This is a genomic window from Vibrio sp. 2-1-2a (assembly GCF_032648565.1).
Taxonomy (GTDB): Bacteria; Pseudomonadota; Gammaproteobacteria; order Enterobacterales; family Vibrionaceae; genus Vibrio; species Vibrio diabolicus.
Genome location: NZ_WBOH01000015.1, coordinates 1 through 51,897 on the forward strand (window position 1 = coordinate 1; position 51,897 = coordinate 51,897).

The 51,897-nt window shown below is 45.3% G+C and carries 48 protein-coding genes, 1 rRNA gene and 1 pseudogene; 12 read left to right on the forward strand and 38 right to left on the reverse strand.

The genetic code is table 11. The features are described from left to right. The 8 genes from F7Y48_RS22095 to dusA form a co-directional block, all read right to left on the reverse strand. Positions 1 to 117, reverse strand: a 16S ribosomal RNA gene (locus F7Y48_RS22095); the annotation flags it as partial. A gap of 581 nt (positions 118 to 698) precedes the next feature. Then, positions 699 to 1,478, reverse strand: a complete 780-nt coding sequence (locus F7Y48_RS22100) for a phosphoadenylyl-sulfate reductase (RefSeq protein ID WP_006743230.1) — start codon at positions 1,476 to 1,478, stop codon at positions 699 to 701. Next, on the reverse strand, positions 1,471 to 3,207 hold the full coding sequence (gene cysI / locus F7Y48_RS22105; RefSeq protein ID WP_316685393.1) for an assimilatory sulfite reductase (NADPH) hemoprotein subunit: 1,737 nt from the start codon (positions 3,205 to 3,207) through the stop codon (positions 1,471 to 1,473). Before cysI ends, F7Y48_RS22100 begins: the two co-directional genes overlap by 8 nt. After that, the gene (locus tag F7Y48_RS22110; protein ID WP_258506988.1) at positions 3,207 to 5,078 is read right to left on the reverse strand and encodes an assimilatory sulfite reductase (NADPH) flavoprotein subunit; all 1,872 of its coding nucleotides are present in this window, start codon (positions 5,076 to 5,078) and stop codon (positions 3,207 to 3,209) included. The genes cysI and F7Y48_RS22110 overlap by 1 nt, the downstream gene beginning before the upstream one ends. A 117-nt stretch (positions 5,079 to 5,195) precedes the next feature. Beyond that, positions 5,196 to 5,426 (reverse strand): hypothetical protein, encoded by a 231-nt coding sequence (locus tag F7Y48_RS22115; RefSeq protein WP_316685401.1) that lies wholly within the window; start codon positions 5,424 to 5,426, stop codon positions 5,196 to 5,198. Between the two features lie 156 nt (positions 5,427 to 5,582). Beyond that, complete coding sequence (locus tag F7Y48_RS22120; RefSeq protein WP_164667082.1) at positions 5,583 to 6,242, reverse strand: TIGR04219 family outer membrane beta-barrel protein; 660 nt, start codon at positions 6,240 to 6,242, stop codon at positions 5,583 to 5,585. A 98-nt stretch (positions 6,243 to 6,340) separates the two neighbouring features. After that, complete coding sequence (pspG, locus tag F7Y48_RS22125) at positions 6,341 to 6,556, reverse strand: envelope stress response protein PspG (RefSeq protein WP_005398086.1); 216 nt, start codon at positions 6,554 to 6,556, stop codon at positions 6,341 to 6,343. Positions 6,557 to 6,718: 162 nt separating this feature from the next. Continuing rightward, positions 6,719 to 7,699, reverse strand: a complete 981-nt coding sequence (gene dusA, locus F7Y48_RS22130) for a tRNA dihydrouridine(20/20a) synthase DusA (RefSeq protein WP_048626707.1) — start codon at positions 7,697 to 7,699, stop codon at positions 6,719 to 6,721. Between the two features lie 321 nt (positions 7,700 to 8,020). Between dusA and zur the strand changes: the two genes are divergently transcribed. After that, positions 8,021 to 8,485, forward strand: coding sequence for a zinc uptake transcriptional repressor Zur (gene zur / locus F7Y48_RS22135; protein WP_005381268.1), 465 nt, complete (start codon positions 8,021 to 8,023; stop codon positions 8,483 to 8,485). Between the two features lie 9 nt (positions 8,486 to 8,494). After that, on the forward strand, positions 8,495 to 8,956 hold the full coding sequence (locus tag F7Y48_RS22140) for a chemotaxis protein CheX (RefSeq protein ID WP_005381269.1): 462 nt from the start codon (positions 8,495 to 8,497) through the stop codon (positions 8,954 to 8,956). Positions 8,957 to 9,061: 105 nt separating this feature from the next. Here the strand turns inward: F7Y48_RS22140 and pgi are convergent, their stop codons facing one another. Beyond that, the gene (gene pgi / locus F7Y48_RS22145; protein WP_316685394.1) at positions 9,062 to 10,714 is read right to left on the reverse strand and encodes a glucose-6-phosphate isomerase; all 1,653 of its coding nucleotides are present in this window, start codon (positions 10,712 to 10,714) and stop codon (positions 9,062 to 9,064) included. A 306-nt stretch (positions 10,715 to 11,020) separates the two neighbouring features. Here pgi and F7Y48_RS22150 point away from each other — a divergent pair, with 306 nt between their 5' ends. After that, on the forward strand, positions 11,021 to 11,440 hold the full coding sequence (locus F7Y48_RS22150) for a secondary thiamine-phosphate synthase enzyme YjbQ (protein ID WP_085344358.1): 420 nt from the start codon (positions 11,021 to 11,023) through the stop codon (positions 11,438 to 11,440). Between the two features lie 38 nt (positions 11,441 to 11,478). On the opposite strand, the gene alr is transcribed toward F7Y48_RS22150, so the two are convergent. Beyond that, complete coding sequence (gene alr / locus F7Y48_RS22155) at positions 11,479 to 12,555, reverse strand: alanine racemase (RefSeq protein ID WP_041853013.1); 1,077 nt, start codon at positions 12,553 to 12,555, stop codon at positions 11,479 to 11,481. A gap of 13 nt (positions 12,556 to 12,568) precedes the next feature. After that, on the reverse strand, positions 12,569 to 13,969 hold the full coding sequence (locus F7Y48_RS22160) for a replicative DNA helicase (RefSeq protein ID WP_005395704.1): 1,401 nt from the start codon (positions 13,967 to 13,969) through the stop codon (positions 12,569 to 12,571). A gap of 221 nt (positions 13,970 to 14,190) precedes the next feature. Here F7Y48_RS22160 and F7Y48_RS22165 point away from each other — a divergent pair, with 221 nt between their 5' ends. Further along, complete coding sequence (locus F7Y48_RS22165) at positions 14,191 to 14,955, forward strand: DUF481 domain-containing protein (RefSeq protein ID WP_006743223.1); 765 nt, start codon at positions 14,191 to 14,193, stop codon at positions 14,953 to 14,955. A 79-nt stretch (positions 14,956 to 15,034) separates the two neighbouring features. Here F7Y48_RS22165 and rplI read toward each other — a convergent pair whose 3' ends face one another. The 14 genes from rplI to pilM form a co-directional block, all read right to left on the reverse strand. Continuing rightward, entirely contained in the window at positions 15,035 to 15,487 is a 453-nt protein-coding gene (rplI, locus tag F7Y48_RS22170) for a 50S ribosomal protein L9 (protein WP_005381278.1), read from the reverse strand. A 33-nt stretch (positions 15,488 to 15,520) separates the two neighbouring features. Next, a complete protein-coding gene (gene rpsR / locus F7Y48_RS22175; protein ID WP_000090472.1) occupies positions 15,521 to 15,748 on the reverse strand; it encodes a 30S ribosomal protein S18 in 228 nt (75 codons plus the stop codon). A gap of 16 nt (positions 15,749 to 15,764) precedes the next feature. Continuing rightward, the gene (priB, locus tag F7Y48_RS22180; RefSeq protein ID WP_005381298.1) at positions 15,765 to 16,067 is read right to left on the reverse strand and encodes a primosomal replication protein N; all 303 of its coding nucleotides are present in this window, start codon (positions 16,065 to 16,067) and stop codon (positions 15,765 to 15,767) included. A gap of 8 nt (positions 16,068 to 16,075) precedes the next feature. Continuing rightward, positions 16,076 to 16,465 (reverse strand): 30S ribosomal protein S6, encoded by a 390-nt coding sequence (gene rpsF / locus F7Y48_RS22185; RefSeq protein ID WP_005381299.1) that lies wholly within the window; start codon positions 16,463 to 16,465, stop codon positions 16,076 to 16,078. Between the two features lie 242 nt (positions 16,466 to 16,707). Continuing rightward, positions 16,708 to 17,379, reverse strand: a complete 672-nt coding sequence (gene rpe / locus F7Y48_RS22190; RefSeq protein ID WP_005395709.1) for a ribulose-phosphate 3-epimerase — start codon at positions 17,377 to 17,379, stop codon at positions 16,708 to 16,710. Positions 17,380 to 17,471: 92 nt separating this feature from the next. Further along, positions 17,472 to 18,311, reverse strand: a complete 840-nt coding sequence (locus F7Y48_RS22195; RefSeq protein WP_005395710.1) for a Dam family site-specific DNA-(adenine-N6)-methyltransferase — start codon at positions 18,309 to 18,311, stop codon at positions 17,472 to 17,474. Positions 18,312 to 18,380: 69 nt separating this feature from the next. Continuing rightward, positions 18,381 to 19,895 (reverse strand): SPOR domain-containing protein, encoded by a 1,515-nt coding sequence (locus tag F7Y48_RS22200; protein ID WP_124008948.1) that lies wholly within the window; start codon positions 19,893 to 19,895, stop codon positions 18,381 to 18,383. 52 nt (positions 19,896 to 19,947) lie between these two features. Continuing rightward, positions 19,948 to 21,048: a 3-dehydroquinate synthase gene (aroB, locus tag F7Y48_RS22205; protein ID WP_012841354.1), complete on the reverse strand. Its 1,101-nt coding sequence runs from the start codon at positions 21,046 to 21,048 to the stop codon at positions 19,948 to 19,950. A 32-nt stretch (positions 21,049 to 21,080) separates the two neighbouring features. Further along, a complete protein-coding gene (gene aroK, locus F7Y48_RS22210) occupies positions 21,081 to 21,599 on the reverse strand; it encodes a shikimate kinase AroK (RefSeq protein ID WP_005381319.1) in 519 nt (172 codons plus the stop codon). A 187-nt stretch (positions 21,600 to 21,786) separates the two neighbouring features. Then, positions 21,787 to 23,535 carry a type IV pilus secretin PilQ gene (locus F7Y48_RS22215; protein WP_006742777.1) on the reverse strand — a complete coding sequence of 583 codons (1,749 nt, stop codon included), beginning with the start codon at positions 23,533 to 23,535 and terminating at the stop codon, positions 21,787 to 21,789. 25 nt (positions 23,536 to 23,560) lie between these two features. Next, complete coding sequence (locus F7Y48_RS22220; RefSeq protein ID WP_005395715.1) at positions 23,561 to 24,076, reverse strand: pilus assembly protein PilP; 516 nt, start codon at positions 24,074 to 24,076, stop codon at positions 23,561 to 23,563. Then, the gene (locus F7Y48_RS22225) at positions 24,066 to 24,659 is read right to left on the reverse strand and encodes a type 4a pilus biogenesis protein PilO (protein ID WP_012841351.1); all 594 of its coding nucleotides are present in this window, start codon (positions 24,657 to 24,659) and stop codon (positions 24,066 to 24,068) included. The genes F7Y48_RS22220 and F7Y48_RS22225 overlap by 11 nt, the downstream gene beginning before the upstream one ends. Continuing rightward, positions 24,652 to 25,227 carry a PilN domain-containing protein gene (locus tag F7Y48_RS22230; protein WP_005395717.1) on the reverse strand — a complete coding sequence of 192 codons (576 nt, stop codon included), beginning with the start codon at positions 25,225 to 25,227 and terminating at the stop codon, positions 24,652 to 24,654. The genes F7Y48_RS22225 and F7Y48_RS22230 overlap by 8 nt, the downstream gene beginning before the upstream one ends. Next, on the reverse strand, positions 25,211 to 26,227 hold the full coding sequence (pilM, locus tag F7Y48_RS22235) for a type IV pilus biogenesis protein PilM (RefSeq protein ID WP_005395718.1): 1,017 nt from the start codon (positions 26,225 to 26,227) through the stop codon (positions 25,211 to 25,213). Before pilM ends, F7Y48_RS22230 begins: the two co-directional genes overlap by 17 nt. 143 nt (positions 26,228 to 26,370) lie before the next feature. On the opposite strand from pilM, the gene F7Y48_RS22240 reads away from it, so the two are divergent. Further along, positions 26,371 to 28,932, forward strand: a complete 2,562-nt coding sequence (locus F7Y48_RS22240) for a PBP1A family penicillin-binding protein (protein ID WP_316685396.1) — start codon at positions 26,371 to 26,373, stop codon at positions 28,930 to 28,932. A gap of 51 nt (positions 28,933 to 28,983) precedes the next feature. On the opposite strand, the gene oxyR is transcribed toward F7Y48_RS22240, so the two are convergent. After that, a complete protein-coding gene (gene oxyR / locus F7Y48_RS22245) occupies positions 28,984 to 29,895 on the reverse strand; it encodes a DNA-binding transcriptional regulator OxyR (protein ID WP_316685397.1) in 912 nt (303 codons plus the stop codon). A 170-nt stretch (positions 29,896 to 30,065) separates the two neighbouring features. Here oxyR and F7Y48_RS22250 point away from each other — a divergent pair, with 170 nt between their 5' ends. Together F7Y48_RS22250 and F7Y48_RS22255 are read left to right on the forward strand one after the other, a co-directional pair. Further along, positions 30,066 to 30,794 carry a redoxin family protein gene (locus tag F7Y48_RS22250; RefSeq protein WP_316685398.1) on the forward strand — a complete coding sequence of 243 codons (729 nt, stop codon included), beginning with the start codon at positions 30,066 to 30,068 and terminating at the stop codon, positions 30,792 to 30,794. A 192-nt stretch (positions 30,795 to 30,986) separates the two neighbouring features. Continuing rightward, on the forward strand, positions 30,987 to 32,459 hold the full coding sequence (locus tag F7Y48_RS22255) for a dihydrolipoyl dehydrogenase (RefSeq protein WP_301577715.1): 1,473 nt from the start codon (positions 30,987 to 30,989) through the stop codon (positions 32,457 to 32,459). A gap of 11 nt (positions 32,460 to 32,470) precedes the next feature. Here the strand turns inward: F7Y48_RS22255 and F7Y48_RS22260 are convergent, their stop codons facing one another. Further along, positions 32,471 to 32,668, reverse strand: a complete 198-nt coding sequence (locus F7Y48_RS22260) for a hypothetical protein (RefSeq protein ID WP_316685402.1) — start codon at positions 32,666 to 32,668, stop codon at positions 32,471 to 32,473. Between the two features lie 180 nt (positions 32,669 to 32,848). Here F7Y48_RS22260 and F7Y48_RS22265 point away from each other — a divergent pair, with 180 nt between their 5' ends. After that, positions 32,849 to 33,118 carry a DUF3624 domain-containing protein gene (locus F7Y48_RS22265; RefSeq protein ID WP_012841349.1) on the forward strand — a complete coding sequence of 90 codons (270 nt, stop codon included), beginning with the start codon at positions 32,849 to 32,851 and terminating at the stop codon, positions 33,116 to 33,118. 206 nt (positions 33,119 to 33,324) lie between these two features. Here the strand turns inward: F7Y48_RS22265 and argH are convergent, their stop codons facing one another. From argH to argC, 4 genes are all read right to left on the reverse strand, one after another. Further along, positions 33,325 to 35,199, reverse strand: a complete 1,875-nt coding sequence (gene argH / locus F7Y48_RS22270; protein ID WP_104971008.1) for an argininosuccinate lyase — start codon at positions 35,197 to 35,199, stop codon at positions 33,325 to 33,327. 253 nt (positions 35,200 to 35,452) lie between these two features. Then, positions 35,453 to 36,667 (reverse strand): argininosuccinate synthase, encoded by a 1,215-nt coding sequence (locus F7Y48_RS22275; RefSeq protein ID WP_017821738.1) that lies wholly within the window; start codon positions 36,665 to 36,667, stop codon positions 35,453 to 35,455. 84 nt (positions 36,668 to 36,751) lie between these two features. Continuing rightward, the gene (argB, locus tag F7Y48_RS22280; protein WP_074191328.1) at positions 36,752 to 37,543 is read right to left on the reverse strand and encodes an acetylglutamate kinase; all 792 of its coding nucleotides are present in this window, start codon (positions 37,541 to 37,543) and stop codon (positions 36,752 to 36,754) included. Between the two features lie 21 nt (positions 37,544 to 37,564). Next, a complete protein-coding gene (argC, locus tag F7Y48_RS22285; RefSeq protein WP_006742772.1) occupies positions 37,565 to 38,569 on the reverse strand; it encodes an N-acetyl-gamma-glutamyl-phosphate reductase in 1,005 nt (334 codons plus the stop codon). Positions 38,570 to 38,713: 144 nt separating this feature from the next. On the opposite strand from argC, the gene argE reads away from it, so the two are divergent. The 3 genes from argE (at position 38,714) to F7Y48_RS22300 (ending at position 43,720) form a co-directional block, all read left to right on the forward strand. After that, positions 38,714 to 39,850, forward strand: coding sequence for an acetylornithine deacetylase (argE, locus tag F7Y48_RS22290; RefSeq protein WP_316685399.1), 1,137 nt, complete (start codon positions 38,714 to 38,716; stop codon positions 39,848 to 39,850). Positions 39,851 to 40,122: 272 nt separating this feature from the next. After that, positions 40,123 to 42,756 (forward strand): phosphoenolpyruvate carboxylase, encoded by a 2,634-nt coding sequence (ppc, locus tag F7Y48_RS22295; protein ID WP_316685400.1) that lies wholly within the window; start codon positions 40,123 to 40,125, stop codon positions 42,754 to 42,756. A gap of 424 nt (positions 42,757 to 43,180) precedes the next feature. Next, positions 43,181 to 43,720, forward strand: a complete 540-nt coding sequence (locus F7Y48_RS22300) for a PadR family transcriptional regulator (protein WP_005395734.1) — start codon at positions 43,181 to 43,183, stop codon at positions 43,718 to 43,720. A gap of 70 nt (positions 43,721 to 43,790) precedes the next feature. On the opposite strand, the gene metF is transcribed toward F7Y48_RS22300, so the two are convergent. From metF to F7Y48_RS22315, 3 genes are all read right to left on the reverse strand, one after another. Beyond that, on the reverse strand, positions 43,791 to 44,693 hold the full coding sequence (metF, locus tag F7Y48_RS22305) for a methylenetetrahydrofolate reductase (RefSeq protein WP_005395737.1): 903 nt from the start codon (positions 44,691 to 44,693) through the stop codon (positions 43,791 to 43,793). Between the two features lie 261 nt (positions 44,694 to 44,954). After that, on the reverse strand, positions 44,955 to 47,363 hold the full coding sequence (locus tag F7Y48_RS22310; protein WP_109170363.1) for a bifunctional aspartate kinase/homoserine dehydrogenase II: 2,409 nt from the start codon (positions 47,361 to 47,363) through the stop codon (positions 44,955 to 44,957). 12 nt (positions 47,364 to 47,375) lie between these two features. Beyond that, positions 47,376 to 48,539 carry an O-succinylhomoserine (thiol)-lyase gene (locus tag F7Y48_RS22315; protein ID WP_104969870.1) on the reverse strand — a complete coding sequence of 388 codons (1,164 nt, stop codon included), beginning with the start codon at positions 48,537 to 48,539 and terminating at the stop codon, positions 47,376 to 47,378. 225 nt (positions 48,540 to 48,764) lie between these two features. On the opposite strand from F7Y48_RS22315, the gene metJ reads away from it, so the two are divergent. Then, positions 48,765 to 49,085: a met regulon transcriptional regulator MetJ gene (metJ, locus tag F7Y48_RS22320; protein ID WP_005381353.1), complete on the forward strand. Its 321-nt coding sequence runs from the start codon at positions 48,765 to 48,767 to the stop codon at positions 49,083 to 49,085. Between the two features lie 112 nt (positions 49,086 to 49,197). On the opposite strand, the gene F7Y48_RS22325 is transcribed toward metJ, so the two are convergent. The 4 genes and pseudogenes from F7Y48_RS22325 to F7Y48_RS22340 all read right to left on the reverse strand — a co-directional run. Then, positions 49,198 to 50,475, reverse strand: a complete 1,278-nt coding sequence (locus tag F7Y48_RS22325; RefSeq protein ID WP_006742766.1) for a malic enzyme-like NAD(P)-binding protein — start codon at positions 50,473 to 50,475, stop codon at positions 49,198 to 49,200. Between the two features lie 203 nt (positions 50,476 to 50,678). Next, the gene (bfr, locus tag F7Y48_RS22330) at positions 50,679 to 51,155 is read right to left on the reverse strand and encodes a bacterioferritin (RefSeq protein WP_248382130.1); all 477 of its coding nucleotides are present in this window, start codon (positions 51,153 to 51,155) and stop codon (positions 50,679 to 50,681) included. Positions 51,156 to 51,256: 101 nt separating this feature from the next. Further along, the gene (locus F7Y48_RS22335; protein WP_031780493.1) at positions 51,257 to 51,445 is read right to left on the reverse strand and encodes a (2Fe-2S)-binding protein; all 189 of its coding nucleotides are present in this window, start codon (positions 51,443 to 51,445) and stop codon (positions 51,257 to 51,259) included. 331 nt (positions 51,446 to 51,776) lie between these two features. Then, positions 51,777 to 51,897, reverse strand: a pseudogene (locus F7Y48_RS22340) (elongation factor Tu); the annotation flags it as partial.

Here is a 51,897-nt window from a genome sequence, read left to right on the forward strand (position 1 = left end):
CGCCGCTCGACGCCGTTATCGTTCCCCGAAGGTTCAGATAACTCGTTTCCGCTCGACTTGCATGTGTTAGGCCTGCCGCCAGCGTTCAATCTGAGCCATGATCAAACTCTTCAATTTAAGATTTTGTCGGCTCAATGAATACTGAACATTACATAAAGTAATGTTTGAATTGACTGTGCTGAATCCGAAGATTCAATGGTCACTTCGTATCATTGAAACCTAATTTGAAACCGAAGTTTCTAATTGGATTATCATCAACGAGTGCCCACACAGATTGATAGGTCTATATTGTTAAAGAGCAACTCTTCTTTGTGATTGACATCACTTCGGAAGAGGCGGCCATTCTAGCGAGATAATTTATTGTGTCAAACACTTTTTCAAATTATTTCGTTTTTCTTTTCAGCCTTGCCGACTTTGCTTAAACCCTTGTGAGCCCTTGCCCTGTCGACGAGGAGGCATTATAGAGATCGCGCTCACATTGGCAAGCGTTATTTTTCAAAAATTGCAAAAATAATGGTTAAGCGATGACTTTTCGATCAAAGCTTTATTTATTCAACTTTACCCCAAGAACTCGCACAACTTATCCACAGAGTTATTCTATAAAGCGTGTTTTTCAGGTGCTATAAATAAAGAAAGCTGCTTTATTGCAGCTTTCTTTATTTACTCTAAACTCGATTTAAAGGTCACTATGGTTATGGTTATATGCCGGACCCATCTTGTTCTGAACCATCATCTTCATGTAAACCACACTCTCGTTTTAAACCAAAGAATCGAGTTTCTTCCTCTGACATTCCCGGCTCCCATTTACGAGTGGTATGAGTATCACCAACTGAAAGGTAACCTTCATCCCACAATGGGTGGTATTTAAGGCCGTGTTGTTCTAAGTAGTAATGAACGTCTTTATTAGTCCAGTCAATTACTGGCAAAAACTTAAACACACCGTTCTGAATTGATAGTATCGGTAAACCTGCTCGTGATTTACTTTGCTCTCGACGTAGTCCAGAGAACCACGTTCCAACATTAAGCTCTTTTAGCGCTCGACGCATTGGCTCCACTTTATTGAGCTTGTTGTATTTTTCAATTCCCTCTACACCCTGCTCCCATAACTTCCCATATCGAGCCTCTTGCCAATTCGCACTTTCTTTCGCTCGATAAACTTTTAAGTTTAGGTTGAGAGCATCTGTCAGCTCATCAATGAATTGATAGGTTTCAGCAAACAGGTATCCTGTATCGGTTAGAATGACGGGGATATCCGCTTTGACTTGAGTAACTAAATGAAGCATAACCGCGGCTTGAATACCAAAACTAGAAGAAACCGCAAACTCGCCCTCTAGATTCTCTAAAGCCCACTTTACTCTATCTTGTGCCGAAAGCTTTTCGAGCTCGACATTAATTTGAGCAAGACGGAGGATTTGCTCCGTCTTTGTTAATGTCAATAACTCTGTAAGCTCAAGCCTGGACGCTACAGAATCAAGCATGAAAGTCCCTCTTTGATACGAGCACTTCTTGGATAATACCAGCACGAATTGTGAAATCGCCGAAGGCTTCGCCTTCTTTACGCTCTTTCGACCATCGAGCCACCAGCAGATCAATCTCTTCTAAGATTTGCTTATCCGTGATGTTCTCTTTATACATTTTTGGTACTCGAGTACCAGCACGGTTACCACCTAAATGTAGGTTGTAACGACCTGGCGCTTTACCAACTAAACCAATTTCAGCCAACATGGCACGACCACAACCGTTTGGACACCCAGTTACACGCAAAATGATGTTGTCATTTTCTGGTAGGTTGTGCTTTTCCAAAATCCCCTCCACATCAGTAACAAACTGAGGAAGGAAACGCTCTGCCTCTGCCATTGCTAGCGGACACGTTGGAAAGGCAACACACGCCATTGAATTTTTGCGCTGCTCACTGATATTGTCATCCATCAAGCCATGTTCACGAGCGATCTTTTCGATCTTCGCTTTTTCGCTTTTAGGTACCCCCGCAACAATTAAGTTCTGGTTGGCAGTCATACGGAAATCGCCTTTATGGATTTTGGCAATTTCAGCAACACCCGTTTTAAGTGGTTTACCTGGAAAGTCCAGCAGACGACCGTTTTCGATGAAAAGTGCTAAGTGATGTTTACCATCAATTCCTTCTACCCAACCAATACGGTCACCACGCTCAGTAAACTCGTACGGGCGGCTTGCTTCAAACTGAATGCCTGCTCGCTTTTCTACTTCGGCTTTAAAGACATCAGTACCTACACGGTCAAGTGTGTATTTGGTTTTGGCATTCTTACGGTTTGAGCGATTACCCCAATCACGCTGAGTGGTAACCACCGCCGCTGCAACATCAAGCGTTTTCTCTAATGGGATGAAACCTAAGTCGTCAGCGCGGCGCGGATAAGTTGACGTATCACCATGTGTCATCGCTAGACCGCCGCCAACTAGGACGTTAAAACCAACCAACTTGCCGTTATCCGCAATTGCTACGAAGTTAAGATCATTGGCATGCACGTCTACGTCATTTTGCGGTGGGATCACCACCGTCGTTTTGAACTTACGCGGTAAATAGTTTTTACCCAGAATAGGTTCATCTTCTTCAGTGCTTTCTACTTTCTCACCGTCTAGCCAAATCTCAGCGTAAGCACGTGTTTTTGGAAGCAGGTGTTCACTGATCTTCTTCGCCCATTCATAAGCTTCTTGATGAAGTTCTGATTCAACCGGGTTCGTGGTACACAACACGTTTCGGTTTACATCACCCGCGGTTGCAATCGAATCAATGCCAATACTGTTGAGCGTTTGATGCATCAACTTAATATTCGGTTTCAATACCCCATGAAACTGGAACGTTTGGCGAGTTGTCAGACGAATACTTCCATATAAAGAGTGCTCCGTTGCGAACTTGTCGATCGCTAACCATTGCGTTGGCGTGATGATGCCTCCAGGCATGCGAGCACGAAGCATCACGTTATGCAATGGCTCTAGCTTTTGCTTTGTGCGTTCATTACGGATATCACGATCGTCTTGCTGATACATACCGTGGAAACGAATTAACTGGAAGTTGTCGGCAGTAAAGCCACCAGTAATACGGTCCTGTAAATCTTGCTCAATGGTGCCACGTAATAAGTTACTTTCTCGCTTCAGGCGCTCGTTATCAGATAGCGGCCCTAGCTCTTCGCCTAATACAATCTGCTTGTTATTTTCAGTAGAAAAAGTCATTAGTACACATCCCTCTGATAACGTTTCGCTTTACGTAGGTCATTAATAAATTGTTCTGCATCGTCACGCGGCATCTTGCCTTCTTGTTCAGCAACGATAACCAGTGCGTCGTGCACATCTTTTGCCATACGCGTTGCATCACCGCAGACATAGATATAAGCGCCTTCTTGGATCCACTGCCACACTTGAGCTGCGTTTTCTAAGATGCGATGTTGTACGTAAACTTTTTCTACTTGGTCACGACTAAAGGCAACATCCAATCGGCTTAGTACTCCTGACTTGAGGTACTTTTGCCATTCCACTTGGTACAAGAAGTCTTGAGTGAACGTGCGATCACCAAAGAACAACCAGTTTTTGCCTTCAGCATCACGGTTTTCACGTTCCTGAATAAAGCTACGGAATGGTGCGATCCCAGTGCCCGGACCAACCATGATAATTGGAGTGCTATCATCTTCCGGCAGTTTGAAGTTGTTGTTATGCTCAACGAATACTTTAACTTCATCTCCCTCTTCGAGACGCTGTGCTAAGAAGCTAGACGCACCACCATATCGTTTTTCGTCGTTTTGTTCGTACTCAACCAAAGCAACCGTTAGGTGTACTTCTTCATCGACCTCTTCTTGGCTTGATGCAATAGAGTAAAGGCGAGGAGTAAGACGACGAAGCAAACTAATCAACTCATCTGCGGTTAACTTGGTTTTCTTCTCTGCCAATACATCAACAATTTGAGTATTGGCAGAGTACTCGCGAAGTTTATCTTTATCGTCAACCAGCTTTTGTAGCTTCTTACTACCGGATAACTCGGCAAACTTTGTAATGAGCTGTGGGTTAGATGTTGTGATTTCATATTTACTCACGAGAGCACTATGAATTGACAAGCTTTCACCATCAACGTCAACGGTCTCAACCCCAGACAAACCGACCTTACCAAGAATGGCATTTGCAAGTTCTGAGCTATTTTCAAACCACACACCTAGCGCATCACCAGGCTGATACGTTAACCCCGAACCTTCCAAGTCAATTTCTATATGACGAACATCCTTTCCAGAATCACGCCCCGTGATTTTTTGACTGGTCAGTAACGTCGCTGTGTATGGGTTTTGTTTATTGTAAGGAGAGTGCGCAGTCGCCGCCTGACCCACCGGAAGTTGAACCACATCCGCTTCAGTGCCAGAAGAAAGCGTATCTTTTACCTTACCTAACGCATTCTTACGCCATTCAGCTGCTGGTGCTTCATAATCCACATCGCAATCAAGACGATCGATAAATGGGGTCGCGCCTAACTTTGATAGGTAAGCGTCGAAGTCTTTACCGGTTTGGCAGAAGAATTCGTAGCTCGAGTCACCCAGAGCAATAACGCCATATTGAAGGTTTGACAGCTTAGGAGCTTTCTTAGACTGCAAAAACTCGTGTAGCTCTATAGCGTTATCTGGTGCTTCGCCTTCGCCGTTCGTCGATGCCACAATAATGACATGTGTTTCTTTGGCTAAGTTTTTACCTTTGTAATCACTTGCATCAAAAAGTTCGACAGCAATTCCTTCTGCTTTTGCTTCCTGTTCTAGAGCTTCAGCAACGCCTTTAGCGTTGCCAGTTTGGGAAGCAAAAATAATACTCAACTTACCTGCAGGCTTCGCTGATACGGCTGCCGTCGTTTGTGCAATTGGCGTTACCGCTGTATTTGGTTGATTTTGAGCTAATCCCCAAAAATACCCACTGACCCAAGCAAGTTGCTGTGAAGACAACTCAGAGACAGTTTGTTGGAGTGAGCTAATTTGTTGGTCATTCAGAGGGCTTGCGATTGGAGGATTTCCTCCTTGCCCATTATTATCTTCAGACACATTCTTGTGAGAATACTCATTCTTTTGAAAAGACATTATCACGACATCCCTATTCATTGCGTGACGATAGAGTACCCACTCTCCTTAATAACAAGAAAGAATAGAAGTGAATGTTTTATAACTTTTTGGAAGTAAGAACGGCTTACTTTTTGCTCATCGATCTTCAATGCGGACTTGTTGAAAGCCTACTGCCATTGCCGATTTTGACGCTGCATCCAAATCTTCATAAAGACATTCTTCACCATGAGTGTCCGTCAGAAAAACAAAACCACCGCGCGCATGTCTGAACTCCACAACCCAGCCACCCTCTTGGATTGCAGGTTCAATAATCGCTTCGACAAGCTGGTTTTCACGGAATAGATGTCTTAGTTCGTTTATTGTCATCGCTATCCCTGCTTTAACTTTCACATTGCTCCTAGGTAAGCATGGTCTAAGTCAGCAAAATAGGCAGAAAATTCGATTGGATATAATGAAGTGATATAAAAAAACGCCGCTTATAAAGCGACGTTTTAAAAAATCGAGTATCTAATCTGGCTGCATTTAGAATGCGTATTCTGCACTCACAAAAAAGCCGTTAGCAAAAATAAACTCTTTCCCTAGATCCGACATGAATTTCTCGGACTCCAAATCAATCACGCGGTAACCACCACGAAAAGCCAGTTGAGCTTTTTCGAGCGGTACATGGTATTGAACACCGGCCATGAAATCGGTGCTTTTGATACCTTTGTTGTCACCAAAGTTTATCTCACCAATCACATCAAAATTTGTGTCCGGAACTTGAATCTCTGCGTAACCGTACCAAGCCCAAATCAGCTCATCAAACTCTTCTATACGCTTGTTTGAGCCAGCATCAATGTATTTAGTGTCACTTAAATTACTGAATGTAACACCCGCATCAAAATGCAATAAATCATGCTCCAGAACTTGGTAGTACATGGTGAAATCGAGCTTATCGAACCCCATATAATCAGCATCAATGCTCGAGTAACGAAAACGCGCATTAGGAACGTATTTCACATCATGCTCAATCGCCGCGTAAAATGCGCCTGTTGTGCTGCTATCTCGTCTTACTTCATTTACTTTAGTGTCAGCAGCCCAGATCTCTGCGCCGACTTTCGTCGATACAGAATATTCTGCAAAAACAGGAAAAGATACTGCCAACGATAATGCTGTTAAAGCGATGGTCGCTTTATTTGTCATGTAGTGTGTACTCCGAGATAGCTGATGTTCACGTTGAAGACGTGAGAGGAAATATACCATACTCTCACGTCTCTCTATCAACTAAATCATGTCACTCGTTATTTATAGCGGGGCTGGGCAACGTAATTCTTGAAGAACCAAACACCCAATGCAATCACGATTAACCATGGCAATAGTTTGAGTACCGCTCCGACCATTCCTAGTAAAAACATCACAACTAACGCGATACCGGTTGCTGCGAATACGGTCATCATTGTGATACCGGTAACCAATAGGGTCGCCGCAAAGACTAAAATAAAGATTAGCTCCAACATAATCACTTCTCCATTTGTTTTTAATAAACACAGCAGTTTCCATACCAACTTGCCAAGATGACTATAACACATTGATTTTATTCAAAAATAAAGCCAGAGGCATTTCTGCGTTCTGGCTTTATCATTCTTTAGTTGGCAATTTTAGCCAACCACTGGTGAATTTTACACATTCAATTCTTTTGGAATCTTCGCTAACGCGTCTTGCAGCACTTCTAAACCAGAACCCGGCTTGTGCGCATTTTCACTGATATGACGACGCCATTGACGAGCACCTGGCATGCTTTGGAATAAACCTAACATATGACGGGTAATATGACCAAGGTACGCACCTTTCGCTAATTGCGCTTCAATGTATGGGTACATTTCTTCAACAATTTCGCTGCGTTTCTTCACTGGAGCATTAGAGCCAAATAACTCTTGATCTACCGATGCCAGTAGATATGGGCTTTGGTAAGCCTCACGACCAATCATCACACCGTCAAGATGCTGAAGATGTACTTTTGCTTCTTCTAATGATTTCACGCCACCGTTAATCGCAATGGTTAAGTGAGAAAAATCTTGCTTCAATTGGTAAGCTCGTGGGTAATCCAATGGTGGGATCTCACGGTTTTCTTTCGGACTAAGACCACTTAACCAAGCTTTACGCGCGTGGATAGTGAACTGCTCACAGCCCCCCTTTTCTGAGACAATAGAAACAAAATCCGTTAGGAACTCGTAAGAATCATGATCATCAATACCAATACGAGTCTTGACTGTCACAGGAATATCAACCACGTCCTTCATTGCAGCGACACAATCCGAAACCAACTGTGGTTCCGCCATTAGGCAAGCACCAAAGCGACCGTTTTGTACACGGTCAGACGGGCAACCCACATTGAGGTTAACCTCATCGTAGCCACGCTCTTGAGCCAGTTTGGCACACTTTGCCAAGTCTTCTGGATTTGAACCACCCAACTGAAGGGCCAACGGATGCTCTTCTTCGTTGTAAGCCAGGAAATCTCCTTTTCCATGAATGATCGCACCTGTTGTCACCATTTCAGTGTACAGCAGGGTTTCTTTGGTCATTAAGCGATGGAAGTAGCGACAATGACGATCGGTCCAATCGAGCATTGGTGCTACGGAGAGCCTGCAAGAATGAGTCATGATATAAACACCCGTTTTTATGTTGCCAAGGTCGAGCGCAGCAGTACGCTCAAAAAATAAGTCGGGTATTGTATACCCAAGCACCTCTAGGTGCTAGTTTCAGCGAGAATGATTTGGTTGGCTGGCTAGCCAAATGCTTAGGAATATGCAGCAGTAATACGAATCTGTCACTCGTTGATTCATTCTGTGATGACTATTCCGACTTCACACCACCACCGACTTGCTTTAATTCATGATTTTCGTTCTGATAGTGGGTAAAATGAAGCATTTCTAAACGAACTTCGTATAGAAATGATTTATCATAGAGCACGTCCGATAGTTATGGTGAAAGGTTTGAACCCAACAATCATTGAACAAATTGAAAGTATCTGCGCAGAGCGTGGAGTACGATTGACTCCGCAACGCCGACGCGTATTTGAACTCATTTGTTCTAATCGCCGCGCCTCAAGTGCGTATGAGCTATTGGAGCAACTAAAAGAGAGTGAGCCTCAGGCTAAGCCTCCCACTGTTTATCGAGCATTAGATTTTCTCCTAGAGCAAGGCTTCATCCACCGAGTGGAATCGACAAATAGCTTTATTACTTGTTGTTCTTTCAATACTCAGCAGCACTTTTTCCAATTACTAATTTGCGATAAATGTGGTGATGTCGTTGAACTCGAAGATGAGACGCTGATATCCTTGTTAGCCGAAAACGCCGAGAAGCATGGATTCAAACTGACCAACCAAGTTATTGAAACTCATGGTGAATGCCAGGCCTGTTCCTCCGAGACGAAAGAAAAAGTATAGAAGAACGTTATGCGCGCTGAATTTGTAAACCCGTTTTTAGCTTCTTTAATGAACGTGCTAAAAACCATGGCTTCTCTTGAGCTGAAGCCACAAAAACCGCGAATCAAAAAAGATGAGATCGCACGAGGTGACGTTTCTGGTCTGATTGGCATGGTAGGTCCACAAACTCGTGGTTCAATGTCGATTACCTTTGATGAAGCGCTAGCTCTAGAAATCATGCAGAACATGCTTGGTGAGCGTCCAAATGGACTCAATGAAGAGGTCACCGATATGGTGGGTGAGATCACCAACATGGTTACTGGTGGTGCGAAACGCATTCTGGCGGAAAGTGGTTTTGATTTTGATATGGCAACACCGGTAGTGGTTTCTGGCCGAGGCCATACCATTCGCCACAAATGTGAGGGCTCAATCATCATCATGCCTTTCTCTTCCCAGTGGGGAAATGCCTTTATCGAAATCTGCTTCGAATAAAAGAGAAAAAATAGGTTGGCACTGGCCAACCTATTTTGTTTCTGCCTCAGGCAATAAAAAAGGTCAGCACTTGCTGACCTTTTCTTTATCTATTCAAACCAAACATTAAGCTTTGAACGCTTTAAATGCGTTGATTAGACCATTTGTTGAGCTGTCATGCGAGCTGATTTGAGACTCGTCTGCAAGCTCAGGTAGGATTTGGTTAGCCAGTTGTTTACCTAGCTCCACGCCCCATTGGTCAAAGCTGAAGATATTCCAGATAACACCTTGTACGAAAATTTTGTGTTCGTACATTGCGATCAAGTTACCTAGCGTACGAGGCGTGATTTGCTTCACTAGGATAGAGTTTGTTGGACGGTTACCTTCAAACACTTTGAATGGCGCAATCGCTGTCACTTCTTCAGCGTTCTTACCTGCTTTCACCAACTCTTCTTTCACTGTTTCTTCACTCTTACCAAACGCTAGTGCTTCAGTTTGTGCAAAGAAGTTGGACATCAGTTTTTGGTGATGATCGCTAGCTGGGTTGTGGCTGATTGCAGGTGCAATGAAGTCACATGGGATCAGCTTAGTGCCTTGGTGAATCAGTTGGTAGAACGCGTGCTGACCGTTGGTACCTGGTTCACCCCAAATAATAGGGCCCGTTTGGTAAGTCACAGCATTGCCTTCACGGTCAACGTATTTACCGTTTGATTCCATGTTACCTTGTTGGAAGTACGCCGCGAAACGGTGCATGTACTGATCGTAAGGTAAGATAGCTTCTGATTCCGCACCGTGGAAGTTGTTGTACCAAATACCGATCAGAGCAAGGATCACAGGGATGTTGCTTTCTAGGTCCGTTGATACGAAATGTTTGTCCATCTCGTGAGCACCTTCAAGCAGCTCAACGAAGTTGTCGTAACCTACCGCTAATGCGATTGATAGACCGATTGCAGACCATAGTGAGTAACGGCCACCAACCCAGTCCCAGAATTCGAACATGTTCGCGGTATCAATACCGAACTCAGACACGGCTGTCGCGTTCGTTGAAAGCGCAGCAAAATGCTTAGCCACGTGCGCTTGATCACCCGCAGACTCTAGGAACCAATCACGAGCAGTGTGCGCGTTAGTCATGGTTTCTTGCGTTGTGAACGTCTTAGACGCGATCAAGAATAGCGTCGTTTCTGGGTTAACTTTCTTCAACGTTTCAACGATGTGAGTACCATCAACGTTAGATACGAAGTGAAGGTTTAGATGATTTTTGTACGGTGCTAGAGCTTCCGTCACCATGTAAGGACCAAGGTCAGAACCACCGATACCGATGTTCACGATATCTGTAATTGCTTTACCTGTGTAACCTTTCCACTCACCGCCGATAACGCGTTCAGTGAATGATTTCATTTTTTCTAGAACCGCGTTCACTGCTGGCATTACGTCTTCGCCGTCTACCATTACTGGTGTATTCGCGCGGTTACGTAGTGCAGTGTGAAGAACAGCGCGACCTTCTGTTTGGTTGATCGCTTCACCACTGAACATCGCTTCAATTGCAGATTTCAGCTCAGTCTCGTTCGCAAGAGCGAACAGGTGCTTCAGAGTTTCCTCATTGATGAGGTTCTTTGAGTAATCGACTAGGATGTCTGAGCCGAAACGTGCAGAGTATTTGTCGAAACGCGCTGCGTCTTGAGCAAATAACTCTTTAAGATCCATATCTTGTGCTGATTCGAAATGCGCAGTTAGCGCTTTCCAAGCTTGTGTTTGCGTTGGATTGATATTTTTCAACATGGTCTTTATCCCGATGTTACAGTAGGTTCCATTCCTTACAGTCTAGCGAAAACTGTGGAATCCCCGATTTAGCAAATAGAATATTAATTAGATGTTTGGGCGAATTGCCACAAAACAAGTCTTTGTAATTTTTTTTCAGGTGCCAATTATGACTGAGAGATTTTACACTCACATTGAGTTAGGTCACGTTCCCTACCCTGAAAATGAACAATTCATTTACGATGACAAGAATCATATCACTTACTAATGACAGGCTCTAATTGGAATAGGATAGACGCCAATTTATAAATTTCCAAAGGAACACGTATGTGGGCACAAAAAACACTGCAATTAAAAGCGAGAAGCCGCGGTTTTCACCTAATAACTGATGAAATTGAACAACAATTACCACAAATAAACGAGCTTTCGGTAGGTTTATTACACCTATTTATTCAACATACCTCCGCCAGTTTGACCTTAAATGAGAATGCTGATCCAACCGTGCGTATGGATATGGAAGCGCACTTCAATAAGTTTGTGCCAGAGCGTGCTCCTTATTATCAGCACACCTATGAGGGGGATGACGACATGCCAGCACACATAAAAGCATCCCTACTTGGCAGTAGTGTGACGATACCAATCCAAAATGGTCGATTAGCTTTAGGAACATGGCAGGGCATTTACTTAGGTGAGCACCGAGACTATGGCGGCGGCCGCCGCGTTATTGCTACGATTAACGGTGAGTAGATAAAACAAAGGCTAACCTTAGGTTAGCCTTTCGCTGTTTATTTTGAGTACTCCATCTCGACGCGAGGCGTTAGCTTAGTCACGAGTTCATACGCAATGGTACCAATGTGACCCGCCACTTCTTCTACTGGGAGCTCTTTCCCCCAAAGAATCGCTTCGTCGCTGACTTTATCCGTTGCATCTGGTCCCAAATCGACCGTCAGCATATCCATGGAAACTCGACCTGCGATAGGTACTTTACGACCATTTACCCAAACCGGAGTGCCATTCGGGGCACTTCTTGGGTAACCGTCGCCATACCCTACTGCGATGACACCGACTTTTGTATCTCGCTTACTGGTCCACATACCGCCGTAGCCAACACTTTCGCCCTTCTTAACTTCACGTACCGCAATAAGATGGGATTTAAGTGTCATCACGGGTTGATACCCCAGATCTTGTGCGGTCTTGTCATCAAATGGCGATACACCATACATGATGATGCCCGGACGAACCCAATCCAAATGGCTTTGAGGCCATGCCAACAACCCCGCAGAGGCCGCAAGTGAACGCTCCCCCTGACAACCAGAGGTCAACGACTTAAACAGCTCAATCTGTTGGGGAGTGATATGGCTATCCAGCTCATCTGCACAGCCAAAGTGACTCATGTAACGTAACGGCTTGGCTACGTTTGGACACTCTTTCAACCGCGTGACAAACTCATCATATTGCTCAGGGCGAACGCCAAGACGGTGCATGCCACTGTCAATCTTCAGCCACACGACAACCGGAGTTTCAAGGTCGGCTTGCTCCAAGGCGATAAGCTGCTCTTCACAGTGCACCACGGTTTGAATGTTGTTCGTCACAAGAACAGGTAAGTCACCTGGGGAGTAAAAACCTTCTAGCAATAGAATTGGCTTTACCACGCCACAAGCGCGCAGTTGCAACGCTTCTTCAATGCGAGCTACGCCAAAGGCATCCGCATGGTTGGCATGTTTTGCAACGTGACGTAATCCGTGACCATAGCCATTGGCCTTCACTACAGCCATCACTTTACTTTGGGGCGCTTGCGCTTTCACGCGCTGTAAGTTGTGCTGCAACGCAGACAAATCAATGCACGCCTTGGCCGCTTTCATATAGCTCATGGGGTTACTCATCATCAATATCGAATGCAGGACCCGCGTAGTTGTCAAAGCGCGAGTGTTGACCTTGGAAGGTGAGACGTACAGAGCCGATAGGGCCGTTACGTTGCTTACCAATGATGATTTCTGCCGTGCCTTTGTACGGGCTATCTGGGTGATACACCTCGTCACGGTAGATGAACATGATCAAGTCGGCATCCTGCTCGATAGAGCCCGACTCACGCAAGTCCGAGTTTACTGGGCGTTTATCTGAACGTTGCTCTAGGGAACGGTTAAGCTGAGACAGCGCCACGACGGGCACATTCAGCTCTTTTGCCAGCGCTTTCAGAGAGCGCGATATCTCCGCAATTTCCAGCGTACGGTTATCAGAGAGTGCAGGCACGCGCATAAGCTGAAGGTAGTCGACCATGATCATCGACAGACCGCCATGTTCACGTGCGATACGGCGAGCGCGTGAACGCACTTCGGTCGGAGTTAGACCGGAGCTGTCATCAATGTACATGTTTTTCTTCTGCATCAAGATACCCATAGTAGAAGAAATACGCGCCCAGTCTTCGTCATCCAACTGACCCGTACGGATCTTGGTTTGGTCAACGCGAGACAAAGAGGCCAACATACGCATCATCAACTGCTCGGCCGGCATCTCTAGCGAGAAAATAAGCACAGGTTTCTCTTGTTGCATGGCCGCATTTTCACACAAGTTCATCGCAAAGGTCGTTTTACCCATCGATGGACGCGCCGCGACAATCACCAAATCAGAACCTTGCAAACCTGCGGTTTTCTTATTGAGGTCAGTGAAACCTGTGTCGACACCCGTTACACCATCTTGCGGTGTTTTATATAACAACTCGATACGTTCTAACGTCTTTTCGAGGATGTTATCAACATTTTGTGGCCCTTCGTTTTCACTGGTTCGTGACTCAGCGATGGCGAAAACTTTACTCTCCGCCATATCAATCAGATCTTCCGAACTTCGACCTTGAGGATCGTAACCCGCATCCGCAATCTCATTCGCGACACCGATCAAACCACGGACGATCGCACGTTCGGCAACAATATCAGCGTACGCATTAATGTTAGCGGCGCTTGGCGTGTTTTTCGCCAAATCTGCAAGGTAAGCAAAACCGCCCACATCTTCTAATTGCTCGTGACGCTCCAGGTATTCCGATAAAGTAATAAGATCGAGAGGCTTGCCCGCTTCAAGAATGGTTTTTACACCTTCAAAAATTAGGCGATGCGGACGACTATAGAAATCACTGCTTACAACACGTTCGGCAACGGTGTCCCAACGTTCATTGTCCAGTAAAAGACCACCAATTACTGATTGCTCGGCTTCTAGTGAGTGAGGTGGCACTTTGATTGCGTCGACCTGACTGTCTGAAGGTTTGCGATTTCTGTTTTCCGCCATGACTTTGCTCGATAACTACTATTGACCCACGATTATAACCTTAACCTAACTGAGATGCTTCCCCGAAGCGACAATTACTTGTTAAGAAATCAACATGCGAACCGCACAAGTAATAGCCTGGTTCTTCCGCCCAGCTCTAATAAAAATTAACCTACCATTGACCCAACAAAATATCTGTATCAGTATCATGCCCCTCCTTTTTAATTACGTTCGAGGTTGATGTGTCCCGATACTGGTTACTTAGCTTTAGCTTACTATGCGCTAGTGCATCGTATGCTGACGAATCAGTACAGCCAGAGCAAAATATTGATGTGCCTGACCCATTAAAAACCGAGGTGGAGTTCGGCTATCAAGCTCACACAGGTAACACGGACTCTCGTTCCCTGAATGCTCGTTTGAGTGCTGAATATACGTCAGGTCGACACCGTTCTAATGGTGAGTGGAAGTACTACAATTTGTACAAAGACGGTGAAGAAGACAAACGCTCATCCACCTACGCCCTACAGAGTGACTACAAGTTAGGCCCTAAAACGTATTTGTATGGCAGCTTTAAAGGGGTGGATTCTCGTTACAGTGCCTATTTTAAAGACTACACCTTATCAGGCGGTTTGGGTTACCAGTTTTCCTACACTGAAAACTTCATTTTAGAGGTAGAAGTCGGTCCTGGTTTTCGTTATCAAGAACCAAATTTAGATGAGATAGATGATGACGACATTGTCTTTCCCGATATCGTTCGAGAAGGCATTTTTCGAGGGAATATCAATACGACTTGGCACGCACTAGATAATTTGAGTTTCGCGGCTGATATTACGTTGGTAACAGGTAAAAGTAATACACGAGCCGATAGTGAGCTCAGCGTGACCAATGATATTACTGAAGATATCGCACTAAAACTGGCACACTCTCGTCAGTATCACGATAAAGTGCCTGAAGGCTTAAGCAAAGCGGATAGCGTATTTTCCGTTAATTTACTCTTCGCTTTTTAACCTGTTTTTTCTCCCAGTTTTAGAAATAAAAAAAGCACCTCCGAAGAGGTGCTTTTTAGTATTTCGTCTTGATACTGAATTACTCAGCAGCAACAACTTGTAGGTTCACAGTTGCGAAAACTTCAGAGTGAAGTTGAACGCTGATCTCGAACTCACCAGTTGTACGTAGAGCACCTTCAGGAAGGCGAACTTCGCTCTTAGCAACTTCAACGCCTGCAGCTGTGATAGCGTCAGCGATGTCACGAGTACCGATAGAACCGAATAGTTTGCCTTCGTCACCAGCTTTAGAAGCGATAACTACAGCTTCTAGAGCGTTAACTTTCTCTGCGCGAGCTTCTGCAGCAGCTAGTTGCTCAGCAACTTTAGCTTCTAGTTCAGCACGACGAGCTTCAAACATTTCAACGTTAGCTTTAGTTGCCATAACTGCTTTACCTTGTGGGATAAGGAAGTTACGAGCGTAGCCAGATTTAACGTTTGCAGTATCGCCAAGACCACCTAGGTTACCAATTTTATCAAGTAGAATAACTTGCATTGCTTAATCCTCTTTCTTAATAAAATGAACCGATTACTGATGCTTGTCAGTGTACGGTAGTAGAGCTAGGTAGCGTGAACGCTTGATAGCACGTGCTAGTTGACGCTGGTACTTAGCGCTTGTACCAGTGATACGGCTAGGTACGATTTTACCAGCTTCAGTGATGTAGTTTTTAAGAGTTGCTACGTCTTTGTAATCAATCTCTTGTACGCCTTCTGCAGTGAAACGGCAGAATTTACGACGACGGAAGAAACGAGCCATGGGCTATCTCCTGATCTTAAATTTGAGTAATGTTGTCGGCGTGTAACACTAATTTTCCCACGCCATTTCGGCCGGTTTGATAAGTGACAAAACCACTTACCTTAATGTTACTGCCTTGAACTAAATTCTGAGTTAGTGCTTGTGACCCAAGCCCGCTGACGACTACCGGCATACGACAATAAACTTGTCGAGGTAAGTCAGCTTCGATAATAGTAGAGCGATGCTCCAGCCAAAACCGACAGTGTTCAATGCCACCAGGGCTTTTACTACGAATGGGCGGTTTGGCAATGGTGCCGCTCAGCTCCATTCGATTGGCCATAAGAAAACTTACTCAGCAGCTTCTGACTTAGCTTCAGGCTTAGCTTCAGAACGCTCTTCACGACGTGGAGCACGCTCTTCTTTTTGCTTAAGCATGATAGATTGCTCAGTGATCGCTGCTTTAGTACGCATGATCATGTTACGTAGAACTGCATCGTTGAAACGGAAAGCAGTTTCTAGCTCATCAATTACAGCTTGGTCAGCTTCAACGTTCATAAGAACGTAGTGAGCTTTGTGAAGCTTGTTGATTGGGTAAGCCAGTTGACGACGGCCCCAGTCTTCTAGACGGTGGATTTTACCGCCAGCTTCAGTGATTGAACCAGTGTAACGCTCGATCATGCCAGCAACTTGCTCGCTTTGATCTGGGTGCACCATGAATACGATTTCGTAATGACGCATTGGTTGCTCCTTACGGATTATTCAGCTTCCACAAATGGCTCAGTCGTCCAGAGGAAGCAAGGAACTAAAGATAATTGACTGAGTTTAAGGAGCACGAATAGTACAGAAAGGGCGCAAAATAGGCAAGTGATTATTTGCTCAACGCAGGGGATATTTTATTTCATCCAACGCTAGAAATAACAAAGGCTGCCAATAAAGTGACAGCCTTTAAAATCAGGGCATTATCGCGCGTATATCGGGGCTTATTTTACTTCAGCCAGCTCCGTGCGCATTTGGTCGATCACTTGTTTGTAATCTGGCTGACCGAAAATCGCCGAGCCTGCAACGAACATGTCTGCGCCCGCTTCTGCGATTTCACGAATGTTGTCAACCTTCACACCGCCATCAATTTCTAAACGGATATCACGACCAGACTCATCGATCATCTTACGAACTGCACGCAGTTTATCTAGCGTGTGAGGGATGAATGATTGACCACCAAAGCCAGGGTTTACCGACATCAGTAGAATCATGTCGACTTTGTCCATGATGAACTCAAGGCTCGCAAGTGGCGTTGCTGGATTTAGTACCACACCAGCCTGACAGCCGTGCTCTTTAATTAACTGGAGTGTTCGGTCTACATGATCAGAAGCTTCCACATGGAATGTAATCATCGACGCACCCGCTTTTGCGAAATCAGGAATAATGCGGTCAACCGGTTTCACCATTAGGTGAACATCGATTGGTGCGGTGATGCCGTAATCGCGTAGTGCTTTACACACAGGTGCACCAAAAGTCAGGTTTGGTACATAGTGGTTATCCATAACGTCGAAATGCACCACATCCGCACCCGCTGCGAGTACTTTCTCGACATCTTCACCGAGACGAGCAAAATCTGCCGATAAAATGGATGGAGCAATAAGAAAATCTTTCATACCTGACCTCAGTAGTAATGAGCAAACAATCTGCGCGCAATTCTACCGAAGCCAGTGGGGAGATCCACTATTTAGATTTAATAGTGTGAGAACTAAGAGCTTGGTTGATCCATCTCAGGGGCATGAAAAAGCGCAAGCAGCTCATCGACTTTATTACGACCACTGCCATTTCGGCTAATGGTGCGCTTCACTTTTACTACATTGAGATCCGCACCGTGATACAACCGACGCGTCAGCGTAGTGTCGTGGTTAGAAATCAAAACCGGAATACCACGCTCAGTCGCCGTTCTTTCAGCAATGTCGGCTAATGCAGCCTGGTCATCCAACGTGAAACCATTACCTGCGTATGAGGTGAAATTTGCCGTGTTTGAAAGCGGTGCATAAGGAGGATCGCAATACACCACACTCCCCTTACGTGCTCGGCGAAAAGTTTCTGGATAACCTTCACAAACGAACGTGGCTTTCTTGGCTTTTTCGGCAAAAAACTCCAATTCCGCCTCTGGGAAGTAAGGCTTTTTATATGAACCAAACGGAACGTTAAAGCCGCCTTTTTTGTTGTAACGGCATAGGCCATTAAAACCAAAGCGGTTCATGTACAAAAACGCCAAAGAGCGGTACATCACGTCATCGGTTTTATTAAACTCAGCGCGAATGTGTAAGTAGGCTTCTTTACGGTTATTCTCGGCAACAAACCAACGTTTCGCTTCAGAGATGTACTCTTCCGGGCGCTCTTTTAGTAGGTTGTACAGATTGATCAGATCTGGGTTGATATCTGCCAGTAGGTAATGGTCATAGTCGGTATTCAGAAACACTGAGCCCGCGCCAACAAAAGGTTCAACTAGCTTTCGAGCCGGCGGTAAATGACGTTGGATGTCTTCAACCAGTCCGTATTTTCCTCCTGCCCATTTAAGAAAGGCTCGTTGCTTTTTCATCTACTGCTCTATCTATCGACCAAAAATTAAGGCTGCGGAATGTAACATATTTTTCAGCGAAGCTCAGGTTTATTTCACGCGATCAATTTCGCGATGAACCTGACGGAGTGATTTTGCCCAAGGACTCACCGACTTAACCGAATCAGGCAAGCTTGCAACGGCATCGCGAGCCATTTGAATTGTCGGATAATCTTGGTATGTGATGATATACCACTCGGTGTCATTGCGAACGGTAGGATAAATTCGTACTTGATTATTCAGCTGATGCTCATCGAGGAAGGCTTGTACATCCTCCATTGACGTCATAGCAGCAAGCTGCAGTGTATAGGCTCTTGGTGATAGTGCTTTTAATTCTTCGCGAGCAAATGAAAACTTAACCACAGGCTGCTTCGCACCGTCTTCTCCTGACTGAGCAGAAGTTTGCGTCATACCTTGATTTGGTTTTACGACTTTAATCAAAGGAGAGTCAGTTTCATCAGCAGTTTCTGCTTTATCAGTACCTACGATATCATCAATCGCTTTTGTGTCTGCTGAATCAGCTTTACCTTCAAGCAATGCATCGACCACATTCGACTCAATCACCACTCTCTGTTGATTGTCATCACTGCCAACGCTCGCCACTTCTTCCGTTACTGCTGGCGGTAATGAATCAGAATCATCAATCGCGCCAGAGCCATCAAGGCCACTGCTAGTGTCATCAGTCACAGATTGTAGTGAAGACTGCGCAGCACTGATTCCTGACTCTTCAAAAGTTGGAATAGCCGTTTGCTCTAAACTACCAGCAATTTGCTGCGCTTTATCATCAGGGCTTGGTTGATTATACATCCACCAATAGCCACCAGCAGCAAGCAACAGTAATGCTAATACCACTAACGCAATATTCAGCGGTGAACCGACAATCGAGCGGATAATGATCCTTTTTTCCACTTTCATCTCTCCTAACGCCATGATGTCACCCGGTACTGGGTCAACTTTTTTAAATGCATCTCGAACCCGCTTCTCCGCCTCATCATCAACATAGCGCGCAACAAGTGATTCAAAGAAACGACGGGCTTCCACTTCGGACAACATATCAATATCAAGCTCAACAGGCTTTATCTCTTGTCCGTAACTGAGACGTGACAGCAATCCTTCTAAGCGTCCAGACTGCGTAAATAATAAGACATTGATGGTCCAATTCGGCTTATGATGCGCCTCTAAAACCAGCATCCAAAGCTCAGAAACGAGCGTCTCACTTAATAAATGCGCATCATCAACCACAATTGCGATATCACAAGGCTCATCACCCAATAGTCTTTCGAGGCTATCAAGTAAAGGCTCTTGCTGATTAAACAATGCGTCCGAAACCAGTTGACTCAAAATAAGGATGCGGCGCTGCACATCATCTTGATTAGAATGACAAAGTAACAAACATTGATTCTTGTTACTGGCACCCACTTCAAGGTATCGCTGCGCTAACCAAGATTTTCCATAACCATCATGACCATTAATCGCAATGAAATTGGAACCAAAATTAGTCAGCAATCCTAACCTATCAAGCAACTCGATTTGAGAATCTAATTCCAGAACGTGAGCAACACTCATCTAATAACCTTAATACACTACAAGAATGACGCCCAAAGGCGCCATTACAAGGTTAAATATCGCGACCGAAGTCTATCGCCTGTTTGAGTACGTCTTGTGTCGTATCAGCAATGACCTCGGCACTGCCAATGCCTGTAGGTAGAACTAATCTTAATTGACCAGAGAGGACTTTTTTATCTCGCATCATATGTTTGAGGAAGTCATCGAAGCTCATACTTTCTGGAGTATGAACAGGCAGTTTGGCACGACGCAAAATCGCAACAATACGCTCAAATTGCTCTGCTGAGATAAGACCGCGCAGATGCGAAGTTTTGGCCGCCATAACCGTGCCAGCAGAAACCGCTTCACCATGCAGCCAATTGCCGTAGCCAAGCTCAGCTTCAATCGCATGACCAAAGGTGTGACCTAAGTTGAGCAGAGCGCGGATGCCCGATTCTTTCTCATCCTGAGCCACCACTTCCGCTTTTATTTCACAGCAACGTGCAATGGCATAAGTTAGCGCTTCTTCATCCAACGCGTACAAGCGTTCAAGGTTTTCTTCCAACCATACAAAAAAGTCTACATCGTAAATGATGCCGTACTTAATGACTTCTGCGATACCTGCTGCGAATTCACGCTCAGGCAACGTCGATAAACAGTTGGTATCGATGATCACGGCTTTAGGTTGGTAAAACGCACCTATCATGTTCTTACCCAACGGATGGTTAACCGCGGTTTTTCCACCCACCGAAGAGTCCACTTGAGATAGTAATGTCGTTGGTATTTGAATAAAGTCGACCCCACGCTGGTAACAGGCAGAAGCAAAACCCACAAGGTCGCCAATAACGCCACCACCTAACGCGATGATCACAACATCACGAGCGTAATTCCCCTCGAGGAGGAAGTTCATCACTTGGTTAAACACATCCAAGTTTTTGTACTGTTCGCCGTCAGGCAATTCTAACAAGGATGCACTACAACCGAGCTGCTCGAGTTGCTTTAAAATTTTGTCTGCATACAAAGGCGCCACTGTGACATTACTGATCACAACAACTTTTTGTTTTGCATTTTTGTTTGAGAGAACTTGAGAGAGGTACGCCGGGTCCTCAAATAACCCGGCGCCAATAGAGATTGGGTAGCTACGCTCAGCTAGGTTGACCGTAATCCGTTCCATCGGTTTGCTCCAATTAAAAAAAAGATAAAAACTTATCTCTCTTCTAGCATTTTTACGATCTGGTTGGCTACCACTTTTGCACTCTGATCGTCAGTGCGAACAGTGTAATCCGCTACTTCTTCATACAGAGGATTACGTTCTTCAGCTAATTGCTCCAATACTTCGCGAGGGTTGTCCGTTTGAAGTAGAGGACGCTTCTTGTCACGGTTTGTGCGCGCAAGTTGCTTTTCAATCGTCGTTTCTAAGTAAACAACAACACCACGTGCCGAAAGACGATTACGGTTTTCTTTGCTCTTAACAGAGCCACCGCCAGTCGCAAGCACGATGCCTTGCTCTTGTGTTAGGTCTTCAAGTACCGCTTCTTCACGCTTGCGGAAGCCTTCTTCACCTTCTACATCAAAAACCCAAGAGATGTCTGCACCAGTGCGTTCTTCGATCACTGTATCGGAGTCAACAAACTCCATATGCAGTTGCTGTGCTAGATGTCTACCAATTGTACTTTTGCCGGCGCCCATTGGGCCAACAAGGAAAATATTACGTTTCTCAGCCATGTTTAGCAGTAATTTACAACATTGATTCAATAAGATCGCCACAAGAAAACACAGCTAAATCGCTGTTCTACAAGGCTTGTGGCACCAGTTCCTCACAGATAATTCGTGATAAGACCCGAAATTATCCAAGCATGGTGCCACTATTGCAACTTTATTTTTGATTTAATCAGTTTTTCACGAGGTAGAACTACTGAATCACCACCTTAGGGGTGACGAAAATTAACAGCTCACTTTTGCCAACATTTTCATAACTTCGACGGAAAAGCGCACCTAATAGTGGCAGATCGCCTAACAAAGGCACCTTGTCCACCGAGTTAGTAATGCTGTGCTGGAAAATACCACCAAGAACGACGGTTTCACCGTTATTTACTAACACTTGCGTCCCGATACGCTGAGTATCAATCGCAACGGCTTCACCAGTGCCTGTTTTCACGACTTGTCCAGGTCTATCTTGCGTAACGCTTAAGTCCAACACAAGACGGTTATCCGGTGTAATTTGTGGCGTCACCTTCAAACTCAATACTGCTTTTTTGAACGTTACCGTCGTAGCACCACTTGATGAGGACTCTAGATAAGGTATCTCGGTACCCTGCTCAATATAGGCAGGCTTCTTATTGGTAGTGATCAAACGTGGGCTTGAGATAATCTCAGCTTTGGACTCTTGTTGCAGCGCAGAAAGCTCGAGGTCTAACAAGGTGTCTGAGCCTAATTTTGCAACCTGAAAAGCAATGCTAGTCGCGTTTGGACTGGTTGCAGCTAAGTTTACGTTTAGGAAGTCATCGATACCTACTCCATCACCGTCACCACCGTCTTCTCCTTCACCACCACCGTTATATAAACCGATCGTGGCAAGGTTGTTTTCGATAGAACCACCAACCGTGTTATTGCCATTAATAGAGGTAAAGCCCCAGCGAATTCCCAACTCGTCCATGTTGCCTTCATTGATGGTCACAATACGCGCTTCAATTTGAACCTGCTTCACCGGGATATCCAAAGATTCTATAATTTCTCGAATCACTTCAATGTTTTCAGGTAGCTCACGAATCAATAACGAGTTAGTCCGCTCATCAATGGTCATACTGCCTCGCTCAGACAACATACTGATGTTCCCTTCTCCGTTGATCATCTCTGCAATATCTGATGCTTTAGCGAAGTTTACCTTGATGATTTCAGACGAAAGCTCTCCCATCGTTTGTTCTAGCTGCTGCTTTTCGAGTTGCTGTTTTTCGCGCAGATCAAGCTCATCTGTTGGAGCAACCAGAATCACGTTGCCATCCACACGCTTATCTAACCCCTTAACTTGCAAAATAATATCCAGCACTTGCTGCCACGGAACACCATCAAGACGAAGTGTGAGGTTACCTTCTACGGAGTCTGAAACAACCAAGTTGAACTGGTTGTAGTCGGCAATCAGCTGTAACACGTTACGTACAGGAATATCTTGGAAGTTAATCGAAATGAGCTTGCCTTCTTTTTCTAGAATGCTTTTATCCGGAGCTTTCTCATTGGGTTTGATCTTAGCCACTTTGATTTCCAAGAATCGCCCCGTTAAACGGTAATCATGCGTATATTCTTCATTGATGTGCGCAACCAAGCGCGTAGTTGAGGTATCGCGAAACACCTCTACGCTTTCAACCACAGTCGAGAAATCTTTTACGTCTAGGAGATACAGTTGCTCGTCTTTTACCGAAGTATTAAGCAAATCGATACTTAACCCTTCCTGTACGCGTTTGACATCGACAATCGCGGCAGGTGACGCCAGTTCAACGACAATAACGGCGTCTTTATCTTTATTAGTGCGAAAATCGATACTCTTTAAGGCATTAGACGATACTTCTTCTGCTGCCACTAAAGGGGCTAAAAATACAAACAACCATAAGGAGAAGAGCCCAGTTAGTATCCTTGGTGTACGTGTTAATCCTTGTCTCATTTTCATTACTCAATATCAAAAATAAATGGGGCTATCTCAAAGCCAACTTAACTTTACGCTTCTGCCAACACCCTAAGCCGTCGGGCAACGTTTCATTAATTAACAAATAGGAATGGCTGACGTGGGTCACTTTGCCATTGTTGCGTCCGAGGTATTGCCCCGGCTTCACTTTATAAACGGTGCCGTTGGGTGCCTGAACGAGACCAGAAACCGTATTACCCATGCCCATAACTCCTTTCAAACGTAATTGGCTTAATGGGAATTTTTCTAATTTGCCAGTGCGCCTTCTTGAAGGCGGTTGCCAGCAATCTTTTCTTGCAACGGGCTGAGTGGCGATCGTGGCTTCTTTTGGTAACTCAAAGGGCGCACGCTGTACTTCAGGTGCGTACGTGACGGCAACATACTTATCTGCAGGCTTAAGTTTCTCGACATCTCGACGCGCCTGACTCTCCACCCCTCGAATAAAATCCGTTAATGACTCATCATTCGCCTGACATCCAAGTAGCAGAGACCCCATCAGTACCAGTAACAAATGCTTACTTGTCATTGTTCGTCTCCTCTGGCTTAAACTGATAGGTATTGGCTCGTACCCTAAAGTGCAGAGTTTCACTTTCTTGGCTGACACGCTGCCAAGTCACATCTTTAAACGTGATGATTCGAGGTAGCGTTGCTATCGCCTGAGAAAAATGTCCGATGTCATGAAAATCTCCCGTTAACTCAATGTTTAAAGGAAGACGATAGAGGAAATGCTCTGATTGCTTTTCACCCCAGTCGATACGGGTAAAGGTCAACTTATTGTCGATACCGAGTTCATTCACCGAAGCGAGCATCGTAGCCAACTCTTTTTGCGCGGGCAGTTGTTGTAGCAATAACTCGTAACGCGTGGTGAGTTCATCCAATTGAGATTGAAGCTGAGGCAATGCAGCTACTTTGTTCGCTTTGATCTTCAGTGCTACCTTGAGCGTCTGCTCCTGCTGGACCAAGTTATTCAATTGCTCTTCTTTTGGCTTAAGGTAAAACCAATAGCCAAAACCTTGAATGAGGAAAATCAGCAGCGCGATAACCACAAGCTGAGGCAACAATGGCCACTCTGCCATTTCATCTATTTCGAGATCCTGCCAATCAACCATGCTGGGCCTCCGCTTTTTTCTCCGGCACTTTGAACATGAAAGACACTTTGAACGTTTGGAACTCTTTTCCAAAACGCGCTTTTCCGTGAACGATGGAGTGCATTTCTACATCATTCAACTTGGCCGAACGCTCCATGTTGTCCAGCATCGTGGCAAGTTTTGGAGTGCTATCAGAGATCCCTGAGATCTCAATTTCCAGATCATTCATTTTGATCTTGTCGACATATACACCTTCAGGAATGACGGCTGGCATCAAGTTCATAAACTCGGTCGTTTTGTTTCTACCGTTTTGTAACCCTTCAACCACTTTTAAACGTTCGAGAATTTTGCTGTGCTCTTGCTCGGCGATTTTCATTGCTTCAATACGCTGGTCAAGCTCAGCAATGTAGTGAGTAAGGTAATCAAGCCGCTCCTGCTGCTGATCTTGTTGGTACTCAAAAAACTTTCCAATACCCCATTGAATACCAATAGCGACCAACATGCCTAACGCGACCAAGCTAATGAAACGACGTCGGTGCTCTTCTCTTTGGTTCTCTCGCCAAGGAAGTAAATTAATGCGATAAAGCACGCGCACCTCCTAGCCAATGAATGCCACGAATCGCGAGTCCTGCGGCTGTAGAGAAATGCTGCCAATCCGCGGCACGACGTTTACGTTTGGACACCTTCATCTCAAATAGCCCTAGCGGGTTTAGCAATTCACACTCTAGTGACAGTTGCTGAGATAACTCTTCCGCGAGCATTGGTGTCGAAGCTCCTTCCCCTGATAACCAGATACCTTTGATATTTTGCGAGCCATTAATTGAGGTGTAGAGCTGCATCTGACGTTTCACCCGTTCCACGATTTGGCGATTAAACAGCTCTGTTTTCTCCTGAGCATCATCGGACATCAAATCATCTTGAACAGGGCTGTTTGCTCCGCGTGTGCCGCAAGCAAACTCTTTATGAAACAGCTCACCTTGTTCGGTAAACATGGTAAAGGAGCTCGATGAGGTGCCAATATCGAGTAAGCAGTACTTATTTTTGTCAGGAAAGCGATCGGCGGTGAGCTTCCAGATATGACCAAGACTTTGTGAATGCACGTCCACTAAAACGGGTTTTAGTCCGGATTTTTGTAATGCATCCACGCGACTATCGACCACATCTTTTCTTGTCGCAAACACTTGATAGTTATCAGTCCCACGCAACCCATCTTCGGCACGAAGACGGACGAAGTCTAAACTCAGCTCTTCGACAGGGAATGGCGATTGATGAGAAAATGCCTGAATCACAGCAAACTCAACTTCGCTATCTTCAAGGTTTTGTTCTATTTGCAGTTTTTTACTTATCACCGAATTATCAGGCACTGAAATTGCGACCTTTTTAGCACCAAAAGGCAGTTCTTTTTTAATCAGCTTTAGGGTCTTTACAATTTCTTGATGATTTATAGTGTTATTTTCAGCGACAATACCTTCCTTTAGTAATATTTCTTTGTAACCCAACAGAGCGTAATTGTTGCCTGTGGGTTTAAGTACTACGGCTTTGAGGCTGTTATGGCCTATATCGATGCCGGTAACGATTAGCTTATCCATCTCTTACTCTCGCTCCGAAATTTCTTCGTGCAAAGGTTGTTATTAGCACCCAAATAAGAGTTAATATCTCTATGTGCTAAATTTTTGACCTAAGAGTACAAGGGTTTGCCGTTACACAGCCTCAACCAATCAGGGATTCTCCGGTGAAGTTCATAAAGCGTTTATTATTTTTAACATTGATTTGCATAATTCTTGGAGTCACCACAATATTTGGCTTCTATCAGTACGTGAAGCCTGAATTGCCAGATGTTGCAACTCTAAAAGACGTTGAATTACAAACACCTATGCAGGTGTTTAGTCAAGACGGGAAGCTGATCGCACAGTTCGGTGAAAAGCGTCGTATTCCTGTTACTTATGATGAAATTCCTCAAGACTTAATTCATGCGCTGATCGCAACCGAAGATAGCCGTTTTTACGAACACCCAGGTATCGATCCTATCGGCATCACTCGTGCAGCCGTTGTCGTTGCGATTTCAGGTTCCGCTAAGCAAGGCGCAAGTACCATTACGCAACAGCTAGCGCGTAACTTCTTCTTATCTAATGAGAAGAAGATCATGCGTAAGATTAAAGAGATTTTCATTGCTATCCACATTGAGCAGCTTCTGAGTAAGCAAGAAATCATGGAACTTTATGTCAATAAAATCTTCCTTGGTTATCGCTCATATGGTTTTGGTGCGGCCGCTCAAGTTTACTTTGGTAAGAGCCTTGATGAATTGACGTTAAGCGAACTTGCGACACTCGCAGGGATGCCAAAAGCGCCATCAACGATGAACCCAATTTACTCTCTTGAGCGTGCGACAAAACGCCGTAACGTCGTGTTAATGCGAATGCTTGATGAAAAATACATCACGCAAGAACAGTATGACGAAGCACGCAACGAACCTATCGTGGCACGTTACCACAGTGCTGAAATTGAACTTTCCGCACCTTACGTAGCGGAATTGGCTCGTGCATGGGCCGTGAAAGAGTACGGTGAAGAAGAAGCCTATACCTCTGGCTTGAATATCTACATGACGGTGGACTCTAAACTGCAAGATGCCGCGAATACATCCGTGGTAAATAATCTGCTGTCATACGATGAACGTCACGGCTACCGCGGTGCGGAGAAAGTTCTTTGGAAAGAAGGTGAAACCGCTTGGAACAGCGAGCAAATAGAAAAGCACCTTAAGAAGCAGCCAACTTATGGTGACCTTTACCCTGCCGTCGTGACAAAAGTCGATGATAAAACTGCGCAAGTTTGGGTTAAAAACCATGAAGAGCAGACCATTCCTTGGACTGGAATGCATTGGGCACGTAAATACATCACCGAAAACCGCCAAGGTTCAACACCAAAATCAGCGCATGATGTGCTAGCGACGGGTCAACAAGTTTGGGTTCGCGAAGTGAGCGAAACCAATGAAGATGACAACACGACACAAAGCTGGAAACTGAGCCAAGTGCCAACAGCGAACACCGCGTTTGTCGCGATGAACCCGGAAAATGGTGCGATATTATCGTTAGTGGGTGGCTTTAACTTTGTTCATAGTAAGTTTAACCGTGCCACTATGTCAGTGCGTCAGGTTGGCTCAAGTATCAAACCATTTATCTACTCAGCCGCAATTGACAAGGGACTTACCCTGGCCACTCTGATCAACGATGCGCCGATTAACAAATGGGACGCAGGTTCTGGTTCTGCTTGGCGACCTAAAAACTCACCACCAACCTATGGCGGTCCAACTCGCCTTCGCCTCGGCTTAGCTCAGTCAAAGAACGTGATGGCAGTGCGTACGCTGCGTGAAGTAGGCCTTGATGAGACTCGTCAGTACCTTACTCGTTTTGGTTTTGATATTAACCAAGTACCACGTTCAGAGACCATCGCGCTCGGTGCTGGTAGCTTAACACCAATGAAAGTGGCACAAGGCTACTCTGTATTTGCGAACGGAGGTTATTACGTCGAACCGTTCTACGTAGAACGCGTGGAAGATGCATTCGGTGAAGTGCTGTTTAAAGCGAATCCAAAGAGCGTTTGTCATAAGGATTGCCCACAAATGAGCGATGAGCCAAACAATCGCTATGCCGATGAGTTTGGCGAACAAGACGTCGCGATTGATGGTTTGGCAACAGACAACGCACTGGAAAATGATGAACCTCAATATGCTCCACAAGTTATCTCTGAGCAAAATGCATTCTTAATGCGTGAGATGATGTACAGCAACATTTGGGGTGGTGGTAACTGGCGTGAAGGTACGGGTTGGAACGGTACTGGCTGGCGTGCACAAAAACTGGGGCGTCGTGATATCGGTGGTAAAACGGGTACAACGAATGACTCCAAAGATGCTTGGTACAACGGCTATGGTCCTGGTGTTGTTGCCATTGCTTGGGTTGGTTTTGATGATCACTCACGCGCACTTGGTCGCACAACAGTTAATAGCAACCTAGGCAAAGGCCAAATTTCTGGTGCTGAATCGGGTGCGAAAACCGCAGAACCCGCTTGGATTGACTTTATGCGCGTTGCACTAGAAGAAACACCTGAGCAAGGTAAAAATATTCCAGATAACATCATTCGTGTTCGTATTGATCGCAACACTGGCATGCTAACGCACAAAGTAGACAGCACATCAATGTTCGAATACTTTGAAAAAGGCACTGAGCCTACCGAATACGCTGGAGACCGTTTGGAAGACAGTATTTATTCTTCCGGCTCTGGCGCAGAAGAGCTGTTCTAAATCACTAAAGCAAAAGGGAGAGCATTCGCTCTCCCTTTTTTATGTCGGCTTTTACGCCGCGGCGTTCAATGAAGGATAAGAAGCCAATACTTCTTTAATCTTCGCCGCCAAAGCTTCAAACCTTGCACGCAGTGGTGAACCCGGGCGATATACAAGGACTATATTGCGCGAAGGCGTAGGGTTAACGGCTGGTACATAGCACACACCATCTTTTTGCTTCTCATTGGGGATAGAAAGCTGAGGCAATAACGTAATCCCAGCACCAGCAGCGACCATATTCCGCAGTGTCTCCAAACTGGTTGCCTTAAAGCGTTCATCGTCTTTCGCTCCGGCAGCAAAACAGAAACCTAACGCTTGATCACGAAGACAGTGACCGTCTCCTAGCGCTAAAACGGTTTTACCATTCAGCTCCAACATATCAACATAGTCGAGAGAGGCCCACTCATGATCACATGGCACCGCAACGCTTAACGGCTCGTTATACACTTCGATTTCTTTAAAAGGTGCCGTTTCATCAACCGAAGCCAAGACCAAGCAGTCCAATTTACCTTCTTCTAATTGACGCACCAACTGATGTGTTTGAGCTTCGTGCAGGAACAGCTCCAGTTCAGGAAATGCTTCTTTTATCTGCGGCAGAATTTTGGGTAGTAGATACGGACCTACCGTCGGGATGAAACCGATATGCATAGGCCCAGTCATTGCTCCGCTCTGACCACTCGCCATATCTTTAAAAGTTTTCACTTCACTTAAGATACGCTTAGCTTGCTCCACCAACTGCAACCCTGAATCGGTAAACAAAACGCGACGGCTGCTTCGCTCTAAAAGCGTGGTACCGAGTTCATCCTCTAGCTTACGAATTTGTCCACTCAATGTTGGTTGGCTAACAAAACATGCTTCTGCCGCTTTGCGAAAGTGCTTATGTTCCGCAAGTGCAACTAAGTACTCAAAATCTCGAATATTCATAACTCACAATTCGCTTCTTTTAACAATAGCCAATACCTATCAAAACCATAACACCAAACGATTAGAGCTATCAAAGGATTTTTACAATAATGGGCTCAACAGAACGAAACAGAGCAAAGAAAAACGCTAAGCTCTATACGCATAATTTAAAATAGTTAAAGGAAATCATTATGTTTGTATCTAAAGAAGGTCAACAAGTCCCTCAAGTTACTTTTCCAGTTCGTCAAGGTGACTCTTGGATGAATGTAACGACTGATGAGCTATTTAAAGGTAAGACCGTTATCGTATTTAGCTTACCGGGTGCATTTACTCCAACCTGTTCATCAAGCCATCTACCTCGTTACAACGAATTGTTCCCTGTATTTAAAGAGCACGGAGTGGATGAGATTATTTGTGTCTCAGTCAATGATACGTTCGTGATGAATGCATGGAAACAAGACCAAGAAGCAGGAAACATCACCTTCATTCCTGACGGTAATGGTGAGTTCACCGATGGCATGGGCATGTTAGTGGATAAAAACGACATCGGCTTTGGTAAACGCTCATGGCGTTACAGCATGCTAGTAAAAGATGGCGTAGTGGAAAAAATGTTCATTGAGCCAAACGAACCAGGCGACCCATTCAAGGTGTCAGACGCAGATACGATGCTGAACTACATAGCGCCTGACTACAAAACGCAAGAATCCATCACAGTGTTCACTAAACCAGGCTGCCCTTTCTGTATGAAAGCGAAACAAAACCTGATTGACCACGGTCTTCAATATGAAGAAGTGATTCTGGGTAAAGACGCAACGACAGTTAGTCTACGAGCTATATCTGGTCGCACGACTGTTCCACAAGTCTTTATCGGTGGCAAGCACATCGGCGGTAGCGAAGAGCTAGAAGCGTATCTAGGCTAAGCTGTCCATAGCCTACACCCTCGGTCTCCGGTGCCTTTGGCTCGGAGGCCAACCCTAACTCACTTCTTCTACTAGTCTAGATAAGTAGTCGTCTACCGATAAGGTGACTCCTTATACAGATTCAACGCCCCAATTCACTCTCCAAGCTCAATGTAGCTAGCTTGGCTTAAAAACAAAAAGCGAGAGTTCACGATGAAACAAGTTAATGTCGACGTAGCGATTATTGGTGGTGGTACTGCTGGTCTTGGCGCTTATCGAGCAGCAAAAGCTCATACTAATAGCGTAGTAATGATTGAAGGCGGCCCTTACGGAACAACCTGTGCTCGCGTCGGTTGCATGCCCTCTAAGCTGTTGATTGCGGCCGCAGAAAGTGCCCACCAAATCGAAAAAGCGCCTGGATTTGGGATCCATCCGCAAGGTGAAATACGCATTAACGGACAAGAAGTCATGGATCGTGTAAAACGCGAACGTGATCGTTTTGTTGGCTTTGTGCTTGAAAGCGTCGATGATATTCCCGCAGAAGACAAGTTATCAGGTTACGCGAAGTTTGCCGATGATCATACACTTATCATAGATGACCATACTCAAGTCACCGCAAAACGGATTGTGATCGCGACGGGCTCTCGTCCTGCCTATCCAGCAGCTTGGAATGAGTTGGGTGACCGTCTCGTAATTAATGATGATGTCTTTGATTGGGATGATTTGCCTGAGTCCGTTGCGGTATTTGGCCCCGGAGTGATCGGACTTGAACTCGGTCAAGCATTGCACCGCCTAGGGGTGAAAGTGAAGCTCTTTGGTCTTGGTGGTCAAGTTGGTCCACTGACAGATCCAGAGGTGATGGCTTACGCAGATAAAACTTTTAAAGAAGAGTTCTATCTTGATGCCGATGTAAAAGTAGAAAGCATGAAGCGCATACCATCATCGAATGCAGCAGGCGCAGACAAAGTTGAAATCCAATTCATTAACCACGACGGTGAATTAGAAACCTTTATTGTTGATTACGTTTTAGCAGCCACTGGACGACGTCCTAACGTAGATAAGCTAGCGATCGAGAACACCAATATTGCCCTCGATGAACGCGGTGTACCAACCGCAGATCACTACACATTGCAAACCTCCGTAGAGAGTATTTTTATTGCGGGTGATGCAAGTAACCAAGTTCCATTGCTGCACGAGGCCGCTGATCAAGGTCGCATTGCTGGTGATAATGCAGGTCGCTTCCCGGATATTCGTGCAGGTCTGCGTCGTTCGCCAATTTCAGCTGTATTCTCCGATCCGCAAATAGCTATGGTCGGTGAAACTTTCAAACAACTGGAAACTCGCTTAGGAAGCTGTGGTTGTTTTGTTACTGGTGAAGTCTCTTTTGAGAATCAAGGACGTTCGCGTGTCATGCTACGAAACAAAGGGATGTTACATGTCTATGGCGAGCAAGGTACTGGACGCTTTTTAGGTGCAGAGATGATGGGGCCGAACGCAGAACACCTCGCGCATCTTTTGGCTTGGGCACACCAAAATAGAATGACGGTTTCTGAGATGCTAGATATGCCCTTCTATCATCCAGTGCTCGAAGAGGGTGTCCGCACCGCTCTACGTGATTTGAATGCAAAACTACACTTAGGGCCAGAAATGGTGAAACATTGCCTTGACTGTGGGCCTGGTTGCTAACGATTTCATGCTCAATCGAGCCAGTCTTTACATACCAAGCAAAACAGAAAGCCTCGTGATAAACGGGGCTTTCTGTTGACTACTTTGAGGCGATTACATAAGTACCACACTGCCATCATTGCGTAACGACTTACCATGATGATCGCGACTACACCGATCGTAAAAAAACCACCAGCGATACTCAGTGCAAATTTCAATTCTGTCGACATGATTATTTTTCCTATTAAAGACTGACAGCGAACCATACATCAATCACGTGCCACATAAGCTCTACAAAGCTAACTTTCCATTTTTGGTTGTGTTCCTGCGCCTAAGCTGCGACAAAAAACGCTTTCTCTCTTTGTGTTGGGTATATAATCTGAAGCAACACTGATGCCTTGGAAAACACTATGACTTGTCGCCGCTGCGAGGAACATTGGTTTTGGAAAAAGCTTGGGCGTTGCCAACGATGCTTGGATCAGTTAACGGTGCTTTCGGTACTGTGCTGGATTGTGTGGTGGTTTGCGTTCAAAGATGATCCACAAAGCATCGAGTCGATCGCTTTGATCTTTGCTGGTTTCGCTTTCAATATTTTATTGTTTTTGCACTTATGGATGCGTTTTGTCATCTTGCCGTGGCAACGTCGGCGAGGACGAAAAGAGACGGATAAAAAAGAGTAAAGTGGCAGATAGAAAAAAGCCCCAAAACCAATATCAGTTCTGGGGCTCTCTTAGATTCTTCTAAGAAAAAGCAGTGGTACTTTAATAGACCGAGCTTCCTCTCAAAGGTTCCAAATTTTTTCGATTTTTTTAGCAAATACTGATGTAAGTGAATCAGAAAATAACTATGTCATTGAATGCTAATAAAATCACTCCGAAATTTCAGCTCATGCCACATGCGATTTTTGGATCACTTGCTCCATTAAATTGATCTCTAGCGCCACTTCATCACACGCGTGCTGACGTGGACACTGATCGCAATCTTTCAAGACTTTTTCTGGCAACAGCGACTTCGATGTTGGTAAGAAGCTCTGCTTCATAAAGAACTCTGGCGTTCGAGTGAGGACAAAGACCTTCTTTATCGCCATTTGACGTGCTTTCTCAACCAAGTGATTTACGATTGCACTACCCTGCCCTTGACCTTGCCAGCCTGCTTCGATACCAAGAGAGCGTATTTCAGCCAACCCTGAGTCATACACATATAGAGAAGCGCAACCTGTCACTTCACCATGATGCTCTGCCACCGCGAAGGAGCCAATATCTCTCACGAGCTCATTACGAGAGCGGGGTAGATTCTCACCGAGGTTCGCCCAATAAGCCACCATGCCCTCTAGTGTTTCAATGTCCGTCAAACGTGCAGGACGCACTTTCACTGCCGAGCTGTCACGCTGGCTCAGACGTTTATCCGCTTGCTCTACCGCATAAGCGACTTGGTGAGGCGAAACGCCACCCAGCGCACAACGTTTTTCCAAACAAGACTCTATCGTCAGAATGTCATACACATCATCTTCAATCACCTCAGAGAAGGCTTTTAGCTCTTGCAGAGACAATTCTTCCAGCGCACAGCCTTTGTCAATTGCCCCTACCACCGCTACGCCCACAATATGGTGCGCCTCACGGAATGGGATGCCTTTCGCCACTAAGTAATCAGCTAACTCAGTCGCATTCGCATACCCTTGCTTCGCAGCTTCAAGCGTACGCTCACCATTCACTTTAATGCCATCAAAACACAGCGCTGCCATTTCCATGCAATCATTCCATGTGTCTAACGCATCAAACAACCCTTCTTTATCTTCTTGCATGTCTTTGTTGTACGCCAATGGTAAGGCTTTCACTGTCATCATCATGCTCGATAATGCGCCATAGACACGCCCTGTCTTACCACGGATCAACTCAAGTGCATCCGGATTTTTCTTCTGTGGCATCAATGACGAACCAGACGTCACCGTATCCGCTAACTCAATGAAGTTAGACTCCCCTGAGTTGTAGAAGATCATATCTTCTGCAAGACGAGAAAGGTGCAACATAGAAATCGAGGCCACCGACATCAGTTCCATCACATGATCACGATCCGAAACCGAATCGAGTGAATTACGCGTAGCGCGGTGGAAACCAAGGTTATGAGCTAACTGTTCACGATCAATCGGATAAGCCGTGCCAGCTAAAGCACCCGAGCCAAGTGGACAAGTGTCGAGGCGCTGTAAGGCATCATTCAGACGAGAGTAGTCACGCTCGAACATTTCAACATAAGCCAAACACCAGTGAGCAAAGGTGACAGGTTGAGCGCGCTGAAGATGAGTATAGCCAGGCAATACAGTGCCTTGGTGCTGCTTAGCAACATGAACCATTTGTGCTTGAAGACGATCTAAAGCAATCAACAGTTGCTGGCCTTGCTGACGACACCAAAGTTTTAGGTCTGTCGCTACTTGGTCATTACGAGAACGCCCAGTGTGGAGTTTTTTACCTAAATCTCCCACTTTACTAATCAGCTGCTGTTCAACCCACGAGTGGATATCTTCTGCATCTGAGCGAAGAATTTGATGAGGATCTTCCATCACTTCTAACTTCAGCTCGTTTAAAGCAAGTTCCAGCTTTTGCTGTTCTTCTGCCGATAGAACATCTACAGAAAGCAGAGCTTTAGACCATGCGATTGAACCTACGATGTCTTGCTCAGCCAATCGGTAGTCAAAACGCAACGAATCGTTAAACTCTTTAAATCTAGTGTCTGCCGCTTGGGTAAATCTTCCGCCCCATAATGCCATTGCGTTTCTCCTGATGACTATTGCTTACTCTAACGTTCTCGAATGAGTAGTAACCAATTTGATGGTCATTTGCTCACTTTTTCTTATGGGTCAACGTTACGGCAATTTCGACAAAAAATAAAGTATAAATTCAATATTTTTACATATATATTCAAACAGAATGTATTTGCATCTTTGTGCTCATAGACGTAAGCCAACAAAAAAGACCTGCTATCCAATAGCAGGTCTTTACTCAATCCGAGATGTGGAGAGATTATTTCTTCTGGCTGTTCAACGCACGGATACGGCTTGATAGCGAGTAAAGACGGATGAAACCACCCGCATGGCTTTGGTCGTAAACCTCATCTTCACCAAAAGTTGCGAACTCTTCTGAGTACAAGCTGTTATCAGAACGTTTTTGCGTTACCGTGGCTTGGCCTTTGTAGAGCTTAACAACCACTTCACCATTCACGTCTTGCGCTAGCTCTTCTGAAGCGGCAAGGATCGACTTACATAGCGGCGTAAACCAACGACCATCGTACACAAGGTGAGACGCTTTTAGCCCCAGCTCTTCACGGAATTCGAATGATGATTTGTCTAGCACGAGCTGTTCAACGGCACGCAGCGCTTCCATCATGATGGTGCCTCCCGGTGTTTCGTAGCAGCCACGAGATTTCATTCCTACTAGACGGTTTTCAACGATATCGATACGACCAACACCGTGCTTCGCACCTTTTTCGTTTAGATAAACCAACGCGTTGTATGGTGTCATCGCTTCGCCATCAACTTCGACCACCTCACCTTTTTCTACTTTCAGCGTGACGTATTCCGCTTCGTTTGGTGCTTGCTCTGGGTCTACAGTCCATACCCAGCAATCTTCGTTTGGTGCGTTCCACGTATCTTCTAGGACGCCACCTTCAGTAGAAATGTGCCATGCGTTTGCATCACGTGAGTAGATCTTAGTAAGAGACGCTGAACAAGGAATGTTACGCTCAGCTAGGTAATCCAAACATTCTTCACGGCTCACTAGGTCCCATTCACGCCAAGGGGCAATCACTTGTAGATCTGGTGCTAGTGCTGCGAATGCGCCTTCGAAACGAACTTGGTCATTACCTTTACCTGTACAGCCGTGACACAATGCGTCCGCGCCCACTTTACGTGCGACTTCAACCTGTGCTTTAGCAATAATTGGACGCGCCATTGATGTACCCAGCAGGTACTTACCTTCGTAGTACGCGCCCGTTTTTAGTGTCGGGTAAATGTAGTCTGCGACCATTTCTTCTTTCAAGTCAGCGATGTAGCACTCAGAAGCACCAGAGGCTTTTGCTTTCGCTTCAATGCCTTCTAGCTCTTCAGCACCTTGACCAACATCGGCAACGAAAGCAACGACTTCACAATCGTAGTTCTCTTTTAGCCACGGGATAATTACTGAGGTATCTAGACCGCCTGAGTATGCGACTACCACTTTATTTACGTTCACTTTGCTCATCTTTCTTCTCCAAACTTAACTGGCGCTGCGCTCGGCGGTCAGTGCCAACTACTACTTCCTAATATTGAATTCTTTTGCTGATGCTTATTGAGGCAAAAATTGCGTTCCAATACTTTCACCAGCGAATAGCTGTACTAATTTTTCTGGGTAACGCCAGGTGGCGACTTCGATAGGGCGACCAAGATCATTGGCCGCCTCCAAAGCAGCTTTAACTTTGACGATCATGCCGTCTGTGATCACATGCCCTTTGATCAATGCATCGGCTTCTTGCTCAGATAGCGTTTTGATCAAATGCCCTTTGCCATCGAGTACGCCACTCACATCTGACAACAGGACTATTTCAGCATCGAGAGCACCTGCCACCGCGACTGCGGCTTGGTCAGCATTCACATTCATCATCTGGCCATCTGTGGTTAAGCCAATTGAACTGATGATCGGCAGTGCGCCTGTGTTTAATACCGCTTGTAATAGCGTTGAATCACCCGGTGATGCTTTACCTACCGCGCCCAACTCTGGGTCAAGTTCTTCAACAAGACACAAACCACCATCCGCAAGGCTAAGACCTACTGCATTGAGTCCATCTGCGATGGCTTGACCTTGAAGTAGCTTATTCGCTGTGCCTGCAAGCGCGCCTGCAATCACCGGAATTTGATCGTAAGGCGTTACGCGTAAACCGTTTTTCTTTACGGTTTCAAGCTGAAGCTTTGCCATCAACTCATCAACTAGGTAGCCACCGCCATGAACGATGGCGATTTGTCGCTGTGCCGATTTTTGGTAAGCCGCAATGGCACCAAACAGTTGGCTTAAGGTTTGAGTGCAAGATAGAGCAGCACCGCCTAGCTTAATGACTAAAGGAGCTTGATTGGTTTGCGTCATCGCATTTCCCTCTTTCAACGACTACAGCAACGCTGTCAGTTCTGGGTAACCATAATGAATATTGAGACATTGCATCGCTTGACTTGATGCACCTTTGAGTAGGTTGTCGATGGCTGAAATCACAATGATATGTTCGCCTTGTACCTTCCAGCCGATATCGCAGAAAGGGGTATTTTCGACATCCTGAATACGTGGAATACCATCGCCTTTTAAACGCACGGCTGGCTTTCCTAGATAAGCTTGTTCAAATGCTTGAGCGACTTGTTGCTCTGTAACGCCTGATGCTAGCTTCATGGTGATCGTGGCAAGAATGCCGCGTTTAAAGTTGCCTAGGTGCGGAGTAAAAATCACATCGCAACCTAAGTGCTGAGCAATTTCTGGTTGGTGACGATGAGTAAATACACCATAAGGTTGCAAGCTCACTTCACAGAAACTGTTCACCATAGAGGCTTTACGCCCAGCTCCGGACACACCGCTGGTCGCGTTAATGACAGGCCATTGATTGGTATCCACTAATGCATTTTCGAGTAGAGGTTTGATGGCTAACTGCGAAGCAGTCGGGTAGCAACCTGCTACAGCAACTAAGGGAGCAGTTTTAATTGATTCCTGGTTCCACTCTGCTAAGCCGTATGCAGCTTTATCTAGCCAGTTATTATGTTGATGCTCGAAGCCATAAAAAGTGTTGTAAAAACCTTCACTTTGGACGCGGAATGCCCCCGATAAATCGAATACCTGACAGCCTGCCTCCAAGAAAGTTGGGGCTAGATCGTGGCTCACCTCATGAGCCGTTGCTAAAAACACCACATCCGATTCTTGAGCGATTTGCAGTGGATCCGTTAGTGGCGAGACCGGCATATCAATGATGCCTGCTAACTTACCGTGCAGCTGCGCAATATTCTTTCCTGCATCAACACTGTTGGCGGAAACATATAAACCTGATAGCGTGAGTTGTGGGTGTTTATTAACCATTAACGCTAACTCTGCGCCGGTGTAACCGCTGGCTCCAATAATCGTGGTTTTTAGCATTGTGTGACATCCATATACTTAAAGGCTCAAATGACTATTCATATTTAATTTTTGCTTTATTTTGATTTTTTATTCATTAATTATGATTTAATATGTGTTTTACATTTTTGTGGTCTGTCTGTCAACAGGAGATTTGAAGAATCCATGCAATTACCAACTTTTCTAGAGGTCTATGAAGGACTCATCAGCACCTCTTCTATCAGCTCCACGGATCCGAGCTGGGATCAGGGCAATGCAAAAGTCATCGAAAAACTCGCATCTTGGTTTAAAGATCTGGGTTTTAGCGTTGAAGTGATCGAAGTCGAGCCAGGCAAGCACAATATGATCGCACGTAAGGGAGAGGGTGAAGGCGGCCTTTTACTTGCTGGCCATAGTGATACCGTGCCATTCGATCAAGGGCGCTGGAATTTTGATCCACATAAGCTGACTGAAAAAGACAACCGCTTTTACGGTTTAGGCACGGCAGACATGAAGGGCTTTTTTGCCTTTATTTACGACGCCGTCAAAAAAGTCGACTGGAGTAAGCAAACCAAGCCGCTATACGTATTAGCCACTTGTGACGAAGAAACCACCATGTTGGGTGCACGACATTTCACCGTAAACGCCCCTTTTAAGCCGGATTACTGCATTATTGGTGAGCCCACCAGCCTCGTTCCTATTCGCGGCCACAAAGGTCATGTGGCGAATGCAATTCGGGTCACGGGTAAGTCAGGCCATTCATCCGATCCTGCCTTAGGCGTTAACGCGATTGAGATCATGCATGAAGTGATGTTTGCCATGATGCAACTGCGCGATAAATTGGTGAAAGAATACCACCATCCGGGTTTTGCCATTCCAAGCCCTACCCTAAACCTTGGACACATTCACGGCGGTGACAGCGCTAACCGTATTTGTGGTTGCTGTGAGCTGCACTATGATGTTCGCCCACTACCAGGGATCAGCCTGGATGGCCTAGAAAATATGCTGCGCGGAGCATTAAAAGAAGTCGAAGCAAAGTGGCCTGGACGCTTGGAGATAATTCCGTTACATGAACCAATTCCGGGTTACGAATGCCAACATGACCACCCATTTATCGGTGGTGTTGAAGAGATCTGCCAAACCAGTTCAGAAACCGTGAACTACTGTACTGAGGCGCCCTTCTTACAACAGCTCTGTCCAACCTTAGTTCTTGGCCCGGGTTCAATTGACCAAGCGCACCAACCGGATGAGTTTCTCTCATTTGATTTTATCGATCCCACAATTGATGTGCTTTCAAAGGCAATGGTCAAGTATTGCTGTTAATACGCGAATAAACTCAAAAGTCAGTGCAGCTCGATTGAGCTGCATCTTTTTATCTTCACAATTTAGCGCTAGCCTTAACACTTCTTTAACTTGTTATTTTGTAATTAATTTTCACTTCTTATTCTACAGCTGCCGTAAATTTGCTCTAAATCAGGAGACAGCGGAATAATTGCAAACTTAGTCTGCTTTATTTGACTATAACTGGTGCTTTTCGCTAGATTGGAGTCTTAACAAGGACAATGGATGTAGTTTTTTTACGAGGCAGGACGACAATGAACGAGAAATACGCCGCACTCAAAAGTAATGTGCGCATGTTAGGCCACTTATTGGGTAACACCATTCGCGATGCCCATGGCGAAGAAATCTTCGAGAAAGTGGAAACCATTCGTAAATTATCCAAATCGGCTCAAGCAGGTAATCAAGCAGACAGGGAAAGCTTGATAGAAGAAATCAAACACCTACCCGATGAGCAACTAACGCCCGTTACCCGTGCGTTTAACCAATTTCTAAATCTCACCAATATTGCTGAGCAATACCACACCATTTCACGCCACTGTGAAGAACACATCTGTGAACCAGACGCGATTAACTCGCTGTTTTCTAAACTGGTACAAAAAGATGTGAGCAAACTGGACACTGCGCAAGCGGTTCGTGATCTGAATATTGAATTGGTATTGACGGCTCACCCAACGGAAATCACGCGTCGCACGATGATCAACAAGTTGGTCAAGATCAACGAGTGCTTATCAAAGTTGGAACTGAGTGATCTTTCTTCTAAAGAGCGCAAGAAAACCGAGCGTCGCTTAGAGCAACTTATCGCACAAAGCTGGCATTCAGACGTAATTCGACAACAACGCCCTACTCCATTGGATGAAGCGAAATGGGGTTTTGCAGTCGTTGAAAACTCACTATGGGAAGCGGTGCCAGACTTCTTACGTGAAATGCACGATCGCTTGAAATCTTACTTGGGTGAAGGTTTACCAATTGATGCTCGCCCTGTGCACTTCTCTTCTTGGATGGGGGGTGACCGCGACGGTAACCCGTTCGTCACTCATAGCGTGACGCGTGAAGTATTGCTTCTGTCTCGTTGGAAAGCCGCAGATCTTTATCTCAATGACATCAACGAGTTGATCAGTGAACTGTCTATGACGGTTTCAAACGATCAAGTTCGTGAACTTGCTGGCGAAGATCAACACGAACCATACCGCGCTATCTTAAAACAGCTTCGCACCCTGTTGAATGAAACCAAAGATATTCTCGATGCCAAGATCCATGGTCAAAAACTGGCCGTTAAAGCTCCGTTGCAAAAAGTCGAGCAACTTTGGGAACCTCTGTATGCCTGTTACCAGTCGCTAAATGAATGTGGCATGGGTGTGATCGCAAATGGCTCTCTACTGGATACATTGCGCCGCGTAAAAGCGTTTGGTATTCATCTTGTTCGCCTTGATATCCGCCAAGAGAGCACGCGCCATTCAGACGTATTGTCTGAATTAACCCGCTACTTAGGCATTGGTGATTACGAACAATGGAGCGAGCAAGATAAGATTGCTTTCCTAACCAACGAACTCGCATCTAAACGTCCTCTTCTGCCTCGTGATTGGGAACCATCAGAACCTGTCAGAGAGGTTTTGGACACCTGTAAGATTATTGCAGCACAACCGCGTGAAGCATTCGGTGCCTACGTTATTTCTATGGCACGCACTGCATCGGATGTGTTAGCAGTCCACCTACTTCTGCAAGAAGCTGGCTGCCCATATCGTATGGATGTTTGCCCGTTATTCGAGACGCTAGACGACTTGAACAATGCAGAATCGGTCATCAAACAGCTGATGGGTATCGACCTATACCGTGGCTTTATCCAAAACCACCAAATGGTCATGATTGGTTACTCTGACTCAGCGAAAGATGCGGGTGTCATGTCTGCAGGCTGGGCTCAGTACCATGCGATGGAATCGTTAGTAAAAGTGGCGGAAGAAGAAGGTGTTGAACTGACTCTATTCCACGGTCGTGGCGGTACAGTAGGCCGCGGCGGCGCACCAGCACACGCAGCACTTCTGTCTCAACCACCAAAAAGCTTGAAAGGTGGTTTGCGCGTAACAGAACAGGGCGAGATGATCCGCTTTAAACTGGGCCTTCCAGATGTCGCCGTAAACAGTTTTAACCTTTACGCGAGCGCGATTCTAGAAGCCAACCTATTGCCACCACCAGAGCCAAAACAAGAATGGCGCGACTTAATGGAAGTGCTATCAGAAGTTAGCTGCGAGTCTTATCGCAACGTAGTTCGCGGCGAGCCTGACTTTGTGCCTTACTTCCGTCAAGCGACACCAGAGCTCGAGCTCGGTAAGTTGCCACTTGGCTCTCGTCCTGCAAAACGTAATCCGAAGGGCGGAGTGGAAAGCTTACGTGCAATCCCGTGGATCTTCTCATGGAGCCAAAACCGTTTGGTACTTCCTGCATGGTTAGGTGCGGGTGAAGCGATTCAATACTCGATCGATAAAGGCCACCAAGCGTTGCTCGAAGAGATGTGTCGTGAATGGCCGTTCTTCTCGACTCGCCTTGGCATGTTAGAAATGGTGTACTCGAAGTGTAATATCGATATTTCTCGCTATTACGATGAGCGATTGGTGGATGAATCACTCCGTCCACTCGGTGAAAAGCTTCGCGCTCAGCTTCAAGAAGATATCAAAGCAGTACTGAATGTAGAGAACAACGAAAACTTGATGCAGCATGACCCTTGGGGACTCGAATCAATTCGCTTGCGCAACATCTACGTTGAGCCATTGAACATGCTACAAGCCGAGTTGCTATACCGTACACGCCAAACCGAAGAAGCATCTGCAAACCTAGAAGAAGCACTAATGGTGACAATTGCTGGTATTGCAGCTGGCATGCGCAACACAGGCTAATCGCTTCATTTGTAATAAAAAGCTGAGCAAGTGCTCAGCTTTTTTTTGGCGCTGGATAATTGCGCAACCAAAAGACAGTTTAATAAACCATAAAACCCCCAAAAATTACCACACAAAAAGAATAAAAAACCACAAGTTAACACTATTGATTATTATGTTAGTTTTTTAGGGTAATTTTGTCCTACTATTCCACTTCATGCTTATTATTTATATACTACTTGCCTGCTGAGAGCTCATAAATCCAATCATACCTGCTCCAGCCATGATGGGACTCCCCATCTCTCTAGGTGATAAACGGCTTTAAGGTGACAGGACCAACATTGTTGGTGCTACTTATACATTAAAAAACTCAAGTGCCAGAAAGAGCACAGCTGAAAGTATAAGTAGCTTGTTTACAAGTTTATTGACCATTTGGATTGAAGACATGTCATTACCACACGTAATCTTAACTGTTCTTAGCACTCGCGACGCAACCGGTTACGATATCACTAAAGAATTCTCTGCTAGCATCGGTTACTTCTGGAAAGCAAGCCACCAACAAGTGTACCGTGAACTCAATAAAATGGCCGAGAAAGAGCTGGTTACTTGCGTATTAGAACCCCAAGAAGGCAAACCAGACCGTAAGGTTTACTCCATCACAGATGCTGGTCGCAGCGCTCTAGGAGAATGGTTTGATCAACCAACTGCACACCCGACTGTTCGTGATGAATTTTCAGCGAAATTGATGGCATGTGCCGTTCAACCATCAACACCTTTCCGTGATCAACTCGCCGAACTGGTTGAAGAGTCTCGCAAACTGGTTTCTCACTACAAAGAAATTGAAGCGGCTTACTACGCAACGCCGTCAACTTTAGACAAACAAGCTCGCCTAGAGCGTTTAACGCTTCGTCGTAACCTACTGTTACGTGAAACGTGGATCACGTGGGCTGAAGAAGTCCTAACAGAACTTGAAGTGATTGGTTAATTTCCTTTTACTTTGATACAACGAAAAAGGCTTGCCACTTGGCAAGCCTTTTGTCTTTTTGAAACCCGATTTATGCACCTACTACAGCGCGAGGACGAACGCCTAGCGTATGACATAAAGCGTAAGTCATCTCTGCACGGTTTAGGGTGTAGAAGTGGAAATCCTTAACGCCTTCACGACTAAGTACGCGCACCATATCAATAGCTTGGCTTGCTCCCACAAGCTGACGAGTCACCGGATCATCATCCAAGCCTTCGAACTGTTTACTCATCCAGCCTGGTACTTTCACATTGTTCTGCGCAGCAAAGCGAGAGGCTTGCTTAAAGTTCGATACAGGCAAAATTCCTGGCACAATTTCCACGTCAATTCCTGCCGCCACACAACGGTCACGGAATCGCAGATAAGACTCAACATCAAAAAAGAACTGAGTAATTGCACGGTTTGCGCCAGCATCAACCTTACGTTTTAGGTTCAATAAGTCAGACTGCGCACTTTTAGCTTCAGGGTGAACCTCAGGAAATGCGGCAACTGAGATATCAAAATCGTGACGTGATTTCAGCAACTCAACCAGATCCGAGGCATACATGTCAGGCGCACCGCCACCAGGAGGAATATCACCACGCAGAGCAACGATATTTTCAATGCCATTATTCCAGTAATCATCGGCAATATTAATCAACTCTTCGCGAGTCGCATCAATACAAGTGAGGTGAGGAGCAGCAACCAATCCGGTTGTTGCTTTGATTTCTTTAATGATGGAGTGCGTTCTGTCACGCTCGCCAGAGTTCGCGCCGTAAGTCACAGAAACAAATTTAGGTTGGAGCGTTTTAAGACGGTGCACTGAATTCCAGAGTGTCTCTTCCATCTTAGCGCTGCTTGGTGGAAAAAACTCAAATGATACATTGATGTTGTCTGACAACTCAGCAATATTCTGGTTCAAGGCGTCAATATGGCCTGCGTGCGTGTATCCCATCTTACTCTCCCTGTGGCACTCCGCCACGAAAACAAATTCCTTAAATCGACGTTTAGACGTCTATATGTCTATAGAATGTATTGAATACGATTTAATGTCAACCTTGTAATTATGAATTTTTCTCAAGTTAATAATGAGGATAGTTCAAGTTATTACTTGAACGTTATTTCACCACTTATCACAAGCCGATACTTCAGTATGGCACTGAAGGCAAAATAAAAAACCCTGGTCAGGTTCCAGGGTTTTAGGTATCTCGCAACTTTAGAATAAACCGGCTAATCGGTTGAGGTCGGATTGAATCGCGCCGGCTGTCACTTCTCTTCCTGCGCCAGGCCCTCGAATAACGAGTGGGTTATCTTTGTACCACTTACTTTCAATGGCAAAAATGTTGTCGCACGGCAGTAGGTTGGCGAGCGCATGTTCACGAGATAACGCTTCTACTCCCACCGTCGCTTTACCATTTTTTTCTAAACGAGCAACGTAGCGAAGCACTTGATCGTTTCTCTGTGCTTTTGTCAGGCGCTCTTGCAGTATTTCACTCAACAGTCCTCCGTTATCGAAGAAGTCATCGATGCTAAGTTCTGTTAATTCTTCTGGTACCAGAGATTCAACCTTAACGCTGCCCGGCTCAATATCGAGACCAGACTCTCGAGCTAAGATAACCAGCTTACGCATCACATCTGAACCATCTAAATCAGAACGAGGATCAGGCTCTGTTAAACCTTGCTGCCAAGCGAGGTCGACTAAATCATTAAATGGTACTGAGCCGTCAAATTGTTGGAATAACCATGATAACGTCCCTGAGAAAATACCCGATAGAGCAACGATCTCATCCCCACTTTCACGTAGATCTCGCACGGTATGGTTTATTGGTAACCCTGCACCAACCGTCGCGTTGTACAGCCAATAACGACCAATTTTAGCGAATGCATCTTGAACCTGATGGTAATACTGGCTATCTGCCGAACCCGCCACTTTGTTAGCGGAAATCAAATGAATGCCCTGCTGCGCAATATCAACATAACGGGCAGCGAGCTCCTTGCTTGCCGTGACATCCAGCACAACCGCTTCATCGTAATTTTGCAGAGCGCCCAGTTTATTGAGCCAGTGACCGTCATTCTCTATGCTTTCATCATCGAAGCGCTGTGCAACCGTTGCTGCATCAATACCTTGTTCATCGAACCAGTAGGTTTGACTATCCACGACTGCGACAAGGTCAAAGCTCATTCCATGACGTTTTTCGAGTTCACCTTTTTGAGTTGCAAATAGATTTAACCAACTAGAACCAATGTTGCCCTTGCCACATAAAGCCACCGCCACGCGCTTTTGCGCTTGGAACAACTGGCTATGAATCGTTTGAACCAACACTTCGGTATCAGTACGACGCAAAACGGCGACTAAACTCAGCCCCGACTCAGTTTCAGAAATAAATTCAACCGGAGAGTGTTTTAACTTCTGATAAAAACCAAAACAATGGTTGGCGTTTTTCGTAACGCCAGCGCCTACTGCCGCTAAGAGCGAGTAGCCTTCTTTGAGCTTAATCTCCGCTTCAACCGCAAGCTCTTGTAAGTGTTTCAGTGCGCCACCGGCAATTTCTGCGGTATACGCCAAGCGCAACGTGTGTTGATCGGGCTGTGCCTCAAATGCCAATGGCTCCAATTGCGCTCGCTGCAACGCTTGTAATACATCATTCTGTGTTTTTTCGAAGTCGTGCCCATGCATGAAAGACAGCTGCACCAATAAAACATCATCCAGCGAGGTAATAATTTTAGCGCCACGGCCAGATGCTAAGACACGCTCAATACGAGTAGAGCCCGATTCCGGCAGATAGCTACATTTGAGGTTGAGATCCATAGTACTTTGCGCCACAGGCTGAAGTGTACGACTGTGTAGGACTGGGGCGGCTAAACGGGCGAGTTCGCTGGCTTCATCCAATCGAAGTAACGGTAACAGACACGCGTCTGCCACCAAACGCGGATCGGCACTATAGACACCGGCAACGTCACTCCAAATGGTGACCGTGCTCACTTCAGCCAGAGCACCAATGACAGTTGCAGAATAGTCAGAGCCATTACGACCAAGTAAAATGGTTTCGCCCGCCTCGTTCTGAGCCATAAAGCCAGTAATTACCACACGTTTATGATTGTGTTGCGCGAGAACTTCTTTTATCAAAGGATATGAACGAGCGCGATCAACTTCAGGTTGAGTCCCGGCTTCCGCACGTAAAAACGCTCGTGCATCTTGTGCGACAGCGGGGATAGAACGTTGAGATAATAACGCGGCCAATAGGCGAGCAGACCAAACTTCTCCGTGTCCTAGTACCGCGGCTTTTTGCGCGCCAGTGAGTGGTGCTGTCAGCTCAGATAAGGTACTGAACTCATCATGCAGTAACGCTAATAGCTCTTCTTGTACTTCATTTTCCAACAAGTTTTCTATTAGCTCAGTTTGGAACTGTCTTAGGCTTTGAAGTGCTTCATGCGCGATTCGGCCATCTTTGTCTAACCCTTCTAGGAACTCAATCAAGCGGTTAGTGGTTTTTCCTGCCGCCGAGACGACCACAAGATCATTTTCCGTCGAATACTCCTTAAGAATATCCACAACGCGTAAATAGCATTCTGGGTTTGCTAAGCTACTGCCACCAAACTTATGCAGCTGACGTTGTAAAGTCATTATTATCGTCTCCTATTGTTGGGCAGCTTTAGCGAATGCTTGCTCTAAATCTGTGATGAGATCTTGTGCATCTTCCAAGCCGACAGACAAACGCAATAGTTGATGCGACACCCCCGCTTCTGCAAGTGCTTCCTCTCCCATAGCGCGATGCGTCATGGATGCCGGATGACAAATCAAGCTTTCAACTCCACCTAATGACTCAGCCAATGAAAACAGTTGGAGCTCTTTAACGAACACTTTTAACTGCTCAAACGAACCGGCAAACTCAAAGCTCAACATAGAGCCAAAACCAGTTTGCTGCTTTTTAGCAATGTCATGACCTGGGTGCTCCGGCAGGCTTGGATGATAAATGGTTTTAACTAACGCTTGCTTCTGGAGATAAGCCAGTACCTGCTGTGAACTCTCTTCATGCACTCGCATGCGAGCACCAAGTGTACGAATGCCTCGCAACGTCATATAACTATCGAAAGGTGTGCCAGTCGCACCAATGCAATTGCCCCACCATGCAAGCTCTTCTGCATGCGCTTCTGTTTTGGTGATGATCACGCCACCAATCACGTCTGAATGACCGTTGATATACTTCGTTGTGGAGTGAATGACGAAATCTGCGCCCAAGTCCAAAGGCTTTTGGTACACGGGTGTCAAAAAGGTATTGTCCACCGCAACTAACGCGCCGACTTGTTTCGCTTTTTCACAGGTAGCTGCAATATCCACTACGCGAACCAGAGGGTTTGACGGAGTTTCTAGCAAAATGAGTTTTGGTTTTTGTGCTAATGCTGCATCCAAAGCTTGCTCGTCTGATTGATCGACAAACTGAACCTTAAAATCGCCTTTGTTGGCTCGGGTATTAAAAAGACGATAGGTGCCGCCATAACAATCGTGAGGAGCAATAATGAGATCATCAGGGCCAAGAAAAGCGGACACCCATAAATTTAATGCCGACGTACCGCAGTTCGTGACAACCGCTCCTTTTCCAGACTCGAGTTCAGATAACGCACTTTCCAACAGTCCGCGGTTTGGATTTCCAGATCGCGTGTAATCATACTTAGGTACTTCACCAAAAGCAGGAAAACCATAGTTAGTGGAAAGATAAATAGGTGGAACGACAGCGTGATATTGGCTGTCTGATTCAATACCAGTGCGTACTGCAATGGTCGCAGGTTTGCGAGAGCTCATGGGTGTATCCTTTCACGGGTAATGACTTCTAAATGGGAATGCGCTATATCTAATGAGTAAAATAAAGTGATCAACACGCTTCCTTTGCTGTTCTGTTCACTTTACTCGTCAAAAAATGAGACGTCAACACTTCTAGACGTCTATATGTCTTTGCTTATGGCGGTAAATGCAGCTAAAATCAGCACCTAAATTATTTTTAACCGATTACATAAATGAAGGTGTGCAATGGCTGACTGGAATGGCGAATACATTAGCCCATATGCAGAGCACGGCAAAAAAAGCGAACAAGTAAAAAAAATTACCGTCTCTATCCCGCTAAAAGTTTTAAAAGTGCTAACTGATGAGCGTACTCGCCGTCAGATCAATAACTTACGCCATGCAACCAATAGTGAATTACTATGCGAAGCATTTTTGCACGCGTACACAGGTCAGCCACTTCCAACAGATGAAGACCTTCGTAAAGACCGTCCAGATGATATTCCAACAGAAGTAAAAGCACTGATGACCGAAATGGGCATCGAATTTGAGTCGTTTGACGAAGAGTAAAAAGCGAGACTGGAGGCTTCAGATAGCAATTCTTATCTCGAGCCAAAAGAATGATATAAAAAATGGGACGCGATTGCGTCCCATTTTTTGTACATCACATCTAATAGATATATTACTCTGCCATGTAGTTTTCAGGCATCTCGATACGAGCAACACCTGAATCAACTGCCGCCTGAGCCACAGCTTTTGCAACACGTGGTAGTAAACGTGAATCCATTGGTTTTGGAATGATGTAGTCTGCACCAAACTCAAGCTTATCGACGCCTGCGGCCTTCAATACAGTTTCAGGTACAGGCTCTTTTGCTAGCTCACGAATCGCCTCAACGGCTGCAAGTTTCATTTCATCATTGATTTCACTTGCGCGCACATCAAGAGCACCACGGAAGATGAATGGGAAACACAATACGTTGTTTACTTGGTTCGGGTAATCACTACGACCAGTCCCCATGATCAAATCATCACGAACAGCGTGGGCAAGTTCCGGCTTAATTTCAGGATCTGGATTCGAACATGCAAATACGATTGGCTTATCTGCCATCAGCTTCAACGCTTCCGCTGGCAATAGGTTTGGACCAGATACACCTAGGAACAGATCCGCGCCTTCAATCACATCTTCTAATGTGCGTTTGTCCGTGTTGTTTGCGAATAGCTGCTTGTATTCATTAAGATCATCACGACGAGTGTGGATTACACCTTTACGATCCAGCATGTAAATTTTTTCGCGCATTGCACCACATTTAATCAGCAGCTCCATACACGCAACGGCTGCAGCGCCAGCGCCAAGACAAACGATCGTTGAGTCTTCAAGCTTCTTACCTTGAAGTTCGATCGCGTTCAGCATGCCTGCCGCCGTTACAATCGCAGTACCGTGCTGATCATCGTGGAATACTGGTACATCACAACGCTCAATTAGACGCTTTTCAATCTCAAAACAATCTGGTGCTTTAATATCTTCAAGGTTGATACCACCAAAGGTGTCTGCAATGCTTGCAACAGTATCAACAAATTCATCGATCGTGCGGTGCTTAACTTCAATATCAATAGAATCAAGACCTGCAAAACGTTTAAACAGTAACGCTTTACCTTCCATTACTGGCTTAGATGCAAGTGGACCTAGGTTACCTAGACCTAAAATAGCGGTACCGTTAGAAATAACAGCAACCATGTTGCCTTTCGCTGTGTACTTGTACACGTTATCAGGGTTTTGTGCGATCTCACGCACTGGTTCTGCAACACCAGGGCTGTAAGCAAGGGCAAGATCACCCGCCGTTTCCGCAGGCTTTGTCAATTCGACAGCAATCTTCCCTGGGGTTGGATAAGCATGGTAATCCAATGCTTTTTGGCGATGTTCTTCTTCTGGAGTGGCTGCTTGGCGATTGTCTTCAGACATGGACGTTTCTCTTTTTTATTTTTAGGTAAGGGGGCATAAATTCTATCGGATAGAAATCAAACTTCATAGGCAAGATTGCGAGCAATATCCTTAAAAAGCCGATAATAAAAGAGATTAGACCAGATAGCGGGGATAAGCACCTGATTTTCGAGTCAGGTGCTCTTTTCTTCTTACAATTGAAGTGCGCAAAATCCTGGACGTTATTACTCTTCGTCTACGTATTGCGCTTGGAGGTAGTTCTCAATGCCAGACATTTCAATCAAGCCAAGTTGCGTCTCTAGCCAATCAACATGCTCTTCTTCATCTTCAAGAATATCTTGAAACAGATCGCGAGACACATAGTCTCGAATGTCTTCAGCATAGGCAATCGCATCTTTTAAATCTGGAATGGCGGCCATTTCAAGCTTTAAGTCACACTCGATCATTTCTTTAGTGTCTTCACCTATCATCAACTTGCCTAAATCTTGTAGATTCGGTAAGCCCTCAAGAAACAAAATACGCTCAATCAGATGATCGGCATGTTTCATCTCATCGATAGATTCGTGATATTCCTTATCTGCTAGGTGCTTTAACCCCCAGTCCTTATACATTCGAGCATGAAGAAAATACTGATTAATAGCGATGAGCTCATTTCCGAGCACTTTATTGAGATGTTGGATGATGATTGGATCGCCTTTCATGACAAAAACCTCCTCTTTAGCTTCATTTAAATGTAGAAGCAAATGAGAAGGTGTCAAAACGCTAGGCAAATAATTACTTAATTACCGCATGCTCACAGTAATTAGCTAGCTTGTTTGAATACCGTGTAACTGGTTTCCGCTAAAATATCCTTGGCCTGTCTGATGCACTTACCACATTGGCTACCCAATGCTGTGCATTTTTTGATTCCTTTAATATCCGTTACGCCTTCATCTATCGCCAACTTCCTAATTTTCTTGTCGGAGACCCCATGGCAAAGACAAACGTACATACTCAAAAACCTATTAAATTAACCTGTGGCAACCAATATAAACAAGAATAGTTCTTGTTACCAGTCGCATTGATAGGCCTGTTCAGAATATTTTGTTATATAGATTTGGTGACAGTAGGCAAAGATCAGAGGGTTAGGTGTTACGACTAAAGGTGTTGAAAAATAGAGCCGGTAATATTCTGTTTTTAAATTAAAAAATTAACGAATTTCCTACGAACACTTATAACCAAATATAATTTAGATATAAAAAAGGGAAGCCTAAGCTTCCCTTTCTCGATGCGCTTTCTTCATAAAGAAGAAGAGTGCAAGATTTCGTTTAATTCGTTATGAATTAGTCGAAGATCTTAGCAACAACACCAGCACCTACTGTACGGCCACCTTCACGGATCGCGAAACGTAGACCTTCGTCCATTGCGATTGGTGCGATTAGCTCAACAGTCATCTGTACGTTG

Bases quoted from the DNA above. Each gene is read 5' to 3' on its own strand.
- F7Y48_RS22325 (WP_006742766.1), bottom strand. From the start codon at position 50,475: ATGTCTGAAGACAATCGCCAAGCAGCCACTCCAGAAGAAGAACATCGC.
- argE (WP_316685399.1), top strand. From the start codon at position 38,714: ATGCAATTACCAACTTTTCTAGAGGTCTATGAAGGACTCATCAGCACC.
- cysI (WP_316685393.1), bottom strand. From the start codon at position 3,207: ATGACTTTTTCTACTGAAAATAACAAGCAGATTGTATTAGGCGAAGAG.
- aroB (WP_012841354.1), bottom strand. From the start codon at position 21,048: ATGGAACGGATTACGGTCAACCTAGCTGAGCGTAGCTACCCAATCTCT.
- F7Y48_RS22225 (WP_012841351.1), bottom strand. From the start codon at position 24,659: ATGGTTGATTGGCAGGATCTCGAAATAGATGAAATGGCAGAGTGGCCA.
- zur (WP_005381268.1), top strand. From the start codon at position 8,021: ATGGTGAAAGGTTTGAACCCAACAATCATTGAACAAATTGAAAGTATC.
- pspG (WP_005398086.1), bottom strand. From the start codon at position 6,556: ATGTTGGAGCTAATCTTTATTTTAGTCTTTGCGGCGACCCTATTGGTT.
- rplI (WP_005381278.1), bottom strand. From the start codon at position 15,487: ATGCAAGTTATTCTACTTGATAAAATTGGTAACCTAGGTGGTCTTGGC.
- F7Y48_RS22100 (WP_006743230.1), bottom strand. From the start codon at position 1,478: ATGCTTGATTCTGTAGCGTCCAGGCTTGAGCTTACAGAGTTATTGACA.
- F7Y48_RS22160 (WP_005395704.1), bottom strand. From the start codon at position 13,969: ATGGCGGAAAACAGAAATCGCAAACCTTCAGACAGTCAGGTCGACGCA.
- argB (WP_074191328.1), bottom strand. From the start codon at position 37,543: ATGACGCAAACCAATCAAGCTCCTTTAGTCATTAAGCTAGGCGGTGCT.
- F7Y48_RS22120 (WP_164667082.1), bottom strand. From the start codon at position 6,242: ATGACAAATAAAGCGACCATCGCTTTAACAGCATTATCGTTGGCAGTA.
- F7Y48_RS22275 (WP_017821738.1), bottom strand. From the start codon at position 36,667: ATGAGCAAAGTGAACGTAAATAAAGTGGTAGTCGCATACTCAGGCGGT.
- metF (WP_005395737.1), bottom strand. From the start codon at position 44,693: ATGGGATACACGCACGCAGGCCATATTGACGCCTTGAACCAGAATATT.
- oxyR (WP_316685397.1), bottom strand. From the start codon at position 29,895: ATGAATATTCGAGATTTTGAGTACTTAGTTGCACTTGCGGAACATAAG.
- rpsF (WP_005381299.1), bottom strand. From the start codon at position 16,465: ATGCGTCATTACGAAATCGTATTCATGGTGCACCCAGATCAAAGCGAG.
- F7Y48_RS22310 (WP_109170363.1), bottom strand. From the start codon at position 47,363: ATGACTTTACAACGTCAGCTGCATAAGTTTGGTGGCAGTAGCTTAGCA.
- ppc (WP_316685400.1), top strand. From the start codon at position 40,123: ATGAACGAGAAATACGCCGCACTCAAAAGTAATGTGCGCATGTTAGGC.
- F7Y48_RS22265 (WP_012841349.1), top strand. From the start codon at position 32,849: ATGACTTGTCGCCGCTGCGAGGAACATTGGTTTTGGAAAAAGCTTGGG.
- F7Y48_RS22215 (WP_006742777.1), bottom strand. From the start codon at position 23,535: ATGAAAATGAGACAAGGATTAACACGTACACCAAGGATACTAACTGGG.
- rpsR (WP_000090472.1), bottom strand. From the start codon at position 15,748: ATGGCTCGTTTCTTCCGTCGTCGTAAATTCTGCCGTTTCACTGCAGAA.
- F7Y48_RS22195 (WP_005395710.1), bottom strand. From the start codon at position 18,311: ATGAAAAAGCAACGAGCCTTTCTTAAATGGGCAGGAGGAAAATACGGA.
- F7Y48_RS22140 (WP_005381269.1), top strand. From the start codon at position 8,495: ATGCGCGCTGAATTTGTAAACCCGTTTTTAGCTTCTTTAATGAACGTG.
- dusA (WP_048626707.1), bottom strand. From the start codon at position 7,699: ATGACTCATTCTTGCAGGCTCTCCGTAGCACCAATGCTCGATTGGACC.
- F7Y48_RS22255 (WP_301577715.1), top strand. From the start codon at position 30,987: ATGAAACAAGTTAATGTCGACGTAGCGATTATTGGTGGTGGTACTGCT.
- pgi (WP_316685394.1), bottom strand. From the start codon at position 10,714: ATGTTGAAAAATATCAATCCAACGCAAACACAAGCTTGGAAAGCGCTA.
- F7Y48_RS22115 (WP_316685401.1), bottom strand. From the start codon at position 5,426: ATGACAATAAACGAACTAAGACATCTATTCCGTGAAAACCAGCTTGTC.
- pilM (WP_005395718.1), bottom strand. From the start codon at position 26,227: ATGGATAAGCTAATCGTTACCGGCATCGATATAGGCCATAACAGCCTC.
- F7Y48_RS22110 (WP_258506988.1), bottom strand. From the start codon at position 5,078: ATGTCTTTTCAAAAGAATGAGTATTCTCACAAGAATGTGTCTGAAGAT.
- F7Y48_RS22315 (WP_104969870.1), bottom strand. From the start codon at position 48,539: ATGAGCTCTCGCAAACCTGCGACCATTGCAGTACGCACTGGTATTGAA.
- rpe (WP_005395709.1), bottom strand. From the start codon at position 17,379: ATGAAAGATTTTCTTATTGCTCCATCCATTTTATCGGCAGATTTTGCT.
- metJ (WP_005381353.1), top strand. From the start codon at position 48,765: ATGGCTGACTGGAATGGCGAATACATTAGCCCATATGCAGAGCACGGC.
- F7Y48_RS22150 (WP_085344358.1), top strand. From the start codon at position 11,021: ATGTGGGCACAAAAAACACTGCAATTAAAAGCGAGAAGCCGCGGTTTT.
- F7Y48_RS22300 (WP_005395734.1), top strand. From the start codon at position 43,181: ATGTCATTACCACACGTAATCTTAACTGTTCTTAGCACTCGCGACGCA.
- F7Y48_RS22250 (WP_316685398.1), top strand. From the start codon at position 30,066: ATGTTTGTATCTAAAGAAGGTCAACAAGTCCCTCAAGTTACTTTTCCA.
- aroK (WP_005381319.1), bottom strand. From the start codon at position 21,599: ATGGCTGAGAAACGTAATATTTTCCTTGTTGGCCCAATGGGCGCCGGC.
- F7Y48_RS22335 (WP_031780493.1), bottom strand. From the start codon at position 51,445: ATGTACGTTTGTCTTTGCCATGGGGTCTCCGACAAGAAAATTAGGAAG.
- alr (WP_041853013.1), bottom strand. From the start codon at position 12,555: ATGAAAGCGGCCAAGGCGTGCATTGATTTGTCTGCGTTGCAGCACAAC.
- F7Y48_RS22220 (WP_005395715.1), bottom strand. From the start codon at position 24,076: ATGACAAGTAAGCATTTGTTACTGGTACTGATGGGGTCTCTGCTACTT.
- F7Y48_RS22260 (WP_316685402.1), bottom strand. From the start codon at position 32,668: ATGTCGACAGAATTGAAATTTGCACTGAGTATCGCTGGTGGTTTTTTT.
- bfr (WP_248382130.1), bottom strand. From the start codon at position 51,155: ATGAAAGGCGATCCAATCATCATCCAACATCTCAATAAAGTGCTCGGA.
- F7Y48_RS22200 (WP_124008948.1), bottom strand. From the start codon at position 19,895: ATGAGTGTTGCTCACGTTCTGGAATTAGATTCTCAAATCGAGTTGCTT.
- priB (WP_005381298.1), bottom strand. From the start codon at position 16,067: ATGGCCAATCGAATGGAGCTGAGCGGCACCATTGCCAAACCGCCCATT.
- argH (WP_104971008.1), bottom strand. From the start codon at position 35,199: ATGGCATTATGGGGCGGAAGATTTACCCAAGCGGCAGACACTAGATTT.
- argC (WP_006742772.1), bottom strand. From the start codon at position 38,569: ATGCTAAAAACCACGATTATTGGAGCCAGCGGTTACACCGGCGCAGAG.